Source organism: Empedobacter sp. UBA7620, assembly GCF_002484185.1.
In the GTDB taxonomy this organism is placed as follows: domain Bacteria; phylum Bacteroidota; class Bacteroidia; order Flavobacteriales; family Weeksellaceae; genus Empedobacter; species Empedobacter falsenii_C.
Genome location: NZ_DLJI01000055.1, coordinates 1 through 57,671, shown reverse-complemented (window position 1 = coordinate 57,671; position 57,671 = coordinate 1). Strand labels below are relative to the sequence as shown.

General features: G+C 30.3%; 59 protein-coding genes and 1 pseudogene (1 of these 60 running past the window's edge). 25 read left to right on the top strand and 35 right to left on the bottom strand.

The window, feature by feature from the left end; genetic code table 11:
- Together B2217_RS14805 and B2217_RS14800 are read right to left on the bottom strand one after the other, a co-directional pair.
- On the bottom strand, positions 1-79 hold the start of the coding sequence (locus B2217_RS14805) for a DUF4876 domain-containing protein (protein WP_291122986.1). The gene continues 1,250 nt to the left of window position 1, outside the view; only the first 79 of its 1,329 coding nucleotides appear in the window; the start codon lies at positions 77-79; its stop codon lies beyond the left edge, outside the window.
- A gap of 27 nt (positions 80-106) precedes the next feature.
- Positions 107-2,806: a TonB-dependent receptor gene (locus tag B2217_RS14800; protein ID WP_180904375.1), complete on the bottom strand. Its 2,700-nt coding sequence runs from the start codon at positions 2,804-2,806 to the stop codon at positions 107-109.
- Positions 2,807-2,972: 166 nt separating this feature from the next.
- On the opposite strand from B2217_RS14800, the gene B2217_RS14795 reads away from it, so the two are divergent.
- Positions 2,973-3,368 carry an NUDIX domain-containing protein gene (locus B2217_RS14795; protein WP_180904374.1) on the top strand — a complete coding sequence of 132 codons (396 nt, stop codon included), beginning with the start codon at positions 2,973-2,975 and terminating at the stop codon, positions 3,366-3,368.
- A 255-nt stretch (positions 3,369-3,623) separates the two neighbouring features.
- Here B2217_RS14795 and ffh read toward each other — a convergent pair whose 3' ends face one another.
- Positions 3,624-4,985, bottom strand: a complete 1,362-nt coding sequence (gene ffh / locus B2217_RS14790; protein WP_038334138.1) for a signal recognition particle protein — start codon at positions 4,983-4,985, stop codon at positions 3,624-3,626.
- A gap of 116 nt (positions 4,986-5,101) precedes the next feature.
- Here ffh and B2217_RS14785 point away from each other — a divergent pair, with 116 nt between their 5' ends.
- A complete protein-coding gene (locus B2217_RS14785; protein WP_180904373.1) occupies positions 5,102-5,464 on the top strand; it encodes a hypothetical protein in 363 nt (120 codons plus the stop codon).
- 54 nt (positions 5,465-5,518) lie between these two features.
- Here the strand turns inward: B2217_RS14785 and hemB are convergent, their stop codons facing one another.
- Positions 5,519-6,514 (bottom strand): porphobilinogen synthase, encoded by a 996-nt coding sequence (gene hemB / locus B2217_RS14780; RefSeq protein WP_038334133.1) that lies wholly within the window; start codon positions 6,512-6,514, stop codon positions 5,519-5,521.
- Between the two features lie 252 nt (positions 6,515-6,766).
- Here hemB and trmD point away from each other — a divergent pair, with 252 nt between their 5' ends.
- Together trmD and B2217_RS14770 are read left to right on the top strand one after the other, a co-directional pair.
- Entirely contained in the window at positions 6,767-7,453 is a 687-nt protein-coding gene (gene trmD, locus B2217_RS14775) for a tRNA (guanosine(37)-N1)-methyltransferase TrmD (protein ID WP_115000229.1), read from the top strand.
- Positions 7,454-7,525: 72 nt separating this feature from the next.
- Positions 7,526-8,635 (top strand): DUF6438 domain-containing protein, encoded by a 1,110-nt coding sequence (locus B2217_RS14770; RefSeq protein ID WP_180904372.1) that lies wholly within the window; start codon positions 7,526-7,528, stop codon positions 8,633-8,635.
- A 36-nt stretch (positions 8,636-8,671) separates the two neighbouring features.
- Here the strand turns inward: B2217_RS14770 and B2217_RS14765 are convergent, their stop codons facing one another.
- From B2217_RS14765 to B2217_RS14755, 3 genes are all read right to left on the bottom strand, one after another.
- A complete protein-coding gene (locus tag B2217_RS14765) occupies positions 8,672-9,457 on the bottom strand; it encodes an alpha/beta fold hydrolase (protein ID WP_125349375.1) in 786 nt (261 codons plus the stop codon).
- Between the two features lie 76 nt (positions 9,458-9,533).
- Positions 9,534-10,235, bottom strand: coding sequence for a peptide deformylase (def, locus tag B2217_RS14760; protein ID WP_180904371.1), 702 nt, complete (start codon positions 10,233-10,235; stop codon positions 9,534-9,536).
- Positions 10,232-10,645, bottom strand: coding sequence for a DoxX family protein (locus tag B2217_RS14755; protein WP_180904370.1), 414 nt, complete (start codon positions 10,643-10,645; stop codon positions 10,232-10,234). Before B2217_RS14755 ends, def begins: the two co-directional genes overlap by 4 nt.
- Before the next feature lie 122 nt (positions 10,646-10,767).
- On the opposite strand from B2217_RS14755, the gene B2217_RS14750 reads away from it, so the two are divergent.
- From B2217_RS14750 to B2217_RS14735, 4 genes are all read left to right on the top strand, one after another.
- Positions 10,768-11,583 carry a hypothetical protein gene (locus tag B2217_RS14750; protein ID WP_180904369.1) on the top strand — a complete coding sequence of 272 codons (816 nt, stop codon included), beginning with the start codon at positions 10,768-10,770 and terminating at the stop codon, positions 11,581-11,583.
- 96 nt (positions 11,584-11,679) lie between these two features.
- Positions 11,680-12,108: a hypothetical protein gene (locus B2217_RS14745; RefSeq protein ID WP_038335800.1), complete on the top strand. Its 429-nt coding sequence runs from the start codon at positions 11,680-11,682 to the stop codon at positions 12,106-12,108.
- 73 nt (positions 12,109-12,181) lie between these two features.
- Complete coding sequence (locus B2217_RS14740) at positions 12,182-13,447, top strand: putative DNA modification/repair radical SAM protein (protein ID WP_180904368.1); 1,266 nt, start codon at positions 12,182-12,184, stop codon at positions 13,445-13,447.
- On the top strand, positions 13,447-14,208 hold the full coding sequence (locus tag B2217_RS14735) for a TIGR03915 family putative DNA repair protein (protein WP_180904367.1): 762 nt from the start codon (positions 13,447-13,449) through the stop codon (positions 14,206-14,208). The genes B2217_RS14740 and B2217_RS14735 overlap by 1 nt, the downstream gene beginning before the upstream one ends.
- Positions 14,209-14,243: 35 nt before the next feature.
- Here the strand turns inward: B2217_RS14735 and ctlX are convergent, their stop codons facing one another.
- The 5 genes from ctlX to B2217_RS14710 all read right to left on the bottom strand — a co-directional run bounded on the left by ctlX (position 14,244) and on the right by B2217_RS14710 (position 20,180).
- Positions 14,244-15,182 (bottom strand): citrulline utilization hydrolase CtlX, encoded by a 939-nt coding sequence (gene ctlX / locus B2217_RS14730; protein ID WP_038335795.1) that lies wholly within the window; start codon positions 15,180-15,182, stop codon positions 14,244-14,246.
- 1 nt (position 15,183) lies between these two features.
- The gene (locus B2217_RS14725; RefSeq protein WP_180904366.1) at positions 15,184-16,098 is read right to left on the bottom strand and encodes a dimethylarginine dimethylaminohydrolase family protein; all 915 of its coding nucleotides are present in this window, start codon (positions 16,096-16,098) and stop codon (positions 15,184-15,186) included.
- A gap of 78 nt (positions 16,099-16,176) precedes the next feature.
- Positions 16,177-17,154 carry an amidohydrolase family protein gene (locus B2217_RS14720; protein WP_291122982.1) on the bottom strand — a complete coding sequence of 326 codons (978 nt, stop codon included), beginning with the start codon at positions 17,152-17,154 and terminating at the stop codon, positions 16,177-16,179.
- A gap of 466 nt (positions 17,155-17,620) precedes the next feature.
- A complete protein-coding gene (locus B2217_RS14715) occupies positions 17,621-17,902 on the bottom strand; it encodes a hypothetical protein (protein ID WP_038335788.1) in 282 nt (93 codons plus the stop codon).
- Between the two features lie 43 nt (positions 17,903-17,945).
- A complete protein-coding gene (locus B2217_RS14710; RefSeq protein ID WP_291122980.1) occupies positions 17,946-20,180 on the bottom strand; it encodes a RelA/SpoT family protein in 2,235 nt (744 codons plus the stop codon).
- Positions 20,181-20,541: 361 nt separating this feature from the next.
- On the opposite strand from B2217_RS14710, the gene B2217_RS14705 reads away from it, so the two are divergent.
- Both B2217_RS14705 and B2217_RS14700 read left to right on the top strand, forming a co-directional pair.
- The gene (locus tag B2217_RS14705) at positions 20,542-22,449 is read left to right on the top strand and encodes an AMP-binding protein (protein WP_291122978.1); all 1,908 of its coding nucleotides are present in this window, start codon (positions 20,542-20,544) and stop codon (positions 22,447-22,449) included.
- 95 nt (positions 22,450-22,544) lie between these two features.
- On the top strand, positions 22,545-24,416 hold the full coding sequence (locus B2217_RS14700; RefSeq protein ID WP_180906767.1) for an Nramp family divalent metal transporter: 1,872 nt from the start codon (positions 22,545-22,547) through the stop codon (positions 24,414-24,416).
- A 6-nt stretch (positions 24,417-24,422) separates the two neighbouring features.
- On the opposite strand, the gene B2217_RS14695 is transcribed toward B2217_RS14700, so the two are convergent.
- From B2217_RS14695 to recG, 4 genes are all read right to left on the bottom strand, one after another.
- Complete coding sequence (locus tag B2217_RS14695; RefSeq protein WP_280045614.1) at positions 24,423-24,941, bottom strand: ankyrin repeat domain-containing protein; 519 nt, start codon at positions 24,939-24,941, stop codon at positions 24,423-24,425.
- A 61-nt stretch (positions 24,942-25,002) separates the two neighbouring features.
- On the bottom strand, positions 25,003-26,526 hold the full coding sequence (locus B2217_RS14690) for a catalase (protein WP_280045615.1): 1,524 nt from the start codon (positions 26,524-26,526) through the stop codon (positions 25,003-25,005).
- 239 nt (positions 26,527-26,765) lie between these two features.
- The gene (locus B2217_RS14685) at positions 26,766-26,930 is read right to left on the bottom strand and encodes a hypothetical protein (RefSeq protein ID WP_280045617.1); all 165 of its coding nucleotides are present in this window, start codon (positions 26,928-26,930) and stop codon (positions 26,766-26,768) included.
- Between the two features lie 179 nt (positions 26,931-27,109).
- Positions 27,110-29,215: an ATP-dependent DNA helicase RecG gene (recG, locus tag B2217_RS14680; protein WP_280045618.1), complete on the bottom strand. Its 2,106-nt coding sequence runs from the start codon at positions 29,213-29,215 to the stop codon at positions 27,110-27,112.
- Between the two features lie 111 nt (positions 29,216-29,326).
- Here recG and B2217_RS14675 point away from each other — a divergent pair, with 111 nt between their 5' ends.
- Together B2217_RS14675 and B2217_RS14670 are read left to right on the top strand one after the other, a co-directional pair.
- Positions 29,327-29,920 carry a thioredoxin family protein gene (locus B2217_RS14675; protein WP_291122975.1) on the top strand — a complete coding sequence of 198 codons (594 nt, stop codon included), beginning with the start codon at positions 29,327-29,329 and terminating at the stop codon, positions 29,918-29,920.
- A 70-nt stretch (positions 29,921-29,990) separates the two neighbouring features.
- A complete protein-coding gene (locus B2217_RS14670; protein ID WP_115000255.1) occupies positions 29,991-30,551 on the top strand; it encodes a TlpA family protein disulfide reductase in 561 nt (186 codons plus the stop codon).
- 76 nt (positions 30,552-30,627) lie between these two features.
- Here B2217_RS14670 and B2217_RS14665 read toward each other — a convergent pair whose 3' ends face one another.
- Positions 30,628-31,179, bottom strand: a complete 552-nt coding sequence (locus tag B2217_RS14665; RefSeq protein ID WP_291116924.1) for a DUF1697 domain-containing protein — start codon at positions 31,177-31,179, stop codon at positions 30,628-30,630.
- A 138-nt stretch (positions 31,180-31,317) separates the two neighbouring features.
- On the opposite strand from B2217_RS14665, the gene B2217_RS14660 reads away from it, so the two are divergent.
- On the top strand, positions 31,318-31,890 hold the full coding sequence (locus B2217_RS14660) for a TMEM175 family protein (RefSeq protein WP_180906759.1): 573 nt from the start codon (positions 31,318-31,320) through the stop codon (positions 31,888-31,890).
- Here the strand turns inward: B2217_RS14660 and B2217_RS14655 are convergent, their stop codons facing one another.
- The 3 genes from B2217_RS14655 to B2217_RS14645 form a co-directional block, all read right to left on the bottom strand.
- The gene (locus B2217_RS14655; RefSeq protein WP_180906758.1) at positions 31,891-32,955 is read right to left on the bottom strand and encodes an NAD(P)H-dependent flavin oxidoreductase; all 1,065 of its coding nucleotides are present in this window, start codon (positions 32,953-32,955) and stop codon (positions 31,891-31,893) included.
- 6 nt (positions 32,956-32,961) lie between these two features.
- Entirely contained in the window at positions 32,962-33,261 is a 300-nt protein-coding gene (locus B2217_RS14650; RefSeq protein WP_180906757.1) for a DUF3861 domain-containing protein, read from the bottom strand.
- Positions 33,262-33,389: 128 nt separating this feature from the next.
- Complete coding sequence (locus tag B2217_RS14645) at positions 33,390-34,139, bottom strand: GLPGLI family protein (RefSeq protein WP_180906756.1); 750 nt, start codon at positions 34,137-34,139, stop codon at positions 33,390-33,392.
- Between the two features lie 192 nt (positions 34,140-34,331).
- On the opposite strand from B2217_RS14645, the gene B2217_RS14640 reads away from it, so the two are divergent.
- Positions 34,332-34,781 (top strand): hypothetical protein, encoded by a 450-nt coding sequence (locus B2217_RS14640; protein ID WP_180906755.1) that lies wholly within the window; start codon positions 34,332-34,334, stop codon positions 34,779-34,781.
- Here B2217_RS14640 and B2217_RS14635 read toward each other — a convergent pair.
- Together B2217_RS14635 and B2217_RS14630 are read right to left on the bottom strand one after the other, a co-directional pair.
- Positions 34,778-35,224 (bottom strand): hypothetical protein, encoded by a 447-nt coding sequence (locus tag B2217_RS14635; protein WP_180906754.1) that lies wholly within the window; start codon positions 35,222-35,224, stop codon positions 34,778-34,780. The genes B2217_RS14640 and B2217_RS14635 overlap by 4 nt on opposite strands.
- Positions 35,225-35,247: 23 nt before the next feature.
- A complete protein-coding gene (locus B2217_RS14630; protein WP_052217819.1) occupies positions 35,248-35,730 on the bottom strand; it encodes a hypothetical protein in 483 nt (160 codons plus the stop codon).
- Between the two features lie 175 nt (positions 35,731-35,905).
- Here B2217_RS14630 and B2217_RS14625 point away from each other — a divergent pair, with 175 nt between their 5' ends.
- Positions 35,906-36,457 (top strand): YfiT family bacillithiol transferase, encoded by a 552-nt coding sequence (locus B2217_RS14625; RefSeq protein ID WP_180906753.1) that lies wholly within the window; start codon positions 35,906-35,908, stop codon positions 36,455-36,457.
- Positions 36,458-36,460: 3 nt separating this feature from the next.
- Complete coding sequence (locus B2217_RS14620; protein WP_180906752.1) at positions 36,461-36,805, top strand: hypothetical protein; 345 nt, start codon at positions 36,461-36,463, stop codon at positions 36,803-36,805.
- Between the two features lie 60 nt (positions 36,806-36,865).
- Here B2217_RS14620 and B2217_RS14615 read toward each other — a convergent pair whose 3' ends face one another.
- Positions 36,866-37,087 (bottom strand): heavy-metal-associated domain-containing protein, encoded by a 222-nt coding sequence (locus B2217_RS14615; protein WP_180906751.1) that lies wholly within the window; start codon positions 37,085-37,087, stop codon positions 36,866-36,868.
- A gap of 149 nt (positions 37,088-37,236) precedes the next feature.
- Here B2217_RS14615 and B2217_RS14610 point away from each other — a divergent pair, with 149 nt between their 5' ends.
- Entirely contained in the window at positions 37,237-38,559 is a 1,323-nt protein-coding gene (locus B2217_RS14610) for a solute carrier family 23 protein (RefSeq protein WP_180906750.1), read from the top strand.
- A gap of 107 nt (positions 38,560-38,666) precedes the next feature.
- On the opposite strand, the gene B2217_RS14605 is transcribed toward B2217_RS14610, so the two are convergent.
- Positions 38,667-39,716, bottom strand: coding sequence for a 2Fe-2S iron-sulfur cluster-binding protein (locus tag B2217_RS14605; RefSeq protein WP_038335761.1), 1,050 nt, complete (start codon positions 39,714-39,716; stop codon positions 38,667-38,669).
- Between the two features lie 99 nt (positions 39,717-39,815).
- Between B2217_RS14605 and B2217_RS14600 the strand changes: the two genes are divergently transcribed.
- Entirely contained in the window at positions 39,816-40,181 is a 366-nt protein-coding gene (locus B2217_RS14600; protein ID WP_038335760.1) for a methylglyoxal synthase, read from the top strand.
- Positions 40,182-40,291: 110 nt separating this feature from the next.
- Complete coding sequence (locus B2217_RS14595; protein WP_291099933.1) at positions 40,292-40,609, top strand: hypothetical protein; 318 nt, start codon at positions 40,292-40,294, stop codon at positions 40,607-40,609.
- A gap of 137 nt (positions 40,610-40,746) precedes the next feature.
- Here B2217_RS14595 and B2217_RS14590 read toward each other — a convergent pair whose 3' ends face one another.
- The 3 genes from B2217_RS14590 to B2217_RS14580 all read right to left on the bottom strand — a co-directional run bounded on the left by B2217_RS14590 (position 40,747) and on the right by B2217_RS14580 (position 42,390).
- Positions 40,747-41,178 carry a hypothetical protein gene (locus B2217_RS14590; protein WP_291099930.1) on the bottom strand — a complete coding sequence of 144 codons (432 nt, stop codon included), beginning with the start codon at positions 41,176-41,178 and terminating at the stop codon, positions 40,747-40,749.
- Positions 41,179-41,272: 94 nt separating this feature from the next.
- On the bottom strand, positions 41,273-41,929 hold the full coding sequence (locus B2217_RS14585) for an NAD(P)-dependent oxidoreductase (protein WP_291062473.1): 657 nt from the start codon (positions 41,927-41,929) through the stop codon (positions 41,273-41,275).
- A gap of 53 nt (positions 41,930-41,982) precedes the next feature.
- Positions 41,983-42,390: an RrF2 family transcriptional regulator gene (locus B2217_RS14580; protein WP_291076817.1), complete on the bottom strand. Its 408-nt coding sequence runs from the start codon at positions 42,388-42,390 to the stop codon at positions 41,983-41,985.
- A 108-nt stretch (positions 42,391-42,498) separates the two neighbouring features.
- Here B2217_RS14580 and B2217_RS14575 point away from each other — a divergent pair, with 108 nt between their 5' ends.
- The 3 genes from B2217_RS14575 (at position 42,499) to B2217_RS14565 (ending at position 44,502) form a co-directional block, all read left to right on the top strand.
- The gene (locus B2217_RS14575; protein ID WP_038335750.1) at positions 42,499-43,074 is read left to right on the top strand and encodes a Crp/Fnr family transcriptional regulator; all 576 of its coding nucleotides are present in this window, start codon (positions 42,499-42,501) and stop codon (positions 43,072-43,074) included.
- On the top strand, positions 43,067-43,666 hold the full coding sequence (locus tag B2217_RS14570) for a hypothetical protein (protein WP_038335749.1): 600 nt from the start codon (positions 43,067-43,069) through the stop codon (positions 43,664-43,666). The genes B2217_RS14575 and B2217_RS14570 overlap by 8 nt, the downstream gene beginning before the upstream one ends.
- An 80-nt stretch (positions 43,667-43,746) precedes the next feature.
- Positions 43,747-44,502, top strand: a complete 756-nt coding sequence (locus tag B2217_RS14565) for a DUF4241 domain-containing protein (RefSeq protein WP_038335748.1) — start codon at positions 43,747-43,749, stop codon at positions 44,500-44,502.
- Between the two features lie 311 nt (positions 44,503-44,813).
- Here B2217_RS14565 and B2217_RS14560 read toward each other — a convergent pair whose 3' ends face one another.
- The 4 genes from B2217_RS14560 to B2217_RS14545 all read right to left on the bottom strand — a co-directional run bounded on the left by B2217_RS14560 (position 44,814) and on the right by B2217_RS14545 (position 50,187).
- Positions 44,814-46,880, bottom strand: coding sequence for a protein-disulfide reductase DsbD family protein (locus B2217_RS14560; RefSeq protein ID WP_180906749.1), 2,067 nt, complete (start codon positions 46,878-46,880; stop codon positions 44,814-44,816).
- Positions 46,874-48,181: a tRNA lysidine(34) synthetase TilS gene (gene tilS, locus B2217_RS14555; RefSeq protein WP_180906748.1), complete on the bottom strand. Its 1,308-nt coding sequence runs from the start codon at positions 48,179-48,181 to the stop codon at positions 46,874-46,876. The genes B2217_RS14560 and tilS overlap by 7 nt, the downstream gene beginning before the upstream one ends.
- Positions 48,182-48,292: 111 nt before the next feature.
- Positions 48,293-48,700 (bottom strand): RrF2 family transcriptional regulator, encoded by a 408-nt coding sequence (locus tag B2217_RS14550; RefSeq protein WP_038334449.1) that lies wholly within the window; start codon positions 48,698-48,700, stop codon positions 48,293-48,295.
- Positions 48,701-48,777: 77 nt separating this feature from the next.
- Entirely contained in the window at positions 48,778-50,187 is a 1,410-nt protein-coding gene (locus tag B2217_RS14545) for an aldehyde dehydrogenase family protein (protein WP_180906747.1), read from the bottom strand.
- Between the two features lie 63 nt (positions 50,188-50,250).
- Here B2217_RS14545 and B2217_RS14540 point away from each other — a divergent pair, with 63 nt between their 5' ends.
- Positions 50,251-50,685 carry a hypothetical protein gene (locus B2217_RS14540; protein WP_180906746.1) on the top strand — a complete coding sequence of 145 codons (435 nt, stop codon included), beginning with the start codon at positions 50,251-50,253 and terminating at the stop codon, positions 50,683-50,685.
- 4 nt (positions 50,686-50,689) lie between these two features.
- Here B2217_RS14540 and B2217_RS14535 read toward each other — a convergent pair whose 3' ends face one another.
- Complete coding sequence (locus B2217_RS14535) at positions 50,690-51,328, bottom strand: LysE family transporter (protein ID WP_180906745.1); 639 nt, start codon at positions 51,326-51,328, stop codon at positions 50,690-50,692.
- 142 nt (positions 51,329-51,470) lie between these two features.
- Between B2217_RS14535 and B2217_RS14530 the strand changes: the two genes are divergently transcribed.
- Positions 51,471-52,298 (top strand): hypothetical protein, encoded by an 828-nt coding sequence (locus B2217_RS14530; protein WP_180906744.1) that lies wholly within the window; start codon positions 51,471-51,473, stop codon positions 52,296-52,298.
- 51 nt (positions 52,299-52,349) lie between these two features.
- Here the strand turns inward: B2217_RS14530 and B2217_RS14525 are convergent, their stop codons facing one another.
- Positions 52,350-54,971 carry a valine--tRNA ligase gene (locus tag B2217_RS14525; protein WP_180906743.1) on the bottom strand — a complete coding sequence of 874 codons (2,622 nt, stop codon included), beginning with the start codon at positions 54,969-54,971 and terminating at the stop codon, positions 52,350-52,352.
- Positions 54,972-55,141: 170 nt separating this feature from the next.
- Here B2217_RS14525 and B2217_RS14520 point away from each other — a divergent pair, with 170 nt between their 5' ends.
- On the top strand, positions 55,142-55,507 hold the full coding sequence (locus tag B2217_RS14520; protein ID WP_038334454.1) for a DUF1573 domain-containing protein: 366 nt from the start codon (positions 55,142-55,144) through the stop codon (positions 55,505-55,507).
- 12 nt (positions 55,508-55,519) lie between these two features.
- Here the strand turns inward: B2217_RS14520 and B2217_RS16985 are convergent.
- A pseudogene (locus B2217_RS16985) lies at positions 55,520-57,119 on the bottom strand (LIC_10190 family membrane protein).
- Positions 57,119-57,671, bottom strand: a 553-nt coding sequence (locus tag B2217_RS14505) for a metal-dependent transcriptional regulator (protein ID WP_291122966.1), incomplete at its 5' end; no start/stop codon positions are given. The pseudogene B2217_RS16985 and the gene B2217_RS14505, both read right to left, overlap by 1 nt.

Sequence of the window (57,671 nt, the reverse complement as noted above, 5' to 3'; positions counted from 1 at the left end):
TTCCAAAATCATCATCAGAACAAGAATTAAATAATAAACTTGCTAAAATAGGAGTGAGAAGTATATATTTTTTTAACATAATAATCTTTTTTGAAATTGTTTAGAATTAGAAAGTATATTCAATTTTACCTCCCAATGAAAATTTTGCTATTTTTGAAACAATTCTTTCACCAGAATCGTTGATATAAGTAGGTTTTAAGCCTAAAACATTTGTTGTATAAACAGATACTTTGAATCCATTTAAGAAATCTTTGGAAATACGTAAATGGAAATTATGCAATGAATTTTGTAATTCTGCTAATGTTTTTTGTGGCGCTTTAATCAAATGTCCGTACAAATCTGTATTTCCTTGATCTTCGACAGGAATTGCATGATAAACAGAATTTTCATCCAAATATCCTATTGGATTTCTATTGTTGTATTTATCATGATTTTGAATAAAAATGTGTTCTGTACGAAGAGATAAAATCAATCCAACTTTTTTCAAATGATAATTAAAATTTGTTCCAAACATTAAAGCTTCATCATTCGATTTTGGATTATAATAGACAGCATATTTTTCTTTTGCTAAAACATTTGTAGAAGCTTCATATTCATAAACAGGCTTATTATTTGTTGTTTTTGTGTACGAACCATTCACCGAAATATCTAAATTTAAAGGTTTGATTCGGTTAAAATTCATAAACATTTCGATACCTTTATCCTTCGATTCTAAGTTATTTTCTAAAGTATTATAAATAATTTGATAAGCTTCTTTTCCAGTTACAGAATAGGTTGGAGTAGAAGTAGACGTGTCCACACTAATTGTAGAACCTTCTAAAGTTGCTGCATGATAAACTTTTGAAATACCATCTTTCAATTGATTATAATATCCTGTTACATTTAATGATCCGAAAGGCAAATTAACATCAAAACCTATTTCTGAATTGTAAGATCTACTTGGTTTCAAATTTAAATTATTTCCTTCCAAAAGAAACGTTTCAATCCAGCCATATTGTTTATTATTGACATAATAAATTCCGTCTCCCAACAAACGATCATAAATTCGATCACCTGTAAATAACTGATTTAACGAAGGTGCTTTAGAAGCAATTCCGTATCCACCACGAATTCTAAACACTTTATTGAACGCGTAAGATGTATTTATACGCGGTTGAAATGTGTTATTTCCATATTGATTATCAAATCTAAAACCTAAATCTAATTTGAAAACATTATCATTTTCGCCAAACTTCACAATTCTATCTTCTGCGTAAACAGACAATTGCCATTGAGTTTTGGTGTTTTTGAAATTATAATCACGATAACCCAAACCTCCTTTTGCACCGCTTAATGTATAATAGTTAGGCGTTGTATTTTCGTCTGTATATGTTCCACGACCTTTATTAGAACTTGATCGAGAAGATAAACCAACAGAAAAGGTATGGTTCCAATTGTTTTTAGATTCGTAATTTTTTACACCTTCTATATTCAAGAAAGTAGACATGGGAATTCCTTCTACATTTTTGACAAACCTATATTGATTTGGTAAAAATATCGCATCAGAAATTCCATTTTCCGTAGAAGTTGTAACTGCAGCAGTTGCTACATTATTCCAACGTTCTTCTTTCGAATTTTGCTTTTCATAACTTATGTTTGCATCAACATTTAAAGCGTCAATCCAATCTTTTTTCAAGTTCCATTTCAGATTATTAGATAATCGAATTGAGAACTTATCATTCTTTATTTTAGGATCCGAAATATCATCTGGATCATATTTTATTTTATCATTATTGATTGCAAAACTTCCTTCTAAAGTATTAACCAACGTATTGATTTTGTTCGATGATTTCCACGCTGCATTTGTCGTAATACGATTATAGGATTTCAAATTATCTCGAACATCTTCATTAGAAGCCAAATAATTACCCGACAAACTCAAGAAATTTCTATCATTAAGCTTGAAACCTTTTGATACATTATATTCTGTCGTCGCATCTAACATCGAAATAGAAGCGCGTAGGGGAGTTGCACCAACTTTAGAATTGATGATGATTAATCCTGAAGTTAAATCTCCATATTTTGCAGGAGCAATTCCTTGAATAATCTTTACTTCATCGATATTAGCTGTTGTAATTTGACGCAAATCGACACCATAACTTGGATTGTTAAAATCATTGAAACCACCACCAGATAAAGAAGTAAACGCTTGCATATTTTCGTTGTTCGAAATTGGAATATCATTGACTACAATCGACGTCCCAAATGCTTTATTCTGAAAATAATCTTTACGATCATTATTTGTATTACTCGACAAACTTCCTGATAATCCCAAATTATTTGAAGAAATCGCAGTTCTAAAAACAACATTTTTGAATTCGTTGTTGTTAAAATCCATTGTAACTTGTCCTGGTAATTGTTGCAAAACTTCGTTTAACGAAAACGCTTGCACATTTTCTATCGCTTCTTTACCAAGCGTAATTTCTGAATATTCTTTTTTCTTTTTCGGGAAAATATTAACCTGTTCTAATCGTAAAGTTTGATTATAAAGAATAATCGAAACGTTATTCTCTGAAGAATCTACAACAATTTCTTGTGTTTCTTTTCCTTTTTGAGAAAAAGACAAATTAGTATTCTCGTTCGTTAATTCGATTGTAAAAATTCCGTCAGAATTAGTTTGTGTCCATCTTTTACTTTGTGGATCTTGAACCTGTACGTTAGATAATTTTTTACCATTTTCGTCGGTTACAGTTCCGGTAATAATTCGTTGTGCATTTACAAAACCAAATGTACCCAATAGTGAGAGCGCTAATAAACCTTTTTTCATCAATAAGAAAATTGTGGTGCAAATTTATTTTAAATTAATCTAAATAGCAATAGAATAAAAATCATATTTTAATAAAACATTAAATATTAATCAAAAGAAGTAATGTTATCGGATCTAAGATTATGTTAAATAGAAAATGATTAAATTTATACAAAGATGAAAAGAAGTGTATAAAGAATATTTAGTTCCAATTTCCATAAAAGGAATAATTAGAATAAATGGTAAATATTTATTGGTTAAGAATAATCGAAATGAATGGGAATTACCTGGAGGAAGATTAGAACCAAATGAATTGCCAGAAGAAACTCTTGAACGTGAAATTTATGAAGAATTAAATATAAAGTTTAAAGTTTCAAAAATTGTTGATTCTTGGGTTTTTGAGGTTGTTCCAAATAAAACTGTATTTATTGTAGCATATTTAATTGATGCAAATAGTATTGAACATTCAAATTTTGGATTATTTAATCTAGAAGAATTAGAACATATGGATATTCCGAAAGGATATCTAAATTCTATAAAAAATATATATATAGGAGATTGTTTACTTTCCTACTTAACATAATAAAGATTATTAACATTAATATTTCATAGAAATAATAATGTTATAATATATATTATGTTAAATTGAATAATAAAGTCTACCTATTTATGATAATCAATAAGCTTTTGGTGAAACTGGTTTTTATAATTTGCAAACATTAAAAAATAATAATAATCTAGCTTATCATATATTGTTCATATTATATTGAATCTATATTTAGTTTGAAATAAAAAAACCTCCAATAATTTGGAGGTTTTTAGTTATATATAATTGTTATTACATTTTTGGCATTCCTGGGAATCCACCTGCTGGCATATTTTTAGACATTGTTTCCATCATCTTTTTACCATTTGCAGAATTCATAAATTTCATCATTTTACCCATTTCAGAGAATTGTTTCAATAATTGATTCACTTCTTGTAAAGATGTTCCTGAACCAGCTGCAATTCTTTTCTTACGAGAATTATCGATAATATTTGGATTTTGACGCTCTTTTTTTGTCATTGAGTGAATAATCGCTTCAACACCTTTAAAAGCATTGTCGTCAATATCTACATCTTTCAACGCTTTTCCTGCACCAGGAATCATTCCAACCAAATCTTTCATATTACCCATACGTTTGATTTGTTGAATTTGTTTTAAGAAATCATCAAAATCGAAGCTATTTTTTGCAATTTTCTTTTGTAAACGTTTTGCTTCTTCTTCGTCAAATTGTTCTTGAGCACGCTCTACTAACGAAACAACGTCACCCATTCCCAAAATACGATCTGCCATACGTTCTGGATAGAAAACATCTAAAGCTTCCATTTTCTCACCAGTTGAAATAAATTTGATTGGCTTGTCAACAACAGTTCTAATCGTTAATGCAGCTCCACCACGTGTATCACCGTCTAATTTTGTTAAAACAACTCCATTATAATTCAATACTTCATTGAAGGCTTTTGCAGTATTCACCGCATCTTGCCCTGTCATAGAATCTACAACAAATAAAGTTTCGGTAGGATTAACTGTTTGGTGAACGCGACGAATTTCATCCATCATTTGTTCGTCAATCGCTAAACGACCAGCTGTATCGACGATAATTACATTATTTCCGTTTTGTTTTGCTTGTGCAATTGCTGATTGAGCTATTTCTACAGGATTTTTGTTTTCTAAATCAGCATAAACATCCACACCAATTTGCTCTCCTAAAACTTGCAACTGATTGATGGCAGCTGGACGATAAACGTCACCAGCAACTAATAATACTTTTTTGTTTTTCTTAGTTTTTAGGAAATTAGCTAATTTACCAGAAAAAGTTGTTTTACCAGAACCTTGTAAACCAGCAATTAAAATAATTGTAGGATTATCGTCTACTTTCAGTTCAGTAACCTCACCTCCCATTAATTTTGCTAATTCATCATGAACAATTTTTACCATTAATTGTCCAGGATTAAGCGATGTAATTACGTTTTCACCTAAAGCTTTTTCTTTTACTGTATTTGTAAAATCTTTTGCAACTTTATAACTAACATCGGCATCAACAAGGGCTCTACGCACTTCTTTTACGGTTTCTGCAACGTTAATTTCTGTAATTTGTCCTTTTCCTTTTAAGGTATGTAATGCTTTATCTAATTTATCCTGAAGATTTTGAAACATTTTGAGTCAATTTTAGGACACAAATATAAAAAAATTATACCGAATAATATAAAATCACACAACAAGGGTTTTAATTAAGTTATAATGATTAACTTGTGTGCTCAAATTTTGGTTGAATGAAAAAAGGTTTAGTACTATTTTTATTCTTTGTTACTGGGGTGGTTTTCAGTCAAACAAAGAATAATAAAACTTATTATTTTTTTTCCATCGCTTATGGACAAGATAATGAAGTTTATGTAACAGATGTTTATGAAGCAAGCATCGATAACAAAGATATCTATGGCAAACTGGCAGATAGATATACAAAGTTTCAGAATTATTTATTAAAAAATGGAACGATTAGTTCTTTAAAAGAAATTCAAACGGGTTACGAAAAGAATTATCAGAAAAAAGAACAAGCAGAAGCTGAACAAAAATACTTTCTATCTACATTAGAAAAACAACAATTTACAGCGAAAATGATTAATTATTCGCTTTAAAACACAAAAAACCACTTCAAATGAAGTGGTTTTTTATTTCTATTTTGAACTAATTTATTGATCATTTAATAATCGCGCAGCTTCTTTTGCAAAGTAAGTTGAAATCAGGTCTGCTCCAGCTCTTTTGAAACAAGTTAAAGACTCTAAAATAACTTTATCATTATCTAACCAACCTTTTTCTACAGCAGCTTTTATCATCGCATATTCACCTGAAACCTGATAAACAGAAACTGGAACTTGTAAATTATCTTTCACTAGTTTCACAATATCTAAATAAGCCATTCCTGGTTTTACCATCAAAATATCTGCACCTTCTTCTACATCTGCAATTGCTTCGCGCAACGCTTCTTGTGAATTATGGTAATCCATTTGATAGGTTTTTTTATCTTTCGGAATTTCTTGAGAATCAACTGGTGCAGAATCTAAAGCAGTACGGAAAGGTCCATAAAAAGACGATGCATATTTCGCAGCATACGTCATAATTCCTACATTATGAAAACCGTTTTCCTCCAACGCAGCACGCATCGCTCCTATTCGACCGTCCATCATATCAGAAGGAGCAACAAAATCGGCACCTGCTTCTGCATGAGATAACGTCATTTTTACCAAAGCATCAACAGTTTCATCATTAATAACTTCTCCATTTTTGATGATTCCATCGTGACCATAAATTGAATATGGATCTAAGGCAACATCAGGCATTACAATCATTTCTGGAACAGCATCTTTAATCGCTTTGATTGTATTTTGCATCAATCCGTTTGGATTCCAAGCCTCTTTACCTGTGTTATCTTTTAAATTATCACTAACTTTACAATATATGTTAACTGATTTTATACCTAAATCCCAAATTTCTTTTACTTCTTTTACAGTATTGTCAAGAGATTGGCGATAAATACCTGGCATTGCAGCAATTTCTTCCTTCACACCTTCTCCTTCAGCCATAAAAATTGGTAAAATAAAATCGTTTGGTGACAAATGATTTTCGCGAATCATACTACGAATTGATTCATTTTTGCGTAGTCGTCTATGTCTGTTATATAAAAACATTTGATTAAAATTTTAGACAAATTTACTCGATTTCATTTGAATAAGGCTAATGAATAATATCAATTATATTTATTAATTTTAAAAGAAAATCAATCATTTGAATAATCACTTAAAATATTTATCATTCATTATATTATTTGGATTAATTTCTTGCAAAATCACAAGAAGAATTTATTAATTCTGTTAAAACAATCAAATTCAAAAAATAGATTTAAACTTGCGCAAACGTAGCTAAACAAATATCTTTGTAGCATGCGAATAGATATTATCACTGTTTTACCCGAATTATTAGTTAGTCCATTTTCTGCCTCGATTATGAAACGTGCGCAAGACAAAGGTTTAGCTGAAATTCATGTTCACGATTTGAGAGATTTTGGAAAAGGACGTTATCGTCATGTAGATGATTATCCGTACGGAGGAACTTCTGGAATGGTGATTATGTGCGAGCCTTTGGACAAAATGATTTCGAAATTGAAAGATGAACGTACGTATGATGAAATTATTTATTTGACGCCAGATGGTGAAACGTTGAATCAAACAATTGCGAATGATTTATCGTTGAAAGGAAATCTTATGATGATTTGTGGACATTACAAAGGTATCGATCAACGTATTCGAGATATGTATGTTACAAGAGAAATTTCGATTGGTGATTATGTACTTTCGGGTGGTGAATTTGGTGCAATTATTTTGGCTGATTCTATTATTCGATTGTTACCTGGAGTAATTGGTGATGAGACTTCTGCCCTTTCAGATTCGTTTCAAGATGATTTGTTGGCGCCACCAATTTACACACGTCCAGCCGAATATAAAGGTCTTAAAGTTCCTGATGTTTTACTTTCTGGTAACTTTCCTAAAATAGAGGAATGGCTACATGAACAAGCAATTGAACGTACAAAAGAGCGTCGCCCAGATTTGTTGGAAAAAAGATCAAAATAAACTAAAAAAGCTTCTAATTAGGAAGCTTTTTTTCATAAATAATTTATTGTATCTTAATTCAATATATTATTTATGAAATACATCTATTTTTTTATACTTATATTATCTTTTAATTCTTGTAAAAATAATTCCGAAGCTGACAATAAATTATTAGAACAAATACAAGGTGTCTGGTCAACTAAAATGGTAGTTTTAGATCCAGTTATTTATAAATTCGATCAGGATTCAATATATAATAATAAAGGATATTATGATGGTATCTATGAAACTTATGGAATTCGAGAGCATAAAAAATTTATACCTACTAAATTTTTAGGTAATTCAATCAAATTCTATGTAAGAGATTCAACAGTTCATTATTTTGATTCTATCAATAGACCAAAACCATTTTTTAAAATTTTATCAATAAATAAAGAAGAAATGGTTATCAAATATAATAATGATTCTAGTCTTGATACACTTGGAAGAAGAGATAATAATACCAAAACTCCATTAGATTATGATCAAATTATCTATACGACAAGTGGTTGTTATGGAAGTTGTAGTATAATAAATATCGCTATTCAAAAAAATGGAACTATTATTAGTGCTAATGAAGCTTTTAATGGAAAAAAGGGCGTTTTTGAAGGTAAATTAGATAAAAAATTTCATCAATTTTTAGAGCAGAAAATTAATGACGCAGAATTACTTTCATTAAAAGATAATTATGAAGAACAAATTACAGATCAATCAGAAGATTTGTTACTTGTCATAAAGAAGGATAAAATTATAAAATCGATACGTGTTTATGCTTATCCTATAAATTCTTCTTATTCGAGTTTGGAATTAGCTCTTATTTATTCAGGTTCTATAATGAATGATCAAAAGAAATACCATGAATCTGAATACTTCCCACTACTCAGTTTAATCAATATTAATGGAAAACAATTAAGCAAAGCACAAACTTTCTTATTTTGGACAGAATTAATGAAGCATCCTTCAAATAAAATATCAATAAAAAATCAACAAACTTATAAAACAGAATTTTATTACTATTATTTTGGTGAAGAATTAGGAGAAATTAATCCTTGTAAATTACTTACTATAAAAGGAAATGGTCAACAATTTGAATTAACTTTTGAAAATAATCAAAAACATTATTACGATTTAGGATATAATTTTATACAACGATATATAGACTAAAAAAAGCTTCCTAATTGGAAGCTTTTTTAATATTTTTTATTTAATTCGATGAATATATTCAATTACTTTATCGTTAAAAATTTGTGGTTGATCGACATTCACGACATGTCCACAATCTTCGATAACAATCAATTCTGAATGTTTAGTATGTGCTTTTGTTAATTCCTGAATCGAAGGCAAAAACATATGATCTTCTGCTCCCATCACATATAAAGTCGGAATATTCAATTCAACTTTTCGAAACCATTTTAGCAATGGATTTACATCCGCAGTAAGTTTAAACCATTTCAAAAATTCTTTTTGATACAATTTTTTCGCTTCATTGATAAATAATAACCTTGATTCCTTGTGCGTATTTTTTGGCATTATAGCGAAAGCAAAAATTCGATACAAGATCAAATAAGGCAACATATGTTTGAAAGTATTTCCAACATTAATCAAAAATTGACATTGAAAATTAATTTTCATAATTGCACCTCCCATCACCATTGATTTGAATCGCTCCGAATAATCTTCTGCCAATTGTCGAATTACAATCGTTCCCAAAGACATCCCAACAAAATGCGTTTTATCAATATTTAAATGATCTAAAACATCAATGACATCTTTTGAAACCGATTTGAAAGTATAACGTTTTTCGAAAAGCGCTTTCAAGTTTTTCTTAGAACGTCCGTGTCCTCTCAAATCCATTAACAAAACATTAAAATGTTTGCGAAATTCACGCAATTGTTTGAACCAAATCGTAGAACTTCCTCCTGCTCCATGAACAAAAGTAACCCATTCTGTACTCGTTGGATGATTATATGTAGTGTATGCTAACAATTTTCTAAATAAGTTTTTCGCAAAATTAAACTAAAAACTATGCCAAACATAATAATTACTAGGTTTTAAGAAATTTTTAATCTTCATCATCGTCGTCATCTATAAAAGAACCAGTCTTTTTCAAGTAAAAAACATCGTTCATTACTTCTGCTTTCACATAATTTAGCTCTTCTTGCTCTTTCATTCGATCCGTAAATAACGTTCCTGTTAAATGATCGTATTCGTGCTGAAAAATAACCGCTGTAAAACCTTCTACCGTTTCATCATGAAAATTTCCATCCAAATCATAATACTCCAATCGAAGAACCAAGCTTCTAAACACTTTTCCGAAAATATCAGGAATCGACAAACAACCTTCGCGACCGTGACGAACAATGTCCGAATACCAAGTAATTTTTGGATTGATAATAAACTCAAAAGGTTCACCTTCTTTATCAAAACGTTGTACCCAAACCGCGTTGCGATTAATCCCAATTTGTGGAGCTGCAATTCCAACACCTTTACTTGCTTCGTCTTGTACAGTCGCATACATACGATCGGCCAATAATTTGATTAACGGATCTTTTGGATCAATATCAATAGAAGTTGATTTTAAGATTTTTGTATCTGCATCCGAAGTCGTTAATAAAACACGAAAAGGATCATAGGAATTCTTTTCTTTTATTAATGTCGTTTCTGTCTTTGTTAATGGCGTATAAACAATGTTTTTCATATTTTTTGATTGAGCAAATAATGCAGAAGAACAAATCAATAAGCTATAGGTTAATGTTTTTATCATTTTTTAAGGATCAATTTGTCTAAAGAATATTTTCCTGCGCCTGATAAAAATATAACTAAATAATTGATTAAATAGAATAATCCCAATTCTTTTTTACCAAAATCATGATCTGCATGCACGATAAATACAGCAACTAACATCGTAATGATAAGTGGAATAACGGCTAAACGAGTAAATAATCCGACCAAAACTAAAAAAGCACAAAGAATTTCTGCAAAAACCGTTAAACCCAAAGATATTTCTGGTCCAAGTCCAATTGGATCACCAAATTCAAAATTACCATTGATTAATTTTTGCAATTTTCCGAATCCATGTGTAAACATAAATCCACCAGCAGCTAAACGTACTAATAACAATGACAAATCGATAAATGCAGGTTGATTACCTAAAAGTTTAAATTTTGTGCTCATTTTTTTATTTTTTTTCAAATATAAGTTCTAGTTTTTACGTTCACCTTTAAATAGATCAAGAAATTTACATTTTTGGATTAATTTTGGTTAATCTTTCTATTCAAGAATAAAAAATACAACATATGTTAAAAAACATTGCCTTAATTACCATATTATTTTCAGGTTTTGCATTTGCTCAAAAATCTGAATTACAACAAAATGATGTTTTAGGAAATCCAACTTTTATCGAAGAATCGATGCAAAAAGCACGTATTCGCATGAAGTTTATCGAAGGTTATGAAACCGAATATTACACAAAATCAACGTATAATAAAGATGGAAATCCAACAAAACGTGATTATTTTGATGAAGCTGGAAATAAAACTTTTGCTGAAACATTTAATTACAATGAATCAAATAAATTGATTTCGAGAGAAATGAAAAACAATGACGAAAGTTTAGTTTTCAATTTTGATTACGAATATACAACAGATGGTTATATCGTGACGAAAAGCGAAAATGATGTCAATGTTTCTAAAACGGAATATAAATTAGATCAAAATCAGAATGTAACTTACGAAAGAGAAACTAATTTATTGGAAGATTCGGATGTTTTTATAGAGAAAACGTTTCAATATCAAAATGGATTTTTAGTCAAAACATTGGTGAAATATAATCAAGGAACTTATACGTTGAATTATAAAAATGACGCAAAAGGCAATCCAATAGAGGAAACTTATGTAGACAAAGACAATAAACAAGTCAATAAATATGTTCGAAAATTTGATGAAAACAATAATATTATCGAAGAAACAGTGCTTGATGAAACAGGAAAAGTAAAGAATATTTCCACGATTAAATATCAATACGATAATCACAAAAATTGGATCAAACGAACACAATTCGTCAAAGATATTGATCAACCAATTTCAAATACAACAAGAACAATACGTTATTAGAAATACAAGAGCCAAGTTAATTTGGCTCTTTTTTATTTGATTATTTAACTAAATGTTTTTAAATTTATTCAAATCAATTATTTAACTTCATCTATTATGATCAATAATGTGCAAGAATTTAATCGACTTTTTCAGTTATATCAAAAAGATAATCGTTTCAATTTGTACATAAATGATTATCCTAAAAATGAATTTTTGATTCAATTTTATTCAGATGAAATTGAAGATTTAAATTTGGAATATGTTGATATTAATTCAAATTCTATCAAAAAAATACATGATTATCGTGCAAAATTAAGTGATTTTTTTCAACCCGAAGAACTTCCAACATTAGAGATTAAATCAATTTCAGGTTATTTTAGTCATTTTGATTTCTATTTTATGACCAATGAAAAAACCTTTTTATTTAACTATATTCACCGCGATTTTTTGTCTCAATTAATTGATATTCTTCTTGCTGAATTAGATTGTAATTTTATCAGCCGATTAAAGACTGAACTTTTAATCAATTTAGAATATGATTAATTTTTTTGTTAAACTTTTTTCAGCGACATTGTTTGACTTTTAAAAGAATTCTTTTTGCATAAAGCAAAGTAAAATGAATTTTGATCGAATTAATGAAAAGTTGAGCATCTTAGCAGATGCAGCGAAGTATGATGTTTCGTGTTCATCGAGCGGAAGTAAAAGACAAAACCAAAACAAAGGCTTAGGAAATGCATCTATGTCGGGGATTTGCCATTCGTTTACAGAAGATGGTCGATGCGTTTCTTTACTCAAAATTCTATTAACGAATCATTGTATTTATGATTGTGCTTTTTGCGTTTCTCGAAAAAGTAATGATGTAAAACGTGCTGCTTTTACAGTGCAAGAAGTGGTTGATTTAACGATTAATTTTTATCGTCGAAATTATATTGAAGGTTTATTCTTAAGTTCTGGAATTTTCAAAAATACTGATTTCACGATGGAACGCTTGCTTTTGATTGCGAAAAAGTTACGTCTTGAAGAGAATTTTAATGGATATATTCATCTCAAAACGATTCCTGGAGCGAGTGATGAATTATTGAAAGAAGCTGGTTTATATGCTGATCGAATGTCCATAAATCTCGAAATGCCAACAGAAGAAGGACTTAAATTAGTTGCACCAGAAAAATCACACGAAGATGTAAAAAAACCTTTAGGATTTATTCATCAACAACGAGTTGAGTTTAATGCTGAACGAAAATTAATCAAATCTACTCCAACCTTTGTTCCTGCTGGGCAATCTACACAAATGGTAATTGGTGCAACGCCCGAAAATGATATGCAAATTATGTATACAGCAAATCAATATTACAATGATTTCCAGTTGAAACGTGTATATTATTCAGGTTTTATTCCAATCAATCACAATGATAATATGTTTCCGTCTATCGGAACTCAACCACCTTTGTTACGAGAGAATAGACTGTATCAAACAGATTGGTTAATGCGTTTTTATCAATTTGATGTTACGGAGATTCTTAATCAACAAAATCCTCATTTGGATACTGATATCGATCCAAAATTGAGCTATGCTTTACGAAATTTACATCTTTATCCGATTGATATTAATACAGCCGATTATCATTTAATTCTACGAATTCCGGGAATTGGTGTTCAATCTGCGAAGAAAATTGTTACAGCTCGAAAATTTGGAAAAATCTATTCTTATCAATTAAAACATCTTGGAATTGCTTACAATAGAGCAAAATTTTTCATGACGTGTGCAGATGATCAATTTCAACAAAAAGATTTGCTTGGTTCGCAAATTAAAAATAGAATTTTGAGTTTTAGTAAAAGTAAATATCTTAAAAATCAGCCAAATCAATTAAATCTTTTTGACTAGTGGAAATTTATGTTTTTGATAATAGTTTTGAAGGTTTTTTAACGCTGATTTTTGATTATTATGTTAGAAAACCGAAGCAAATAAAAGTAGTTTCTGAAAGAGATTTTTTACCGTCGATGTTTGATGAAGTTTATACTGTGATTACAGATGAAGCAAAAGCAAAAAGAGTACATAAAAAACTAAAAGACAAACTAAATAAAACCAGTTACAAAGCTGTACAAGCTGTTTTCTTGTCAGAAGAACCTAAAGCTTATGAAAAGCTGTTTTATTATTGTTGTTTAATTATAAATGAAACAGCTGCAGTTCAATTAAATTATGGAAATGATTATGTTTTTTATGTCATGAAAATGTATCGATCAGTTCATAGAGAAAAGCATCATCATGAAGCATTTATCCGTTTTGAAAAGATTAATCAAGATTTATTTTTTGCGAAAACTGATCCAAAATATAATGTTTTACCTTTAATTATTAATCATTTCAGAAAAAGATATGCTGACCAGAATTGGATTATTTACGATACGATTCGAAAATATGGAATTTATTATGAAAAATCTTTTGGAAATATTCAACAAATACAATTAAATTTTACACCAAAATCTTCAACTACTCCAACTGAATACATTGATGTAAATGAGAATTTGTACCAAGAATTATGGAAATCTTATTTTAATTCGACAACAATCGAAGCAAGAAAAAATTCGAAGTTACAAATCCAAATGATGCCTAAACGTTTTTGGAAACACTTAACAGAATATAACTAAAAAAGGCTACGAAATTCGTAACCTTTTGCATATTATTACTTTTTTGGTAAGAAAACTTCCGCCATCATACAACGAGCACTTCCTCCTCCTAATTTTTCAATCAAATCTATCTTAACAGGTAAGATTGGATTATAAGCCTCAATTTTAGAAATTTGTTCTTGATTAAGTGAATTATAAGCCGTTTGCGACATTACCAAATATGATTGTCCTAAACCGCCAACTTGCAACATATTCCCAGCAAATTGATGCATTTGTGCTTCTGTAATTGCAATTATTTCTTTTCCAGCTTCTAACAAATACTCACAAACCGCTTTCTTTTCTTTTTTATCATCTATAGAATCCAAACAAATAATCGCATATTTATCTGCAATACACATCATTACATTGGTATGATAAATAGGTTTGCGTTCTCCATTTACAGTTTGATTCGCATGAAAAATAACTGGTGTATATTCTAATTCCTCACAAAATTCAATCAATAAATCTTCGTCAGTTCGTTGAGAAATACATGCATAAGCCAATTCATGTTCACGATCAAGAATAATACTTCCTGTTCCTTCCAAGAAAATTTCGTCTTCTTCTGCCGATGTAAAATCAATCACATCATCTATATGAAAACCTTTTTCTTCCAACAAACTCAACACATCTTCCTCACGACGCTCTTCTCTTCTATTTTTTGCAAACATAGGATATAACACAACATTTCCGTTATCGTGAAAAGAAATCCAATTGTTTGGGAAGATTGAATCTGGCGTATGTGGCGAAGCAGTATCTTTGATCGTGATAACATTTACACCTTTTGAACGCAAAGCAGAAACCATTCCTTGAAATTCTTCTAATGCTTCTTTCTGAATATCTTCTTGAGAGTCTGTTGTTTCCGTTTGGAAATAATTGTTAACAGCCGTTTCTGGATTGTAATAAAAAGCTGTTGGCTCAACCATTAAAATAGTTGAAGTATATTGTTTTTGTTTCATGTTATTTTCTAATTAATGGCATTGTAGAACATCTTAATAAACCTCCCATTTTAGAGACTTCGCGATAATTAATTCGTTCCACTTTTATGTTCCATACATTTTCTAAATGATCATTTAAACGCGTAAAATTTTTCTCAGAAACAACAACTTCAGGAGAAATTGAAAACACATTAGGATTCATCCAATACATTTCTTCTTTTGTCACTTCGAATAAATTTTCTTTCCCAAAAATATCGACAATTTGCTGATATTCATTCCCAAATAAAAAGCCGTCTTTATAAATAATTGCTTTGTCTTTCCCAACAGGATTGAATGTACAATCTAAATGTAAAATTCCTTCATATGGATTTTCATCATTCTTTTTTAATTCAAAATCCAAGACTTTTTTATTGGGAAATTTGGCTTTGATATACTCTACAAATTCAACATTTGTACGTCCTGTTTTATAATTTTTGAAATCAGCTTGTTTGTACGTTCCAACAAAAATATAATCGTTATACAAAATCACATCACCACCTTCTACATAAACTTCTTCTGGTAAAGCATTGATTTTATTTCCTTTGAATTGACGTTTTATTTCGCGATAGGCTTGTAATTCTTCTAAACGATCTGGAATAATATTAGAGATAAAGAATTCATCATCAATTACAAAACCGACATCACGAGAAAAAACTTGATTACAATCTTCGATCAATGTTGGACGTAAAACTTCAACATTATATTTCTTCAAAACTTGTTCAAATTCTGACATTTCCGCAATCAAATCTTCTTCTTTTGGATAATCGTTATTCTTTACGGTTTCATAAGATTTGGCATCGAACGTCTGATCAAGTGTAGGATTAGCTCCGTTAGATTCTGCTCGACCCAAGACTACAGTTTGCAGTTGAGCCGTTTCATTCTGTACATTTAATCGCATAATTTATTGTAGTTTTTAATTTTATGTTCCAAAAAAAATCCCGCAATAGCGAGATTTAATTTTGTATAAATATACATTTTATTTTTGAATTCCTAAAGCTTTCAAACCATTTACTGTTGCAATATTTGAAAGTTGTTCCACATCATAAAAGTGACAAGACTCTAGCATTACTCTCAATTCTGTAAGTAAATGACCATCAGAAAAAGGTTTATAAATATCATTAATATTATCTGTTCCGAAGGCAACGTTAATTCCTCTTGGAATCATTTCATCAACTGGCGTTACCGAGTTGTGCGAAGGCGCCAAACGCTCTGTACGATTGTGATCTATCCAAGCAGTTGGACAAGAAACAATGTGCATATCTGCTTTTTTAATTAAATCATATAATTCATAACGATATTTTCTTGGATGAGCCGCTACAGAAATTGAGTGAACCGCAGAAACTTTTCCTTGCATTCCGTGTTCAATCGTTTTCAATGCTAATTGCTCGGTTTCTTTTTCTTCGTCTGTGTTAAATTGATCAACATGTACGTGAACCAATTTATTTTTTGCTTTTGCAGTCGATAATAAAATATCTAAATGGTCATCTTCTCGACCGAAATCTTTTGCAGGTAAACCACCGATAATATCCACAAAATCAGAAGACATATCAAACCATTCGCGCGCTTTCGGATCAATAACTCCTTTCAACACTTGGTTTGCAAAACGCATTTCGATGTCTTTTCCGTAATTATCTTTTAAGCGTTGAGCCGCTTGTATACTACGATCTTCAATTACTTCGTCTGCATCAATAAAAGAACCAATTGCTTGACAACCTTGCTCTAACATGAAATTAATCGCTTTTTCCATACGGAAATAAATATCATCAACAGATGAATTGCGTTTCATATCATCAACTAAATGCCATTTTTCTTTTAGGTAAGAATTAGATAATGCGAAAGTGTCCGAAGTCAATGAATAAGCTCTATCTAAGTGTGAATGCGTATTAACCCAACCTCCTTTTTCGTTGATTTTTTCAAGTACTTCTTCAATTGGATTATAGTTCTGTTTGTTCATCGTGAGTTTGTTTGTTTTCGGGATGTAAAATTAACAAGATTATTCAATAGAAATGAAGCGATATTATCAAAAAGATTTCTGTAACTTTGTGCCTTTGTTAGTAACATGAGCAAGCAAAAAAAATCCAACAATAGTTGGACTTTTTTGTTTGTTTATTTTTTTTAAGAAAAAGTTCTATTTTACCATCTGGATATTTTGAATTAGGCTTTGTAAATTTTAAATCATCTACTAAATCCATATTTACTGCAATAAAACTTGCATAATCAACATCTTTTCCGTCAATTGAATAACCTATTTTTAAATCTTTTTTTGGTTAAGAAATGATTAATTTAGAATTTTTAATTCCAGGAATTGTATCATTCAAAGTTTTAGATTGTGCAAAACTCAACAATGGAAGAAATAAAAAAGCTAATAGTAATTTTTTCATATCATTAATATTTGTTCCATAATTTCTCAAACTTTTATGTTATGATTCTTTCTCTTTTTTGGAAACAATATCAATTTTTCCGTTTGGATATTTTTTATCTGTTTTGATTACTGTAATATATTTAATTTCATCTGGACTCATTTTCGTAAAAATACTTTTATCAACTCTCTCTCCATCAATAAAAATTGCAGGTCTACTATTTTCATATTCAGAAATAGATATAGAACTTGGTACAATTCTATTTAAAACTTTTTCATTTGAATTTTCTTGTGCAAAACTCAACATTGGAAGAAATGCAAAAGCTAATAATATTTTTTTCATAAATCGTTAATTTATATAAAGTTAATTAAATATTTTATAAAAACTAATTTTTATATGTTCGTTTTACAGATTGAATTCCTTCAATATTTTTCATTTCCATCATGATTTTTTCTAATTCGGCTTTATTTTTAACTGAAACTGTAATCTTTCCATCAAAAATACCTGCATCCTCAGATAAATTAATACTATGCATGTTCAACGAGTTATTTTTTGAAATAACTAACGTAATATCACTCACCATTCCAGCTCGATCCAAACCTTGTAACTCAATCAACGCTTTAAATTCTTGTTGAGAAGAATCAATCCATTTCGCTTTTATAATTCTGTACGCATAATTTGCTTGTAACGAAACTGAGTTTGGACAATCTACCTTATGTACTTTTATTCCTTTTGAAACTGTGATAAAACCATATACTTTGTCACCCGGAATTGGATTACAACAACTCGCTAATTCATAATCTAAACGCTCTTCATCATTCCCAAAAACAAGACTATCTAATTTCGTTTTGTCGATAGAAATATTATCTTTTTTAGTTGTATTGAATGTTGATTTTCTGAAACGGTTAATCAATCCTGTGAAACCAGTATTTCGTTCTGCAAATTTACGTAAATCATTGTTGTCAATAATTCCCATTGCAACATTATAAAATACATCTTGACTCGAACTTAACTTAAAGTATTGCTGTAACTGATTAATCGTATTTTCACTAAAATCAACCTTTAAATGTCTTAATTTACGTTGAATAATTTCTTTTCCATCTTCTGCAACTTTACGTTTATCTGAGTTTAAAGAAGCTTTAATTTTACTTCTCGCTTTACTCGTTACAACATATTCTAACCACTCTAATTTTGGTTTTTGTTGTGTTGATGTAATGATTTCTACTTGATCACCACTTTGCAATTGATGCGACAGCGGATACAATTTTCCATTCACTTTTGCACCCAAACAATGGTCACCAACATTGGTGTGAATAGAGTAAGCAAAATCCAACGAACTCGCTCCTTTTGGTAACGAATGCAAGTCTCCTTTTGGCGTAAAAACATAAATCTCTTTGGAGTACAAATTGAACTTGAAATTATCCATAAACTCAATCGCATCCTTAGTATCTTCTTGCTCCAACATTTCACGAACTTGATGAATCCATTCATCAACTTTCGTTTCGTCGTCCGATATATTTTCTTTGTATTTATAATGTGCTGCGATACCCATTTCGGCAACTTCATCCATTCTTTCAGAACGAATTTGTACTTCTATCCAACGCGCTTGTGGTCCCATAACCGTTACGTGAAGCGATTCATAACCCGTTGTTTTGGGTTGAGAAATCCAGTCGCGCATACGTTTTGGATTTGGAATAAATAAATCCGTCACCAAAGAATAAATTTTCCAAGCTAAGAATTTTTCATTCTTTTTATCCGAACGATAAATTACACGAATCGCAAACAAATCAAAAACTTCCTCGAAAGGAATTCCTTGATTAACCGTTTTTCGATAAATTGAATTGATTGATTTTGAACGACCTTTTATCTCAAATTCTAAACCTTCGGCTTCAAGTTTTTCTGAAATAGTTTTACAGAAATCATCAATGTATTTTTTTCTTTCGGCTTCAGTTTCTGTTAATTTATGTTCAATATTAAAATACGCATCCGGTTTAGTGTATTTCAAACTCAAATCTTCCAATTCTGATTTGATGTTATACAATCCCATTCTATGAGCCAAAGGCGCATAAATAAAAATGGTTTCGGATGCTATTTTCAACTGTTTATCCTCACGCATACTTTCTAACGTACGCATATTGTGTAGACGATCGGCAATTTTGATCAAAATCACACGAACATCTTCAGATAAAGTCAGTAATAATTTTTTATAATTTTCAGATTGTATCGAAACATCTTGTTTATTTAAGACAGCAATTTTTGTTAATCCATCTATAATTTTTGCAATCTTTTTTCCAAAAAGTTTCTCAATATCTTCTAACGTATATTCAGTATCTTCTACTACATCATGCATTAAAGCCGCAGAAATTGATGTAGCACCAAGCCCAATTTCGTCAGCAACAATTTTGGCAACAGCAATCGGATGATAGATATATGGCTCGCCTGTTTTTCTACGCTGATCTTTATGCGCATCAACAGCCAAATCAAAAGCTTTACGAATCAGCTTTTTATCTTCATCTGATAAAGTGACATATGTATTTTGAAGCATCTCTTTATAACGTCTCGTTATCTCAATGTTCTCTCTCTCTAATTGTTCGTCTGTAATAACATGAGGCGTATCCATCTTTCTTATGTTTTTGTTGATTTAGAAAAAAGCTTTAATTCCCTTTATTTATCTGCTTTCTTCGAAGGATTAAATATACAATATTTTATTTTTTATTGACTATAATATTCAACTGATTTTATCACGCTTTTTAAGTCTTTATTTTTAATCAATCTAATTTATAACGTACTTTTTACACTATTAATTTAATAATAAAAGTTGATTAATATAATCTGATTTTATCAATTTACAATTATATACTACTTTTTATTGTATAGTTGATAAATAATTAACTGTCCTAAAACAAACATTTTAAACTTTATTATTAATTCTAAACATTTTTCTAACTTAACAAAACAAATAAAACACAGCACACACATAAATGGATTACAAAACTTTATACTCAAAAAGTATTGAAGAACCTGAACTTTTTTGGAAAGAAGAAGCGCAGAAATTAGCATGGTCAACTTACCCTGAACAAATCTTAAAACAAAATGAAAACGGATATTATTCGTGGTTTGTTGACGGAAAAATAAATATGAGCCGTTTGGCTTTGGAGGAAAATATAAAAGCTGGACGCGGAGAACAATTTGCTTTAATTTACGATTCTCCTGTTACAGAAGTTGTTCAAAAAATTACGTACAATCAGCTTTTAGAAAAAGTAAGTCGTTTTGCAGGAGGTCTTACATCCTTAGGATTATCAAAAGGTGATACAGCAATTATTTATATGCCTATGATTCCAGAAGCAATTGTTGCGATGCTTGCTTGTGCGAGAATTGGTGTAATACATTCTGTTGTTTTTGGAGGTTTTGCAGCGCCAGAATTAGCTATTCGTATTGATGATGCTCAACCTGATGTTATTATTTCTGCGTCTTATGGAGTAGAAATTAATCGTCAAATCAACTATAAACCATTGATTGATGAAGCAATTGAATTAACACTTTACAAACCAAAAAACATTGTCATTTTTGAACGTCCAAATCACACCGATGATTTATCAGCAGAAAACGTTCATACCTATGATGAAATGTATCAACATCAACCTATAGAACCTATCGAAGTTCCAAGTACACATCCATTATATATTTTGTATACTTCTGGAACAACTTCTACGCCAAAAGGTGTCGTACGCGATACAGGAGGTTATGCAACTGCACTAAATTCGACAATGAACTATTTTTATGATTTAGAACCAGGTGATACAATTCTTACTGCAAGTGATATTGGTTGGGTTGTTGGACATTCCTATATCGTTTATGCGCCGTTAATTTATGGTGTTACAACGGTTATTTATGAAGGAAAACCAATCAAAACTCCTGACGCTGGAGCTTTTTGGAGAATGGTTGAAGAACATAAAATCAAAAATGTTTTCACAGCTCCAACAGCAATTCGAGCAATTCGAAAAGAAGATCCAGAAGGAAAATTATTCCAAAAATACGATACGTCAAGTCTGAAACGTTTATTCTTAGCAGGAGAACGTTGTGATACATCTACTTATTATTGGTTAAAAGAAATTTCAAAATTACCCGTTATTGATCATTGGTGGCAGACAGAAAGCGGCTGGCCAATGTTAGGAATTTGTGTTGGAATCGAAAATATAATGCCTGAACCTGGCGCAGCTGGATTACCTGTTTTTGGGTATAATATAAAAATTGTAAATGAAGAAGGACAAGAAAATGATATACGAGAGGAAGGTTCTATCGTGATTCAGCTTCCACTTCCTCCTGGTTGTATGACAAGTTTATGGCGAAATGAACACCGATTTATAAAAGGTTATTTTCAACAATTTCCAAATCATTATTTGACTGGTGATGGAGGTTTTAAAGACGAAAATGGTTTTGTATTTATTACAGGTCGAACGGATGATATTATTAATGTTGCTGGTCATCGATTAAGTACTGCAACAATGGAAGAATTAGTTTCTTCTCATCCTGATATTACAGAATGTGCCGTTGTTGGAATAAAAGATGAATTGAAAGGCCAAATTCCAATAGGGTTGATTGTTACAAAAGAAAACGCATCAAAATCGGAAGAAGAAATCGAAAAAGATTTGATTGCTTTATTACGCAAAGAAAATGGCGGAATTGCCTGTTTCAAAACATCTATAATAGTTAACAGACTACCAAAAACACGAAGCGGAAAAATATTACGCAAAACTTTATCTCAAATTGCAGACGGAACACCATTCACAATTCCATCTACAATTGATGATGCTACAGTTTTAGATGAATTAATTCACGAATTTTCAAGAAGAAATGTTGGCGTAGCTTTTACAACTTCGTCAATATAATCCATTTATTCATTCACTATTTCTAAAGCAGTATTCTTAGGATTACTGCTTTTTTTGTTCATTTTTACATAAATTTGAATTAGAAATATCATTCAATGCCAAATCAATCAAAATCATTAGAAGATGTGCACGAAAGTGTTCAAATCAAAAAAGGAAAGTTTAGAAAAATCCTAAGTTTTTTTGGACCAGCCTACTTAATAAGCGTTGGTTATATGGATCCGGGGAACTGGGCAACCGATTTAGCGGGCGGTAGTCAATTTGGTTATACTTTGATTTGGGTTTTGTTGATGAGTAACATAATGGCTTTGTTATTACAAAGTTTGTGTACACGTTTGGGAATTGTTCGACGAAAAGATTTGGCGCAATGTAACCGAGAAACCTATCCGAAAGGAATGAATCTTGTTCTGTATATTTTAGCCGAAATAGCCATTGCAGCCTGTGATCTAGCAGAGATTTTAGGTATGGCAATTGGTCTAAATTTACTTTTTGGAATTGATTTAATTTATGGTGTTTTAATCAGTTTCTTAGACACTTTCCTTCTACTTTATCTTCAAAAATTAGGTATGCGCAAAATGGAACTTTTCATTGTTGGTTTAATCACGATGATTGGTTTATGTTTTTTGACGGAAATGTTTTTAGCAAAACCAGATTTTGGAGAAGTTGCAAAAGGATTTATTCCATCTATTCCAAATAGCGCTGCATTGTACATCAGTATTGGGATTATTGGAGCAACTGTAATGCCACATAATCTTTATTTACATTCTGCACTCGTCCAAACGCGGCAAATAAAACGCGATGATTTTTCAATCAAAAAAGCACTCAAATATAACTTTTGGGATAGTGCAATTGCTCTAAATTTAGCTTTTTTTGTCAATGCTGCAATCTTAATTTTAGCTTCATCCGTATTCCATAAAAACGGCTATCACGATGTTGCTGAACTTAGCGATGCTTATAGATTATTAGGTACAACTTTAGGAACAGATTTGGCTCCAAAATTATTTGCAGTTGCTCTAATTTTAGCTGGACAAAGTTCAACAGTTACAGGAACTTTAGCAGGACAAATTGTGATGGAAGGATATTTACATTTGCGTATTAATCCTGTTTTGAGAAGAATTTTAACTCGATTATTAGCCGTTGTTCCAGCTGTTGTGGTTATTCTTATTTTTGGCGAAAAAGAAGTTGGATCTTTATTGATTTTCAGTCAAGTTATTCTAAGTATGCAATTGGCTTTTGCAGTAATTCCATTGATTCATTTTGTGAGTGATAAAGCGAAAATGGGGAATTTTGCAATCAATACAACAACCAAATTTTTTGCATGGACAATCGCTTTTATTATTTCATTTCTGAATGCGCAATTAGTGTATGAAGAGGTGAATAAATGGATGGCAAATAGTGAATCTTATACTTTAAACATTTTTCTTGTAGCATTAGAAATCGGACTTTTAGTATTATTGTTGCTGACATTTTTTATTCCAATTATGTTGAAGAAAAATGAAGAAAATCAAAAAGAAATTCATGAACCATTTGAGAAGTTTACGTTAGAAGAAATCTCAAATCAACATTTCAAAAAGATTGTGGTTGCGTTAGATTTTTCGAAAACGGATCGAAAAGTTATCAATTATGCGACGCAATTAGCGACTACTGAATCTACCATTATTTTGGTTCATATTGTTGAAAGTGCTTCTGCAAAATATACGGGAGAGCGTACGAATGATGAAGAATCTTTATCAGATTTGAAACGTTTGGAACAATATGCAGAAATCATTCGTCCTTTGTTTAATGAAACTAAAATCGAACTAGGTTACAATAATCGAATCAATTCGATTGCTGAAATTTGTAAACGAAATCAAGCAGATTTGTTGATTGTTGGTTCGCACGGACACCAAGGTTTTATGGATTTTATTTTTGGCGAAACGATTAATAAATTAAGACATCGCGTTAATATTCCGGTGTTTATTGCGAAATAATAAAAATTATTTGATCGATAATAACTCGATCATTTCTTTATTTTCTTGTAAAATAGCATGATCTAAAGCAGTTTTACCATTATTATCTTTAATGTTTAAATCTGCACCAGCTTCAATTAATTTTTTGGCAATTTCGTTTTGACCAAATGTTACTGCAAAAATCAAAGCAGAAGCTCCATTAAAATTCACTTGATTGACATCAGCTTTATTCGCAATTAGTAAATTTGCCATTTCAAGAAATCCTCTAAAAGCTGCACCCATCAACGCATTATTTCCAGATAAATCTTGCGCATTAGGATTTGCCCCTTTTGATAATAATACTTTCGCAACGTCTGAACTATTATTATAAATGGCTAAAATTAAAGGTGTGAATCCGCGTTGATTTGCTTCATCTACATGCTTTCCATTCGAAATTAATTCTTCTATTTGTTTCACATTATTTTCTCTCGCCGCACTAAACAAATCTTGTGCATAAATTGAAGAAAAACTGAATAGAAATAAGGCTAAAAATATATACTTTTTCATGATAATATTGATTTTATGAAAGTCATGGAGTCGAACTCAATCGACTCCAATCCAATAGAAATTATTTTGGTAAATATTGCTTTACATCGTTCATAGAAGTATTTGTAGCCTTCATCAAACGTGTTCCGTATTCTGTATTTGCTTGGTAAAAATGTGCAATCATTTTATGAACAATTACTTTATTTTTAACCGCATTCAAAGCTCCGGATAAATTTTTGATTAAATTATCTTGATCTTTTTTAGAGAATGATTTGTACAAATCTCCAGCTTGCACAAAGTTATTTTCTTTATCAATGACGTGCTGAGTTGTTGTTGCTCCCGCAGGAAAAACAGATTTCGAATACTTGAATTTTGCATTATCTACAACCTCAGGAAGATTTGTTGAAGGTTGATAATTTACATCACCTTTTTGCTCTCGGATCGACATATAACCATCTTGATTGTATGTTTTTACATTGTTTTTTGGAGCATTTACAGGAATTTGTTGAAAATTACCCGTTAAACGGTGACGCTGTGTATCAAAATAAGAGAACAAACGACCTTGTAACAATTTATCTTCAGAAGCTTCAATTCCTGGAACCAAAGTAGCTGGAGCGAATGCTGCTTGCTCAACTTGTTGAAAATAATTCGTTGGATTCTCATTCAATGTCATTGTTCCAACTTTAACTAATTTTGCAATAGATTCTGGCCAAATTTTAGTTACATCAACAGGATTGAAATCTAATTTATCAAAATCTTCTCGTTTCAATAATTGAACATATAAATCCCATTTCGGAAAGTTTCCTTTCTCAATTTCATTACGTAAATCTAATGTTGCATGCTCAATTGCAGTCGATTGAATTTTATCAGCTTCTTCTTGAGTTAAGTTTTTCGTTTCTTGTTGAGGAACCCATTTATATTTCACATAAGTTACTTCACCTTTTGCATTTACCCATTTGTAAGCATGTACGCCATTTCCTTCCATTTGACGAAAATTTGCTGGAATTCCGTAATCTGAAAACAACCACGTTAACATATGCGTAGATTCTGGCAAATTAGAGAAGAAATCAAATACACGATTTGGGTCAGATGCGCCATTTGTTACAGGAGATGGCTTAAAAGCATGCACCATATCAGGAAATTTGATCGCATCGCGAATAAAGAAAACAGGTAAATTGTTTCCAACTAAATCGTAATTTCCTTGTTCTGTGTAAAATTTAACGGCAAATCCACGTGGATCACGATAAGTTTCTGGCGAACCTTGTTGATGTGTTACAGTAGAGAAACGCACAAATAATGGTGTTTTTTTACCAGCTGTTGACAAGAAATCAGCCATCGTTACATCAGAAAAATCTTTATCAGCTACAAATTCTCCGAAAGCTCCAGCTCCACGCGCATGAACAACACGTTCTGGAATACGTTCGCGATCAAACGCTGCTAATTTTTCAATTAAATGAATGTCTTCCAACAAAACTTGTCCATTGTTTCCGATTGTTTTAGAATTTTGATTATCTCCAACTGGAGCACCTGTGTTTGTTGTTAATTGTTGCGCAAATCCAATCGTAGAAAGAAATGCTAAACTTAATACTAAACTTCTTTTGATCATAATTATAGTTTTATTCTTTTATTTATCATTTTAAGACAGAGCAAAACTAAATCGGATACAACTATAAATCAAATCTATAAAATTTATTAGATATAATTAATTTTTATAATAATTACAATTCAATTATTTACAAGGAAGAATAAGACGATATATTATTTCGCAATAAATGAATAAATAAAAATGATGAAGAAGTTTAGAAATAAAAAAACCGCTAAACAAGCGGTTTTGAGAGATATTATTTAATTTTTTCTAAATCGTTGAAAAGACATAGAAGGTTTAATTTTTATCGATTCATTAGCGATTAATATCATTAAATTCAAATGCTGATTGAACATCCATAGTGAATTTCCTTCAACCTCTACTCCTTGTGGAGTTCTGATAAGTTCTAAATTTGTGTACATCATAATCTATAATTTTTTGGTTGACGCTAATGTTGTGTTAAAAATAATTTTTAATGTTAATTTCATTTAACACAATTGATAAAATTAAAAGTTTCTAATAAAATTCGGTGTTTTGTATTTGATTTTAAACAAACATAAATTATACCAAAAAATTATACAAATCGTTTCCTTAATGTTAAATTTTAAGAAATTTGACTCCAACCAACTTTATCTTTATGATTTTCAATAAAATATTTTTTTGTTGGTTCATAAATCGGAGAAGAAAGTGTCGGATCTTGTGAAAGAATAGCTTCAACACATTTTCTTGCTGCATACAAAACCTCTTTGTCTTTCGCTAAATCAGCAATCTTAAGATTTAAAACACCACTTTGTTGCGTTCCCATCATATCTCCAGGACCACGCAATTCCAAATCAACTTCTGCTACTTGAAAACCATCATTTGTTTGACACATCGTTTGTATACGACGTTTCGAAACTTCGTTCAATTTTCCACCTGTCATCAAAATACAATACGATTGTTCCGCACCACGACCTACACGACCACGAAGTTGATGCAATTGAGAAAGTCCAAAACGTTCAGAATTTTCAATAATCATAACAGAAGCATTTGGCACATTTACACCAACTTCTATCACAGTTGTAGCAACCAAAATTTGCGTTTCATTATTTTTGAAACGATTCATTTCAAATTCTTTATCAGCAGGTTTTTGACGACCATGCACAATACTTATCGCATATTCTGGCAACGGAAAAGCACGAGAAATACTTTCGTAGCCATCCATTAAATCTTTCAATTCTAACTTTGCTGATTCTTCAATTAATGGATAAACCACATAAATTTGACGACCTTTCGCAATTTCATCTTTCATAAATTTGAAAACACTCAAACGATGTGCATCCGTTTTATGAAGCGTTTTAATAGGTTTTCGTCCTTTTGGTAATTCATCGATCACTGAAACATCCAAATCACCATACATTGTCATCGAAAGTGTACGAGGAATTGGCGTCGCTGTCATCACTAAAATATGTGGTGGAAGTTTAGCTTTTCTCCAAAATTTAGCACGTTGAGCAACTCCAAAACGATGTTGTTCATCAATAATCGCTAATCCCAAATTCTGAAAAATCACATTATCTTCTAACAATGCATGCGTCCCAATAATGATTTTAAGGTTTCCATTTTCAAGGTTTTCTAAAATTGGTTGACGCTTTTTCTTTGTCACCGAACCAGTCAATAATTCAACCGAAACATCCAAACCATTCAGCAATTCTGTAATGCTTTCGTAATGTTGTTGTGCAAGAATTTCGGTTGGCGCAATTAAAGCCGCCTGAAAACCATTGTCGACTGCAATCAACATCGTTAACAACGCAACCATCGTTTTTCCAGAACCAACATCACCTTGCAACAAACGATTCATTTGCGCAGGTTGACGAAGATCAAAACGAATTTCTTTTATGACTCTTTTCTGCGCATTTGTCAATTCAAAAGGTAAATATTCATTGTAAAATGTATTGAAATAATGACCAATTTCTGGAAAAGGATTACTTCTATTCTTTTGTTTATTAACTGCTTTTTGAGAGAGATTAGCAAGATTTAGAAAGAAAAATTCTTCAAATTTTAGACGACGAATTGCTGCATTTAATTCTGTTACATCTTTCGGAAAATGAATTGCTTTTAACGCTTCATTTCTTCCAACTAATTTATAATGATCGAGAACATTTAATGGTAAATTCTCAGGAATATCAATGTTTTCAGCAAAAAGATTCATCATCATTTTTTGAAGAACACGATTCGTAATTCCTTTTTTCGTCAACTTTTCGGTGCTTGGATAAACAGGAAATAATCCAAGCGGAATATTTTTCGAGTCTTCAACTAATTCAATTTCAGGATGTGTGATACTGAAATTATTATTGAACACATTCGGTTTTCCGTAAATCACAACTTCTTTGAAAAGATCGTTTCTCAATTTTTCCTTTTGCCAAGAAGAAACTTTGAACCAAACCAATTCCAAAGTCCCTGTTCCATCTTGAAATTTCCCAACCAAACGTTTCACTTTTCCTTGGTTAATTTCTTCTAAACTAACAATTTTACCTTTCAATTGTATTTCGGCTGCTGTTGATGAAATTTCAGAAATTTTATAGAATTTCGATTTATCAACATGACGAAAAGGAAAATGTTGTATCAAATCTTCGTATCTAAAAATTCTGAATTCACTTTGCAGTGTTTTAGCACGCTCAGGTCCAGCACCTTTTAAATATTCTATTGTTTTTTTTAATGGATTTTGATACATTTTTCTACTTTCGAAAGTCGCAATTTACCAAATTTTAACGACAAACAATGTCATCATTGTTACAAAATAAGCTCGTAGAATTGCTTTATATTTGTAACAAATTAGAATCAAATGAATTTAACAGAATACATCAACAAAGGTTTATCATACGAAGATTACATCACACGCGTTGAAGATGACTTGGAAAACGAAATCGAAAACGATGATCCGAAAGAATATGTACAATATTATGCTTTGGGATTGCAACGCATGAACAGAATTTTTAAAACATTCAAATTAAATCCTGCGCAAGAAACACGCGTTAAATCAACTTCAAATAATTTAAAATTATTAGTAATTACAGAAGGTTGGTGTGGAGATGCTTCTCAAATTTTGCCTGTTGTGGAGAAATTAGCAAATGCACTAAATGTTTCGACGCATTATGTTTTACGTGATGAGAACTTGGAGTTGATGGAAAAATACAAAACAAATGGTGCAGCTTCTATTCCAATTATTATTGGAGTAAATGAAGAAAATGAAGAAGCTTTCCGTTTTGGTCCTCGTCCACAAGCTGGAATGGAAATGTTGGCGCGTTTCAAAAGTAATCCTGATACGTATTCGGCAGATGATTTTCACGAAGATTTACAAAAATATTACAACAATAATAAAGGTGAAGATATTGTAAATGAAATTTTAGATTTGATTGACGAAAACATCGGTAATTAATCATTTTTTTCAATTTGTTCAACTTGTTATTTGTTCGCATCTTTGTGTAAGATTTTATTGAAAAAGAAAAATGAAAGGAAATAAGCAAATTATTTTTGCCATCGTTGTAGTTGTCGCTTTAGTCGCTATTATGTTTACACCAATCGGTACATTTTTTAAAAGTAAAATGGAAGATAATAGCCACGTTGCTGGTTCTGATATAGAATTAACAGAAAGTGATTATGATATTGATTTAATTGGTCATAACGGCGCTGCGAATACAAACTTGATTGATTTCAAGAAAAGTGGTGAAGTTGTTTTTCTAAATTTTTGGGGAAGCTGGTGTCCTCCTTGTGTAGCAGAAATGCCAACCATTCAGAAATTGTATGAAGCAAAAGGACAAAAAGTAAAATTTGTATTGATAGCAATTCAGGATAAACCGACTGTTTTTAATCCTTTTTTACAAAAAAATAACTATACAATGCCAGTTTATGAGCCAAATAGTCCAATTTCAAATAATATGTTGCCAAAGGTTTTTCCAACAACATATATTTTAAATAAGAAAGGTGAAGTTGTGTTGAAAGAAACAAAAACAAGAGATTGGAACGATAAAGAAATTAATGATTTATTAGATAAATTAATCGCTGAATAATTTCATTCAAAAACATAAAAAAGCCGTTATTAGTCATTTAATAACGGTTTTTTTATGTCTGTATTTAACTCTCTTTCTAATTTTCTCTCATCAAAGCCAATTGCAATAAAGCAGTTGTTGTATTTTGATTACGGGTTGTAGCACTTACATTTAATAATTTTTCGAAAAAATTGTTGGTCAATTTTGTTTTTCCATAACCAGAAGGACAATATAAATAAACGACATCATCAGCAATAAAATATTGTTCATCTTCAGTTTTCGAACTTTCAACTTTTTCAGTATTTATTTCCTCTAGTTTATTTGCCAAAAACGTATAATGTAAAAACTCTTTATCAATGCTCAAATCTTTTAAGAAAGGATTATTTTCGATGATATTTTTTAATTTTTCGATGGTAAGAATCAAAACTGGAACTTCAAAAGATAGACTTTCTACAATTTTATCGTGAATTAAATCACCAATTTCTTTGATATCAGTCAAATTTGTCGAAAAAACAGCATTTCCACTTTGCACGTAAGTCGTCACATTTTCCAGTCTAAGTTCCTCTAAAAGTTTGGTCAAAACATCCATTTTAATGATTTTTTTACCACTTACATTTATACCTCTCAGGATTGCAATAAAAGTATTCATAAAACTATCTCTATTTACGAGAAACTTTGTTTAAAATTATGAAAATAAATATAATAGAAATTTTAAAACAAATCCCTAATTGTTACAATAATTTTGATAAATTAGCATCATTCTGAATAATAAAAACTAATAAAACCTATGACTACAAACAGATTAGAAGCTTTTAGCGACGGCGTTCTTGCTATTATTATTACCATTATGGTTTTGGATTTGAAAGTTCCGCTTGGAGATGATATCATGAGTTTGAAACCTTATATCCCAAAATTTCTGAATTATTTGTTCAGTTTTATTTATGTTGGAATTTATTGGAACAATCATCATCATCTTTTTCAGGCAATTGAAAAAGTAAACGGCGGAATTTTATGGAGTAATTTACATCTACTTTTTTGGTTGTCTTTGCTACCTGTTTCGACTGGTTGGATGGGCGAAAATTACGACTCAACTTTTCCTGTTGCTTTTTATGGATTTGTCCTATTTATGAGTAGTGTAGCATTTATGATTATTGAAAAAATTGCTATAAAACAAGAAGGAAAGGAATCTGTTATTGGAAAATCTCTGAGTAGAAGTTTAAAAGAAAAGACCTCTAGTATTGGTTATTTAGTTGGAATCGGAATTTCATTTATAAAACCCGAAATTGGTATTATTATTTATGCTTTAATCGCTTTATTATGGCTGATTCCAGATAGAAGAATTGAAAAATCGATGCGATAATTATTGATAATCCTCTACAGAATCAATTAATTTTTGAAGAAGATTTGATGTAGAATCTTCTTCAAAATTTTTAAAAGATTGTCCTAACCATAAATTTGTAAACGCTGTATTTTTTTTTGATTTAGAAGCGTTTCTCAACGCATTTGTTAATTTATTTTGATAAGGATAAGGTAAAACAAACTCAGAATTTTCAAACAAACGAATAAATTCATTCTCAATTCCTCGTGCATATCTTCCAGAAAAACTTTTTGTCAAGATAATTTCATTTTCTTTCACATTTTTTAATCGCTCTTTTTCGAACGATTTTAAAGCACTTTCATTGGAACACAAAAACAAACTACCAATCTGAAAAGCGTATGCACCCAGCTGTTTAGCCGCCAAAAGTGTTTTCGCATCATAAATTCCACCAGCAAAAATCAACGGCTTTTTCACAACATCTTTTACTTGCGAAAACAATGAAAAGCCACCAATTTGAGGCAAAATATCTGGATTGAAAGTTCCACGATGTCCACCAGCTTCAATTCCTTGTACACAAATCACATCAATATTTGATTTTTCCAATTGTATCGCTTCATCCAGCGTTGTACAAGTCCCTATTAATGTTACGTTATGTTCTTTAAGACGATTAATAGAATCATCATCCAAATTACCAAAAGTAAAGCTCAAAATTTTACATTTTTCTTGTAAAATTACGTCTATTTGCTCCTTATAACCATTTGGTTTTACAGCTTCAATTTCAGGAAAAACAACTTCAAAGTTTTGTTGATGCGAAAGCTCAATTAACTTATTTTTTATTGCGTTATACCTTTGCTTTAATTCTGGTGTGATTTCAGGAATATCGTTTGCAAAAATATTGACAGCAAAAGGTTTATTCGTTATTTTTTTTGTTTGATAGATTCGCTTCAACGAATTCTCTGCATCCAAATCGGCAATTGGCAAAGAACCTAAACAGTTACAATTACTTGCTGCAGCAACCATTTCTGATGTCGTTACTCCAAACATTGGCGCTTGAATAATCGGATATTTTACGCCAAATAATGCTGTTAATTCATTTTGCCAAACCATCTTTTATTACTTTAAATTTTCTTTCAATTTAGGCATAAAAGCTTTAATCGCAGGAATTAAATCCTCAAAAATTGGATTGTTTTTATTCTTCATTACCACTTCCAAAAATAACTTCAAACCTATTGCAAATTCCACTGATTGATTTTCATTTTCGAACGGATTTTTAGATTTTATCATTTCAATAATCTTAAAAATCTCATCATGATTCATAAAATCTAAAACAATTGGAGCTTGTAATGGCGCATCTTTGTCTAATAATTCGGTCTGTTCTAATGTTAATTTGTAGTGATTTCCTTTCTTTGTCATAAATCTAATTTTTCCAAAAGTAACAGATTAGAATTATCAAAAATTAAAATGATTATTCGTTTAATTGATTGATTAAATCAATAATATTTATTCAAAAAAAGAGCCACATTTCTGCAACTCTTCTATTGTTATTTATCAACTCCTTGATTTACTTGCTTATGACGTTCATTCATTGCTTTCATTTCCGCCATAAATTCTTTGTCTGTCACAACTTTTCCCTTTGTTGGCAAAGTAATCACAACATCTTTATCTAAAATTTCGATTTCTTTCATCGTAAAAACAGCCTTGAATTCATCTGTTGACATTTCTGCTTTCACAATCAAACCTGGTAAATTAGCATAACGATAAGGACCATCTCTATAAGGCAAACTCGTTGTATACCATGCAATCACCTCTTTTCCATCCTCGTCTATTCCAATTGCTTTTGTTGCATTATAACCTGCTATTTCTGTTTTTTCTTTTGTTATTTTCCATTGATAATCAAAGATTTTATCCTTAATCAAAAAGGTTTTCACACCAAAATCTTTCACATTATAAAATTCATTTTTTTCATAATCTTTATATTGTGGATTTGCTTCTGCAGCAATAATCATCTGCGCAATAGAATTATCATTGGATTGATTGTTATCAATTTTAATTTCAGGTTTGAAAGAAGACATTTTTCCATTACTTTCCAATACAAATTTCACCGAAATTCCGCGATCTATTTCACTTTTGAAACTCGCATGATACGCAGCAGGAATACTACTTTTGACTTTATCAAAATCTAAAATAAAATCTGTGTTGTAGATTACTTTTATGTTCTCCTTTTTAGCTTGTGCAAACGAAGCAATACAAGAAATAGTTGTAAAACATACCGAAAATATAAGTTTTTTCATGTTATAATAATTTATGGTTTTGTTAGTTTCAAAAGTAAAGAATCAAATGAGATGAATTTGTTAAATATGACACAATAAATCATATCATATTCATAAAATATAATTAGAAAATTTAACAATTTCCTAAAGTTGAGAATTATATAAATTGAAGGAATAAATATTACATTTAAAATATATTGACGACCAAAATTTATGAAATTACAAAAAGGAATTACAGGTTTTGACACCACTCCTAATTACACAATAGAAGATTTAGAGAAAATTCTGAAAGGAATCAAATATCCATTTACCAAGACAGAAGTTGTTCTGAAAGTGAATGATTCATCTAACTTTTATCAAATTAAAATTAATTATCAAAAGACAAAACAAGATTTTTATTTGATTGTAAATTCTACTTATTTAATTTTTGCTTGTGTTGAAAAAAATAGATGTTTCGATTTGAAATTTATTGACTTTCCTGTTGAATTAATTTCACAATTAAAAGCCGAAGTAAATTCAAGTTTGATCCTTCTAAATCCAAAAGAATTAAACAAAAAAGTAGAAGTTTCTGATTTAGAATTATTAGGAGAATCAGAAATAAAACAAATTAATTATTGGAAAAGTAAAACATTGGGAGAGATAGTTTTCAATTGCTTTGATTAAACTTTACGTTTAATAATTCTATTACGTTTTCTTTTCTTGAAAATAATTCGAATTAGACGATAACCATAGGTCACCTTTTTATTTTTTGTAATAATTGGGAATGCCATTGTACACATCAATGAGATGCAAGCAGTTGTACCTAACGCACCTCCATAACCATTGAAAACTTTGCTTGTATAATGCAATAAAACTGCAAATAAAATTGGAGAAAAAACCAACGAAAAATAACTGATACTTATGGTTGATGATACCATTCCAATGAAAGTTCCACCGATTACATACAACGGAATATTTTTGGTATAAAACTCAGGTAAAATTGTCGGAAAGAAATAAAAAAATCCGCCAACAATCATCGCAATCATTGCAGAAGCACGAACTGGACCTTGTTTGAAACGAATATTTAATTCGTACGTTGTTAATGAAGCTATTATTGAACACATCATTAATATTAAAAATTCAGTAATCATTAGCCAATAATTAATTTAAACAACAACATACTCAATAAAACTCCGATAAATGCTAACGTTCCCAGCTTTCCTCCTACACCAACAAATAAAGATTTTGTAGCAAAAAATAACAAGGCTGTAAAAACTCCAGCCGTAATAATCATCCAATAAACATACTGAAAATCAAGCGAAGTCATTCCAATGAAAGCACCACAATATATAGGTCCTGCAATTTGTTTTAGATATTCTGAACGAGGATTAAACTTCGTTAAAAATGAACCTAAAGTTCCGATAATTCCAGCTGAAAAAACGCCTCCTAAACCAAGTTGATTATTGATTAAATACGTTATAATTGCAGCTATAGGAATCCATAAAACTAATGTTTTTCGATCAAATGAATATTCGTGATGATGCAACGGAAATTTGCGGTAAACAATTAGCAATAAAGCACAAATCGCAACAATAATATATGGCACAACATAATGTTCTATTCGCTCGTTCATTATCGCAAATAGAAACAAAAACTGAATTACGAAAATAATCAGTATGGTAACAAATTTTATGATGCGTTTGGTTTGCACAATTATTTTTTGAAGTTGCAAAGTTAGTGACTCGTTCTAACAAAATAGAATAATTTTTATCAGTAAAGTTGTAAAATTTATTAAATTTAAGAACAATATGAAAACACTAGAAAATTTAAAATATCCGATCGGTAAATTTGAAATTCCAGCATCATTTAATAAAGAATCTATTGAACAATGGATTTCAACAATTCGTGAATTTCCACAAAAAATTCAGAATGAAATTACCTCTCTTTCAGAAGCTGAATTAGAACAACAATATCGTCCAGAAGGCTGGACAATTAGACAAGTTGTGCATCATTGTGCAGATAGCCATATGAATAGTTTTATTCGTTTTAAACTGGCTTTAACCGAAGATGTTCCGACAATAAAACCTTACGAGGAAAATATTTGGGCTGAATTAGAAGATTCTAAAAATCTTGACGTCAACATTTCAGTCAATTTGCTATTTGCGCTGCATCAACGTTGGGTTGTTTTGTTAAATTCGTTTGTTGAAAGCGATTGGGAGAAAAAATTTCGTCATCCAGAAACAAATCAATTGATTGATTTAAAAACAAATCTTGCGATTTATGCTTGGCATTGCAATCATCATTTGGCGCACATACAGCAAGCTAAAAAAGTTAATGTATCTTTACAAAATATTTTATAACCCATGAAATACATCAATTATTTTCTATTATTTTTATCTACAATCATTAGTGTTTTTCTGTTTTTTGTAAGCGCTAATCAAATTGAACTTGTTCCGAATAAAAATGAAGGTTATAAAGGTGAACAAATTATGCTGATTGAAAAATCGAATGATATACAGTTTGTGAAAAATATAGCAGAAACTTCAATAGATAAATATGATATAATGTACAACCAATTATCAGATTTTGCAGCAAAAATGAATACGTGGATTATTTTATTATTTATTCTTCAACTTTCTATGGGCGTGCTTTTCTTTCTACAATTTCGAAAAAATAAAATAAAAAATCTCAAGTCAATTCAAGATTAACTTGAGATTATATTGACTTAAATTATCACAAAAAATAAGTCATTCTACCTAAAAAAATATCTATTCTTCAATTAATTCAGCTGAAAAACCAACTTTCTCAATTGTATCAATAATTTCTTCGTCTGTTGCTTGATTAATTTTTACAGACAAAACTTTATCAGGATTATCAGTATCAACTTCCCAAGCTTCTAAACCATCTAACTTATCTAAAAAAGGTTTCACTTTGCTCACGCAACCACTACAATTTATATTTGTTTTGAATTTTAATTCTTTTGTTTCCATAATTCATTGATTTTTGTCTTACAAATTTCGCAAGAATAGCTACAAAATCATTTACAAGATTTCGCTAAATAGTTATATGATTTCTGTACTTATTAATCGTTTTGAGCTACTTTTGTATTCAAACAAAACAATTTCAATTTCTTTTAAAAATGAGTCAACAAAATGACCAAAATATTGTCTTAGCTATCGACGAAAAACCGAAGTTAGGACAAGGTATATTATTAAGTATACAGCATCTTTTTGCGATGTTTGGCGCAACAGTTTTAGTTCCTGCTTTGACAGGAATGTCACCAGCAATTGCATTAATTTCGAGCGGAATCGGAACTTTAGTTTTCATCTTAATTACACGAGGAAAAGTCCCTTCTTACCTTGGTTCTTCATTTGCTTTTATCAATCCAATTATCGCAATGAAAGCTTTAGAAGCAAACCCAGAAAGTGGAATAGCGACAGGAAGTTTCTTGGTAGGAAGTTTTTTAGTTGGAGTTACCTATTCATTGGTCGCACTATTTATCGCAACTGCTGGAACAAAATGGTTAATGAAACTTTTACCTCCTATTGTTGTTGGTCCAGTAATTATGGTAATTGGGCTAGGATTAGCTTCTACAGCAATCAAAATGGTGACAAATAATCCTTCAGGCGAATATGATTTAACCTATGTTACAATTGGTTTTGTTACGTTAATTATCACGATAATTACAGCAATTTTCAGTAAAGGTTTTTTGAGTGTAATTCCAGTTTTGGTCGGAATTATTGGTGGATATATTTTTGCAATTACAATGGGTGTTGTTGATTTAAATCCTGTTATAGAAGCAAAATGGTTTATGATTCCAGATTTTACGGTTCCTTTTGTAGATTATACGCCTACATTATCTTGGTATGTTATTTTCTTAATGATTCCGGTTGCAATTGTACCAATCGCTGAACATATCGGACATCAATTAGTTTTGAGTAAAGTCGTGAATAGAGATTTAATTGAAGATCCAGGTTTAGACCGATCTATGTTAGGTGACGGAATTGCAACAATGATTGCCGCTTGTTTAGGTGGGCCTCCAAACACGACGTATGGCGAGAATATTGGTGTTTTAGCTATTACAAGAGCTTTTAGTATTTATGTATTTATTGGAGCAGCTTGTTTTGCTATTTTATTTGGATTTTGTGGTAAAGTTTCAGCATTATTAAGTACAATTCCAACACCAGTTATGGGTGGCGTTTCTATTTTATTATTCGGAATTATTGCTTCGAGTGGTTTGAGAATGTTAATTGAAAATAAAGTTGATTTTAAGATAAAACGAAACCTAATCATTTCATCTGTTATCCTAATTATAGGAATTGGTGGTGCGGCAATTCACATCAGAGATTTATTTTCTTTAGAAGGAATGGCTTTGGCATCTATAATTGGAGTTGCTTTAAATTTAATTCTTCCGGGAAGAGAATTTGTCTCGTTCAAGGAAATGTTTGATGAGGAAAATTAAATAAAGATTTAGATGATAAAATTCTAATTCAAAGCGAACAAATATAAATCAAAAAGGCGAGCTGAATTCAGCTCGCCTTTTTGATTTAAAATATATTGTTCTTAAACTTAAACTTCATCAAAATCAATTGCTAAAGTAGCTGTTTTTGGACGAGAAATACACGCTAACGTCATTCCTTCTTCGTAATCAGAATCCGTTAATACATAGTTGTCTCCAATATGCACTTCGCCTTCTGTTATCTTACACATGCAAGACGAACAAACACCACCTTTACACGAGTAAGGCGCATCAATACCAGCGTCTAACATTGTATCAATCAAGTTTTTTCCTCTATCCCAAGTCACTTCAGAAGTTTCGCCATCAAGCGTTACAGTAACTTGAACCGTTTGAGGTCCTTCGTCATGTTTTGTAAAAATATCTTCTGTTTTCACTGAAGGATTAAACATTTCGAAATGAATATGTTTCTCGATAATTCCCGCTTCGTTGATTTTCTTCGCTAAAGTCAAAATCATTTGTTCTGGTCCACAAACCATTGCTTCATCTACTTCGTTGATATCAATAATTTGATTCAAGATTAAATCAAATTTCTTCTCATCAATTCGTCCATTGTAAATGAAATTCTCCTGATCTTGGCGCGTATAAAAATGATGAATGAAAACATTGTTTGGATATTTTTGTTTTAATTCTGTCAAACGCTCTTTGAACATGATTGAGTTCTCGTCTCTATTTACATAAAAAATATGAAAATTTACCCATTCTTCAGTCTGCAATGTAAACTCCAACATACTCATAATTGGCGTGATTCCACTACCCGCTGTAAAAGCTAATAACGTACGTTTTTCGTTTGGTTTTGTAGGAATAGAAAAACGTCCACTTGGCGTAGAAACTTCTAATTGATCACCAACTTTTAGTTCATTTACTAAATAAGAAGAAATCTTTCCATTTGGTTGAGATTTAACCCCAATGCTCCATTTTTTATCTTTAGGAGATTCACATAAAGAGTAATCTCTTCGTTCTCCATTAATATTAAGAGTGATATATTGTCCAGGTAAAAAATTGTATTCTTCGTGTAATTCCTCAGGAACATCAAACGAAATTTGAACAGCATCAGCCGTTAATTTTACAATTTCTTTTACCGTTAATAAATTAAATTTCATAGTCGTATACTATTTATAATTCTGAAAACAACTCGTTATTTAAGATTGTTCTGCTAACTTTGTACAAAAGTAATATTTTAGATTAAATAGAAAAAATATATGGAAATAGCATTGATCGCTCATGATGGAAAAAAAGCTGAAATGGTCAATTTTTTAATGAAACATAAAGAAGCTTTAAACAATAATAATATCACATTTATCGCAACAGGAACGACAGGAAAGTATGCGGAGCAAACTGGACTAAAAGTTACGCGCTATCTATCTGGTCCTCTTGGTGGTGACGCGCAAATTGCTGCTCGAGTTGTAGAAGGAAAAACAGATATGGTTTTCTTTTTTAGAGATCCGATGGGAAAACATCCGCACGAACCAGATGTAAATATGTTATTGAGACTGTGCGATGTACACAATATTCCATTAGCTACAAACCCAGCGACAGCAGAAATGTTATTGGATCATTTAAAATAATTTTTCTTAAGCTAATCTTAAGTTTATTCTTATTGTTTTGGATGATAATTTGTTTAATATTGAATAGAAATTTTAACTGAATATAAATAACAATTCAAAAGAAAATCACAATGAATTTAATTAAAAAAACAGCTATCGCGCTTAGCTTATTTGCTCTTACTGGATCATCTGTAGCATTTGCTCAAAAAAAAACTCCAACAAAAGCAACTAAAATAGAAACAGTAAAGACAACAACTAAAGCATCAGCAGATAAAAAAGGAACACATGCTAAAAAGGATGTAAAAGTAACCACAATTAAGAAAACTGAAGTTACCCCTAAAGGTAAAACTGATAAAAAAGTAGTTTCAGAAATAAAAGTTGAGAAAACGACTACTCCAAAAAACGAAACAAAAACGAATGTAGCTAAAACTACCACTGCAGGTAATTAGTATGGGCACAAAGTTTATGTAGGACCAAAAGGTGGAAAATACTACATCAATGACAATGGAAATAAAAGGTATATCAAAAAATAGTTTTTATCCAAATAAAAATAATAAAGGCTGTCTTATTTGTTAGGACAGCCTTTTTAAATTACATTTTTATAATAAATGTTTTCTGGATTTTGAGGATCGATTAAAATATCAACCTCTTTTCCTTTTTTTAGATTCTCACTTGCGTTAACATCTCCAAAATATTCAAATTCTGTATAATAAATTTTTTCAGTATTTGGATGTTTATAAAAAACTTCAACTATATAGTCTGGCAAATGATTTTCTCCTAATAAACCTCTTTTTATTTCAATAATATGTGCTTTTACTTTTAATCCTTTATTTACTAATCTTGAATGATTTAGGTAATCAAATAAATTAACAAAACCTAAATATCCCATAAACAAACTACAGAAAAGAAAAACTACTCCAAGCAGTTGATTAAAAAATACACCAAGATTTAGAAAAGAGCATATTAGAACAAATCCTAAACTTAGAATTAAACATCCTATTGCGATTGACAATTTCATTATTCTTGTATTTGCTATCTGTTTTTCACAAACCGTACCAAAAACAAAAAATTGTCCTATAAAAATAATTTTATTGTAAATTTATTCAAACTTCTTAATAAGCTGCTGTAAATCTGATTTTTATATGATTGGCATTTTCTATTTCATCTGCAATCACCACTGCAACATCTTCCACAGACAAAATACTACGTCCTTCTGCATTGAAAACTGGTACATCATTTCCTAAACGATATGTTCCTTTTCGCTCTCCAGAAGTACCTTGATGCATTTCTGGCGCTGGAGAAAACATTGTCCAATCCAACTCATTATCTTGTTTCAAGATATTATAATAATCTCTCGCAGCCAAAGCACCTTGTTTTATTTGCTCAGGAAAATCTGGCGCGTCTACAATTTGTAATTCTTTTTGATCATTCACATACAAACTTCCCGCACCACCAATAACAATCAAACGTTTTACGCCTGCTAATTTAGTTGCTTCTTCAATAGCTTTTGCGCCTTTCAAATAATCTTCATAAATATTTGGATTCGTCCAACCAGCATTAAAAGCACTTACAACCACATCAGCACCTTTCAAATCTGTTGCCAAAGCTTGCACATCGTTTACATCTAACGCCACTTTTGCTACATTTTTACTATCTAAAACCTTGTCAGTATTTCGTGCAAATGCTTTGATAGATTGATTTCTATTTACCAATTCTTCTACGATATGTGAGCCTACAAAACCTGTTGCTCCAATTACTGCTACTCTCATTTTATTTAATTTTATATTGTAATTAATTTTGTTACATTTAAAGATAAAAAATTTTACTGAAATTCATCAGAAAATTGTTTTAAAGTTTTATGATTTAACGATTTAATCAACTCTGATTCAGCATTATCAAATAATTTTTCAAGATTATCATTCATTTGTTTACCAACTGGACATTCAGGATTGGTATGATTCATTCTTCCAAAAACATTTTCTTGATTGACAATTTTATAGATATCGCCTAACAAAATATCAGCAGAATCTTTAACTAAATAAATTCCTCCTTCTTTACCTTTTTTCGAATCTATGAAGCCTGCTTCTTTCAAGAATTTAATCTCACGACGAACCACAACAGGATTAACATTAATACTTCCAGCAATAAAATCAGAAGTAATTAATTGTCCTTTAAATTTTTCAGTCAAAACTAAAATATGAATCGCCGTTGCAAATCTTAAATTATTCATTTCTCTATATCGATGGGACAAATTTAGTACAAATTTTTTAATTGTAACAAATATTGATACAATTTTATTGATTAATTTCTCTTAAATTTGTTGCATACTCCTATACATATGGAAAATTATAAAAAACATTTATCAAATATTATTGATCTGACAGAAGAACAATGGGCAGAAATTGAAAAATTTTTGGTGGTAAAACACATCAAAAAGAATGAATTTATTTTAGAACCTGGCGAATATTCCGAAGATTATTTTTTTGTTGAATCTGGCGTTATTCGTTCTTATACAATAGATGAAAATGGAAAAGAACATGTCTTGCAATTTGGTACAGAAAATTGGATTGTAAGTGATAGAAATAGTGCTTTTTGTAAGCAACAATCAAAATTTTATATTCAAGCAATAGAAGATTCTACCGTTATTTTATTGAATGAAAAATTGAATGATTTAATCACTCGATTAAATCCAAATTATTTAGCTGCTCAAAATAAATTAATTCAAAATCATGTGCGTAGTTTACAAGATCGTATTAATTTGTTACTTGGTGCATCTGCAAAGACTCGTTATTTAGAATTTATGCGTCTTTATCCCAACCAACTCTCTCGCATACCGCAATGGATGATCGCTTCATATTTAGGCATCACACCCGAAAGTTTAAGTAGAGTTCGTAAAGAAATAGCACATGGATAGTTATAGTTTTGAAATTTTTGTACCAGAAAAACCTAAAAAAAATAATAAACAGATTGCAAAAGTCATCTTATCATTTCTCGCCGTTACTGTAATTAGTTTTGTGTTTTTGGAACTGAAAGTGTTCAAAAATCAAACGTATTATTACATTTTTATTGGGCTTTTAGCAACAGCTGTTGCTTATTGGAATGGTTATTTTAAGCGACCTTCGGCAGAATTGAAAGGTAATTTTGATGGAAAATTGACATTTACAAAAGATACAATTTCTGTAAAGGATCAAACTTTTTCAATCAACGATTTGTTTTCTATTGTCATTGATAATGAAGATTACAAAGGAAAAGCTGTAAAGGAATTTGGTGAGTTCGAAAATCCAGAAGGTTCGCACGGAATTAGTAATTTGATTACATTAAAAACAAAAGATAATCAATTTGTTGAAGCTTATTTTTTACAAAAATCGTTAAATGAATTTTCTAAAATCGAATCATTTTTAATTCAATATTACAAAAACAATTTACTTTCTGAAGATGATTTAATTTCGATCATGCATTTAGAATATGATATTGATAAGAACGAATTGAGAAAAAAATTAAGATAATTTAATTTTTCACTAACATATAAAAGTTGAGTTACTCTCATTATTTAATGTAATTTTGTACCACTTAAAAACAATAATTTATGCAACCAACAGCAGAATGGTTAAAAACTTGGGAATCTAAAAGAGAATTCACTTTAGCTCCTAATGATTTAGAAAAATATTTTACAGATAAAGAAATTGGAGGTGTAGAAATCGACCAAATCGAAATGGGAGAAGTTTCTTTACCATCAGGTAAAATCTTTGTAAATGATCCTTTGGGAGAATATTTATCAATGGATAAAGATCCTTATTTCCTTGAAACGCCAAAAGGTAATTTTCCTGTAACTGCAAGCATCGTAAAATTTGAAGACGATGGTGACGTTGAGAATTTGATTGGTTGTATCAAAGTTGCTTTTACAAACGAAAAACCTGTTCGTTACGAAGAAGCAATGAAAGGGATTGAGTTGATTGACGAATTACAAGAAGGAGAATATTTTGGTTTTTCTATCGAAAGTGGTTTAGCTACAATTGTTGATGCAGAAGCAAAAGATTCTTTTGTAAAATTTATTGATGAATTCGAAAGCAAAGGTGATGTAAATTTATACGATGATTATTTCAATGCATTATTCGTAGAGAACGCTAAAAATAACCCAAAATATCAGTCAGAAGAAGGAGATTGGATCAATTGGACAATTCCAAATACAGAATTCAAATCGCCAATTTTTCAAGCTGGTTTTGGAGAAGGAATCTACCCTGCTTACTTTGGTTACAATGAAAAAGGAGAAATTGTTGCATTTTATATTCAATTCATCGATGCTGAATTAGAAGATTCAGAAGATGATGACGAATGGTTGTAATTAATTTTTCGATCAAATAATATTTAAATCCTTCAAGAAATTGAGGGATTTTTTTGTTTAGAAATTTATAAGAACAATCAAATTCTTGGCTTCTATTTTAATAAAAAACTTGAAACTAAAACATATAGATTAAGTAACTATAATAAACTATTTTACACTAAAAGTCTAGAGAATAAAAATAGTTATGAATTTTCAAAATGAATATAAAATCTCTGAAAAGTTGAAAGATAATTGATATTTATTGAAACGAATTGAGTGAAACAAAAAACTCCCGCAAATGCGGGAGTTTTTATTTCTATATATAAAGATAATTATTTCGCTTTATACTTCGCGATTCCATCTTGTAACCATTTTAAGTAAACTTCTACATCAAGTTCAGCTTCTAAAGGTTTTGAGAAACGATTCAAATCTTTATCAACCAAAATATAATAAGGCTGTGCATTTGCATTAAAATGTTCAATTTCGAAAGAAGTCCATTTGTTACCTACTGTTTTCAAATTACGATCTAATGCTTTCGAAAATACTTTTTGATCTTCTGGTAATTCTTTTGCTTCGTCAACATATAACGAAACTAAAACAACATCTTCAGCCAAAATCTTCTTCACACGTTCATCACTCCAAACACGTTCTTCAACTTTACGACAGTTTGCACATGCATGTCCCGTGAAATCTAATAACATTGGTTTTCCAACTTTCGTTGCATAAGCCGCAGCCTGATCAAAATCTTTGAATGCAGGAATTCCATGAGGTCCAGCAACCATATTAGGATCATCAAATTTAGCTGTCGCTTGTCCACCACCTACACCTTCGTGGAAACCTCGTGGTGCTTCAGAATATGTCATTGGAGGTGTTAAACCACTTAATAATTTTAATGGTCCTCCCCATAAACCTGGAATCATGTAAATCGCAAATGATACTGAAATCAATGCAAATAACATTCTCGGAACACCGATTGTTTGTACAGGTGAATCTAATTCTAATCTAAATTTACCTAAAAGATATAATCCTAAGAAGATAAAAATTGCAATCCAAAATGCTAAGAAAATTTCTCTTGGTAGCCAGTTCATTTGCCAAACTAAATCAGCATTTGATAAAAATTTCAAGGCAAAAGCTAATTCAATAAATCCTAATGAAACTTTGATTGTATTTAACCATCCTCCAGATTTTGGCATTGAATTTAACCATCCTGGGAACATTGCAAATAATGTAAATGGAATCGCTAATGCTAAAGAGAATCCGAACATTCCTACGATTAACGAATAATAGTTCCCTCCTTGCGTCGCTTGAACTAATAACGAACCGATAATTGGTCCTGTACAAGAAAATGAAACTAATGCTAATGTGAATGCCATAAAGAAGATTCCGATTAATCCACCTTTATCAGCACCTTTATCAGCAGCATTTACCCACTTGCTTGGTAATGTCAATTCGAAAGCTCCGAAGAATGAAATTGCAAATACAATAAAAATCGCAAAGAATGCTAAATTCACCCACGGATTTGTTGACATTTCATTTAGGACTGATGGTCCAAAAATAACTGTCGCCAATAAACCTAATGCAACATAAATAACAATAATTGATAATCCATAAATAAATGCTTTACCAACTCCTTCTCCTTTCGATTTACTTTGTTTTGTAAACATACTTACTGTCAAAGGAATCATTGGGAAAATACAAGGCATTAATAACGCCGCTAATCCACCTAAAAATCCTAAAGAAAAGATTTTTAATAAACCATTATTTTTCTTTTCGTTATCTGCTAATAAAGAGTCGTCAACTTTTTTGATTGTATCTTGTGTTGCCGCAACAACCGCTATAGAACCCTCTTGAACAGAATCTTGCGTAATTTCAGTTACTGCAACTGTATCTTTTGCTTCTGTAGCATCTGCTGGCTTTGCCTCTTCTTTCGTTTCTTCAACTTTTGTAGAAGGCGTTAATTTTATCGTTCCACTTGTTTCATCTGGTGGCAAACAACGTTCAGCATCACACATCTGAAATTCTATTGTATACGATACATTTACAGGTTTATCACCTGAAACTTTCACTTTTTGAACAAATTTTACTTGATTTTCGTAATATTTTTCATCTTGTTCAAAAATTTGGCTGTATTTATCTATACGTTTTCCAACTTCTCGCGTACCTCCAACCAATTTTGCATTTGCAGCTGGTTTAAATGATGCACTTGCTGGAATTCCAATTCCTCCATCAGGATGTTTCATTGAATAAAGGTGCCAACCTTTATCAATTTTTCCTGTTACCTCGATTTCAAACTCATTTTGTCCAACCTCCTTCACCGAACTCGACCATTTTGCAGGACTAAATAATTGTGCGTTGACTAAAATTGGAAACAAAAAAAGTATCCAAAGTTTCTTTAACATACTGTAATGTTTAAAAAGTTTTTACTTGTTTCTGTCGTTTTGAAACGTTCATCCAAACGATGATTTACCACCCAAATAATTTGATCTTTTTGGTCACAAAGCAACCAAACCTTCTCTTTTTCTAACTTAGAAAGTTTCAAATCTTTCATAAACTTACTCAACAATTTTTTTTGACCTTTCATTCCAATTGGATAAAAGAAATCTCCCTCTTTTACTTTTCTAAGTTTAAGTGGAAACAAAATTGATGTAAAGTCTACTATTTCAGTAGCGTTTTCGTGTGGATTTATCGATTTCACGAACTTCAAATTTAACGAATTGATTTCAATTAACTCATCAAAAATCGTTAATTCATCTTCATTTTCTTCTTCTATTTTTTGCAACAACAAATTTTCTCGATTTTTAATTAATCGATAAGTTGCTGATTTTATTTCACTTCCCGTTTCTGCATCTAAAAATTTCAAAATTTCTTTGCTCGACGAAAATCCATATTTTTCGAACAAATAATGTAAAAATGTTTCTAATGGTTGAAGTTTTTTTAATGCAGAAATTTCAATTTCAATCGGATTATATCCTGAAAATAAGTCACTTCTAATTTCTTCAACTTTATTTTGTACAATTTGATAATTATCGTTGATATGATTTAAACTTGACAAAAAATTCTCATCAAATTGCGGATGAAGCTCTTTTAGTATTGGCGTAATGTGATGACGAATCTTATTTCTGGTATAATCATCCGTCGCATTCGTATAATCTTCTCGCCAATTAATTTCATTTGATTTTGCATATTCCAACAAATCATTTTTCGTAAGATTCAAAAGTGGACGAAAAATTTTTCCATTATCAATTTGCATTCCGACCAAACCTTTCAAACCTGTTCCACGAGAAAGATTAATCAAAAATGTTTCGATATTATCATCCAAATGATGCGCTGTCACCAAAACATCCAAACGATTTTGTTTTTGAACTTGCTTAAACCATTCATAACGCAAATTCCTGCAAGCCATTTCGACCGAATAATTTCCTGTTTTCTGATAAGCTGCAACATCAAAACGAACCGAATGAAACGGAATATTATATTTTCCGCAATATTCTCTCACAAACATTTCATCACCATTTGCGTCTTCTTCACGCAACTGAAAATTACAATGTCCTACCTGAAAATTTGCAGCAGTTTGACGAAATAAATCTAACAAAACCATGCTATCAATTCCTCCACTAATCGCCAATAAATAGCGATGCGTAGAAAAAGAATGTTGATCTAAAAGTTCTTTAAACTCTTCTTGTATAGATTTATTTTTCATGAAATGTAAATGTTCGAAATTAGGAAGAATTCTCGAAAAAAAGTTATACTTTTTCTCTTCACTTTTATAAAATTTCCCAATAAAAAAGCCTGAAAAACTCAGGCTAAAGATTTATTTTAAACTTTCTAAAGATTTATTTTCAAGAATTTCTAAAGTCGAATCTCTCAATTCAACCATCACTTTATTCAATGTGCAAACGCCTTCGTTAGGGCAATCATCACATTTTTCGTAGTAATTTTTACTTACACAAGGCAAAAGCGCGATCGGCCCTTCTAAAACACGAATCAAAGAAGCTAAACTGATATCTTTCGCATCGCGCGCCAAATAATATCCACCTCCTTTTCCTTGTTTCGAATTGACGAAGCCTAACTTTTTTAAATCCAATAAAATAGCTTCCAAGAATTTTTTAGGGATAACTTCTGTTTCAGAAATTTGCCCAATTAAAACTGGTTTGTTACTTTCTTGTCTGGCCAAATGAGCCATCGCTTTTAGTCCGTATTTTGTCTTTTTTGATAACAATTCTATAAGATTTAACTACAAAAATAACGTTGATTGTTGTATAAAACAAATATAAAATTAAATCGTTGAACCGAGATTTAAAAATATTTCATCAAAAAATCAATTACCTTTTGAGTTGTAGAATTATAGGGATAATTGAGAAATTTTGACGGCGATAAAAATCGATTGACTTTTAAAATAGGTTTCATATGCGAAAAATCTTTAAAGCCAGCATAACCTGTTGAAGCTCCAATTCCAGAATTATTAACTCCGCCAAAAGGCAAATTTGGATGTAAAACCTGCACCAATGTTTCGTTAATTACCACAGAACCAGATGAAGTTTCATTCTTAATTTTATTAATAAAAATAAAATTTTTCGAAAAGATATATAACGCTAAAGGCTTTTCTTTCTGACTAATAGATTCAATTACTTCATTTATTTCTTTAAATGTATAAATCGGAAAAATTGGTCCAAATATTTCTTCTTCATTGATTTTTGCATCAAATGGAATATCTGTCAATAAAGTTGGTTTAATGTACAATTCAGCTTCAATGTATTCATTTCCGAAAGGACAATTTGCACCATTTTCTATTGCATTTTCAATCAAGTTTTTTAATCGATTATAATTTTGAAGATTTACAATTCTTGCCAAATCTTTCGATTGTGAAGGATTTTTTCCAAAGACTTTTTCTATATGTTCAATAAACATATTTATAAATTGCTCTTGAAATTCTTTTTTAATCAAAATATAATCTGGCGCAATACATGTTTGACCAAAATTTATCAATTTTCCCCAAACTGCTTTTTCAACCACTTCTTGCATTGGAATTGTTCCATCAATAATCAAAGGCGACTTTCCTCCTAACTCCAACGTCACCGAAGAAAGATGCTTTGCTCCTGCTTGCATCACAATTTTACCCACTTTTGGCGAACCTGTGAAATGAATATGATCAAATTTTTTAGTTAACAAATAAGTCGTTTCTTCAATTTCTCCTTCGATAATCGCGACATGATTTTCTTCAAAAACTTCAGAAATAATTTTATTAAGAACTTTTGAAACATTCGGACAAAACTCCGAAGGTTTAAGAATTGTTGTATTTCCAGCCGAAATACAAGCAACTAAATGCACCAAACACAATTGAAAAGGATAATTCCAAGGCGAAATAATCAAACAATTTCCCAAAGCTTCCGGTTGAATTTGCGCTTTTGAACCGAAAAAAAGTAAATTATTTGAAACTGTTTTCGCTTTTGTCCAACGATTCAAATTCTTTCGAAATAATCGAATTTCAGCTAAAACAGGAAATATTTCGGTAGAATCAGATTCTATTTTAGATTTTCTTAAATCCAAAAACAATGCATCTTCTATTTCGGCACGATGATTTAGAATTGAATTTTCTAAGTTTTTCAGACTTTCTTTCCGCTGATAAACAGTAAGATGACGAATATTTACTTTATTCTCACATTGCTTATCATAAATCTCATCTATTTTCGTTTTAAAATCTGACACATGAAAAAATTTGAACGTTAATTTACTACTATTTTGAGTATTTTTAATCCCAAAAAGCAACAAATGAAAAATAATCTTACTTTGGTTGATAAATTAAATCACATCAAAAATTTATTTATTATTGGTAAAAGTGATGGCAATTTGAATGAAAAAGAGATTCAAATTATCTCTGATATTGCCAAATTTCATGAGCTTTCCGCCAAAGATGTAAGTTATATTTTGAACGAAAACACGAAGTTTTATTTTACGTTGCCTAAAACATTTACAGATCGACTTTCTTTGTTATACGACGCTGTTTTATTAATGGTTGTAGATTTGAATATTCATCAAAATGAAAAGGCAATTTGCATTGATTTAGCTAAAAAATTTGAGTTTAATCCACAAATTATTGATGAATTAATCGAGGATATTTTGAGTTATATTTTAGAAGGAAAAGAATGTGATGAAGTGATGGAATACTTGATTAAATACTCGCATCCAAAGCAAAATTTGAATTAAATTTTTATTGAAAAAGTTGATAAATCGTTAACAAAGAAATCACACTCGTCACTCCTCCTATTACATAGTTGATATTCTTTAAAATAAATGAATCTTCTTCCGATTTAGAGTTAAAAAATTTCAGATATAGACCAAAAATAATCATCGAACCAATAACAACTCCTAAAGCAAAAACTGAGCTGTTTGGCTGTCCAAAAACATTAACATTATACGAAACCAACGTTGCGCTTAAAAACACATAAAAAGGTATTGGAAAAACATTTATAGCAGATAACAATAATCCATAAATGAATTTATTTTTTTGTTTTACATCACCTTGTTGTTTTAGCTTTTTATTCTTCTTTTTTTGATCTTGTTTCTTCGCAAAAAAGAGAAAATAAATCGTAATAATTACAAAAACAGCTAATCCAACTTCCCTAAAAATTTTGGTAACTTCTTCATTAAAATCAATAAATTTTGCTAGAAAAATTGCTAAATAAACCTGAATTGCTATCGTTACCGCAGTTCCAGACATAAAAGTATATGCACTTTTTACTCCTTCTTGTTTCCCAATTTTCACCACCGTCATATTCAACAATCCAGGAATGGACGATCCAATAAAAGCTGTGAAAATTCCGATTAAAAGTAGTTCTAAATACTGCATTAATTCTTTTTAAAAAGGTTTGCAAATTTAATGAATTATAGTTTATGGTTTACTCAAAATAGAATAAGATTCATATCATAAAAGATCTTAATCCGATTTAATAGTTTAGCTTTTATATATTTGCAATTATTATAAAAATACTATGAAAACAAACTTTACAAAATTATTACTGCTATCAATTATTTCAACTTCTATTTTTACTTCTTGTAAAAATGATGATAATGGTGATCTAACTTCAAACAATGAAAAAAAGGTAATTAAAAAAATCAAATCTACTGGCTATGAATTTATAAATGGAACAGAAACACAGGATGTAAGCGAAGGAACCTTTATTTATGATAAAGATTACAAAAAATTACTAAATGTAAATTATACAAATGGAATGATTTCAACTTATAAGTATGATACAAATGATAATTTAATTACAGTAGAATACAATGGCGCTACAAATCCTCTTGAAAATAGCACATTAAATTTATTTTACAACGGAAATAAGTTAGCTTATACACAAACTGTTGAGTCTGGTACTATTACACAACGTAATGAATATTATTACAACAACTTAGGTAAGTTTAATAAAGAAATTGTTTGTAGCAACGGTAGTGCATGTAATGGAGATCAAAATGCAATTTATTCTTATACAAATAATAATATTACATCCGTTATTGACAAAACATTTGGAAGTTGGTTTAGTGATGGGATGAAAAATTTATATGAATTCGACAAATCAAATAGTCCTTACAAAAATTCTCAAGAAGTAATTAGAATTCTTCAAAATCAATTTATGCATTCTTATAGTGAAAATAATGTAGTTAAAGAAACGCAATATTGGAGTTTATCAAATGCAGAACCTAATAGAATTGTAACTTATACTTACACGTATGATAAAGATAATTTTCCTATTTTAATTGTAGGAAAAGATGAAAAGGGAAATAATTATTTTAAAGTAGAGTACGAATATTACAACTAAAAAAAACCACTTCAAATGAAGTGGTTTTTAAATTTTATTTTGATAAAAAAATTACAATGAAGCTAATTGTTCTTCAATTTGTGCAATTTTTTCTAAAGCATCTGCCTCTTTTTTGCGTTCTGCATTAATTACTTGTTCTGGCGCACCAGCAACAAATTTTTCGTTTGATAATTTTTTACGAACAGAATTTAAGAAACCTTGGTTGTAATCCAACTCTTTTTGTAATTTCTCGCGTTCAGCTTCAATATCGATATTATCAGACATCGGAACCATAAATTCTAGCGTCCCAACGCGAAAAGCAAAACCTTTTTCTGGTTTATCTCCTGTATTGAAATTAGAAACATTTCCTAATTTAGAGAAAACATCAACATAAATTTCGTTCGCAGCTTGATCTTCAGCAAAAACTTCTAAAGCTTCTTTTGGCGACATTCCTTTTTCTGAACGTAATCCACGAATTGCCGTAGTTGCTTCTTTTGTATTTTCGAAATTCTTGATAATTTCTTCGTTAAAAGATGTTACTTCTGGATATTTAGAAATAATCAAGGCTTCGTTTTCTGTTCTTTCTGCAATTAAGTGCCAAATTTCTTCTGTTAAGAAAGGCATAAATGGATGTAAAACTTTCAATACATTTTCTAAATAAGAAATAGTTACAGCATAAGTTTTTGCATCAATTGGCTCACCAAAAGTAGGTTTAATCGCTTCTAAATACCAAGAACAGAAATCATCCCAAATCAATTTATAAATCGCCATCAATGAATCAGATAAACGATATTGATCGTAATTATATTCGATATCTGCTAATGTTTGTTGGAATTTATTTTCGAACCATTCAACCGCTTTTGCTTGAGCAGAAGTTTGTACTAAATCTTCTTTAACTTCCCAACCTTTGATTAAACGGAAAGCATTCCAAATTTTATTGGCGAAATTACGTCCTTGTAAACACAAATCAACATCGAAAGGTAAATCATTCCCAGCAGGCGCCGTTAACAACATTCCCATACGCGTTGCATCTGCACCGTATTCGTTCATCAATTCGATTGGATCTGGTGAATTTCCTAACGATTTCGACATTTTACGTCCTTGTTTATCACGAACAATTCCTGTAAAATATACATTTTCGAAAGGTAATTCGTTGCGATACTCATATCCAGCCACAATCATACGCGCTACCCAGAAGAAAATAATATCTGGACCAGTTACTAAATCTTGTGTTGGATAATAATAATTGATTTCTTCATTTTCTGGCTCATTAATTCCGTTGAAAACAGAAATTGGCCATAACCAAGAAGAAAACCAAGTATCTAATGCATCTTCATCTTGACGTAAATCTTCAATAGTTAATGCAGCATTTCCTGTTTTTTCTTGTGCTAATGGTAAAGCTTCTTCTTTTGTTAAAGCCACAACGAAATCTTCGTTTCCATCACCATAGAAAAATGCAGGAATTTGGTGTCCCCACCATAATTGACGAGAAATGTTCCAATCTGTTACATTTTCCATCCAATTACGATACGTATTTTTAAATTTCGCAGGATGAAATTTAATCGTATCATTCATTACATTATCTAAAGCTGGTTTAGCTAAATCTGTCATTTTCAAGAACCATTGATTAGAGATTTTAGGCTCAATCACCGCTCCTGTTCTTTCAGATGTACCAACTTTATTATTATAATTTTCTACTTTTTCAAGTAAACCTTTTTCTTCTAATTCTTTTTCGATTTCTTTACGCGCTTTGAAACGGTCTAATCCAGCATAATTTAATCCTAAATCATTCAATTTTGCATCATCTGTAAAAATATCAATGAAATCTAAGTTATGTTTTTTACCTAATTCGTAATCGTTTACATCGTGCGCAGGCGTAACTTTAAGACATCCTGTACCAAATTCGATGTCAACATATTCGTCTTCGATAATATTTACTTTACGACCAACGATTGGAACAATAACTTGTTTTCCTTTCAACCATTCGTATCGCTCGTCATTTGGATTGATACAAACTGCAGAGTCACCAAAAATTGTTTCAGGACGAGTTGTCGCTACAACAATATATTGATCAGTTCCGTCAACTTGATATTTTAAATGATATAATTTTCCATTTTTATCAACATGAATAACTTCTTCGTCAGAAATATTTGTCTTCGCCTCTGGATCCCAGTTTACCATACGGTATCCACGGTAAATTAATCCCTTGTTATATAAATCAACAAAAACACGTTGAACAGATTCAGATAAATCTGGATCCATCGTAAATTTTGTACGATCCCAATCGCAAGAAGCTCCTAACTTTTTTAATTGATCTAAAATAATTCCACCATGCTTATGCGTCCAATCCCAAGCATGACTAAGAAATTCTTCACGACCAATATCAAATTTAGAAACACCTTCTTCTTTTAATTTCGCAACAACTTTCGCTTCCGTAGCAATCGAAGCATGGTCTGTACCTGGTACCCAACAAGCATTGAATCCACGCATACGTGCACGACGAATTAAAACGTCCTGAATCGTATTATTTAACATATGTCCCATGTGTAAGACCCCTGTTACATTTGGTGGTGGAATGACTATTGTGTAAGCTTTTCTTTCATCTGGAGTAGATTTAAAATACTTCTTCTCCATCCAGTATTCATACCATTTTCCTTCAACTTCCGTTGGCGTATATTTAGATGCGATTTCCATTATTTATATATGACTTAAAATAAATTTGGGCAAATTTACATAATCTGCCTTAAACTGCCTAGTATATTAAATATATATTATAAAATTGGAATGTTTTTTTAATAAATTCGAAAGTAATTTTATTTAAAGTAAAATTCTTTTGTACATTTGATTATAAATTAATTATCGTCATGAAAAAATTAATGTTTTTAGGTGCTTTTGCTTTAGGCGTTACAAGTTTATTTGCTCAAACACTTAGTTTAGAAAAAGAAGAAATTCAATTTGGAAATATAAAGTTGAATACTGAAGTAACAGCTAAGATGAAAGTAACCAACTCAGGTGATAAACCTTTAATCCTTAAAAGCGTTGTTGGATCTTGTGGATGTACAGTTCCAGAATATCCTACAACACCTATCGAACCAGGAAAATCTGCGGATATTACCGTTAAATATTCAAGTGGTTCTGTGACTGGAGATTTTAATAAATCCGTAACAATCACATCTAACGATCCGGTTTCTTCTCGAAAAATTTTCAGAATAAAAGGAAAAGCAGAATAATAGTAAAGCAAGTTATTTAACTTGCTTTTTTTGTTCTTCTTTCAAAATGTTTAAAATCTTCTCTCTTTTTCTGTCCATTTTTTCAAAATAAAAGCCTTTTCTTACATCAGTAGAATCGATTTGTTGTAGGTAAATTTGATATTGTAGAAATTTTTCTAATTTGGTTTTACTTATTTTTAAATTATTAATGTTCAATTCAGTTTCTTTATAATTTCCTGGAATTAAAATTTGATCAAAATTTATACTTCTCATATAAGAAAATGATTTAATATTTTTGAAATAATCACCTTTAAAAATAGAAAATATTAAAATAAATGAAGTAATATATACAAATATTAAACTTAATAATTCTGAATATTTATTAAATATTTTAGTGTTAACTAACTTAAACATAATTAATAAATCAATAATTAATACATCTAATAAAAATCTAAATTGATTAGAAAAAATTAATATTATTAATAATTTCACTATACAACAGAATATTAACGATTTTATAAAATAATTCTTTTTATAGAAGCCTATTAACAAATTGAAAATTGTTAAACAAATAATTAAAAGAAAAATTATTGTTCGAGAAGATGATTGAAAAAAAATAGCTTGAAAATATTCAGTTGTATTCATTCTTGCTACTTCTTCAAAAGTAAACGAATCTTTAAGTGGAATAAATTTACCGTTCTGTGCAGATAATTCATATAAATGATGCGGTGAAGCCCATTTCAAACTATTTATTGAAGAAAATTCTAAAGGAAACAAAGGATTTGCTGATATAATTATTCCTTTGAAAATAAATAGAAATACTACAAAAATTATTAATAACAAATTCTTGTCTTTTAAATTTTTATATTCTTTATTTCTTAAATATTCAATCCCAAAAAATAAAAGTAACACAATACTTATTGGTTTAATTACAAATAAAATAGTAGCATAAAAAAGGTAATCAGATGCTTTATTATTATAACGCAAATATTCGTTGATTAATAGAATCGAAAGAACAAAAACAGGAAGATCTGGCGAAGGAATATTTAGAAAAAATAAAAAAAGGAGAATTAAAAATAAGAAGTTTTTTCTGCTTTAATTCGAAAACATAGAGATTGAAGATTAAAAATAAACAAAAATTTAATCGATAATAAATATCCAATGTTTCGTTAATAGAAGCTTGTAAAATATGCCAAAAACTATTTTGCGCCAAAACCCATTCAAAATTAGAAAGACCCTTTACAAAACCAGCAAAATCTAACCATTTTATTGTCGGAATATAATACCCGAAATGATCTAAAATAAAAGGATACGTAACGGCGACCAACAATCCAACAAAAGTAAAAGCATAAAAATATCGTGATATATTTTTCAGTTTCAACAAACTTCGCTTCACTTCGTTTCTATGATAAATTAATGATAGAATCGCAATTGAAATTAATACTACTTCGTATGTAAAATTTAATGGAAGAAAAAATGCGACGAAAAAACTTATCAGTCCAACTCCTATCATTCCATTTATAACTGTAAACGAAATAGTTGAATTAATTCGAGGAAAAATTTTCTGAAATAAAAATCCAAACCCTAAAAAATAGAAAAATAAGGCGATTGATAAAAAAAACTGAAAAACCATTATTTCCCTAACAATCTTGAAGTTACATGATTACTAAATGATTCAATTTCATTTGATTTTAGAAATTTAACTTTCATTGTTCCATCAAAATCTTCGACTGAAATGATTTCAATTTCATCATTCAAATGAATATTTTTTGAATTCAAATATTTCAAAAATTCATCAGAAGAACCAATGACAGCACATATTTCTACTTTGTCACCTTCTTTAAATTCTGCCAACTTTTTGTAATTGATAATTTCTATTTTTCCGTTTTTATCTGGAATTGGAGAACCATGCGGATCTAATTTAGGAAAATTTAATAATTCGTCCATTTTATCGAAAAAAATTGAACTTTGAATATGTTCTATTTGCTCAGCAATTTCATGCACTTGCTCCCAGCCAAATCCCATTTTATCTACCAAAAACATCTCTGTCAATCGGTGTTTTCTTACAATCAAAGAAGCTTTTAAAATTCCTTTATCAGATAACCGAAGTGGTTTATACGATTCATAAATCACCAATTCTTTTTCAGCTAATTTTTTCATCATACTATTTACAGTAGGCATTTTT

Excerpts from the sequence above, each read along its gene's own strand:
- B2217_RS14640 (WP_180906755.1), top strand. The coding sequence starts at position 34,332 with ATGAAATTACAAAAAGGAATTACAGGTTTTGACACCACTCCTAATTAC.
- ffh (WP_038334138.1), bottom strand. The coding sequence starts at position 4,985 with ATGTTTCAAAATCTTCAGGATAAATTAGATAAAGCATTACATACCTTA.
- B2217_RS14740 (WP_180904368.1), top strand. The coding sequence starts at position 12,182 with ATGAATTTTGATCGAATTAATGAAAAGTTGAGCATCTTAGCAGATGCA.
- B2217_RS14585 (WP_291062473.1), bottom strand. The coding sequence starts at position 41,929 with ATGAGAGTAGCAGTAATTGGAGCAACAGGTTTTGTAGGCTCACATATC.
- B2217_RS14615 (WP_180906751.1), bottom strand. The coding sequence starts at position 37,087 with ATGGAAACAAAAGAATTAAAATTCAAAACAAATATAAATTGTAGTGGT.
- B2217_RS14630 (WP_052217819.1), bottom strand. The coding sequence starts at position 35,730 with ATGAACGAGCGAATAGAACATTATGTTGTGCCATATATTATTGTTGCG.
- B2217_RS14645 (WP_180906756.1), bottom strand. The coding sequence starts at position 34,139 with ATGAAAAAACTTATATTTTCGGTATGTTTTACAACTATTTCTTGTATT.
- B2217_RS14580 (WP_291076817.1), bottom strand. The coding sequence starts at position 42,390 with ATGAATAATTTAAGATTTGCAACGGCGATTCATATTTTAGTTTTGACT.
- B2217_RS14800 (WP_180904375.1), bottom strand. The coding sequence starts at position 2,806 with ATGAAAAAAGGTTTATTAGCGCTCTCACTATTGGGTACATTTGGTTTT.
- B2217_RS14685 (WP_280045617.1), bottom strand. The coding sequence starts at position 26,930 with ATGATGTACACAAATTTAGAACTTATCAGAACTCCACAAGGAGTAGAG.
- B2217_RS14575 (WP_038335750.1), top strand. The coding sequence starts at position 42,499 with ATGGAAAATTATAAAAAACATTTATCAAATATTATTGATCTGACAGAA.
- B2217_RS14665 (WP_291116924.1), bottom strand. The coding sequence starts at position 31,179 with ATGAATACTTTTATTGCAATCCTGAGAGGTATAAATGTAAGTGGTAAA.
- B2217_RS14770 (WP_180904372.1), top strand. The coding sequence starts at position 7,526 with ATGAAATACATCTATTTTTTTATACTTATATTATCTTTTAATTCTTGT.
- B2217_RS14625 (WP_180906753.1), top strand. The coding sequence starts at position 35,906 with ATGAAAACACTAGAAAATTTAAAATATCCGATCGGTAAATTTGAAATT.
- B2217_RS14670 (WP_115000255.1), top strand. The coding sequence starts at position 29,991 with ATGAAAGGAAATAAGCAAATTATTTTTGCCATCGTTGTAGTTGTCGCT.
- B2217_RS14750 (WP_180904369.1), top strand. The coding sequence starts at position 10,768 with ATGTTAAAAAACATTGCCTTAATTACCATATTATTTTCAGGTTTTGCA.
- B2217_RS14565 (WP_038335748.1), top strand. The coding sequence starts at position 43,747 with ATGCAACCAACAGCAGAATGGTTAAAAACTTGGGAATCTAAAAGAGAA.
- B2217_RS14650 (WP_180906757.1), bottom strand. The coding sequence starts at position 33,261 with ATGACAAAGAAAGGAAATCACTACAAATTAACATTAGAACAGACCGAA.
- B2217_RS14560 (WP_180906749.1), bottom strand. The coding sequence starts at position 46,880 with ATGTTAAAGAAACTTTGGATACTTTTTTTGTTTCCAATTTTAGTCAAC.
- B2217_RS14520 (WP_038334454.1), top strand. The coding sequence starts at position 55,142 with ATGAAAAAATTAATGTTTTTAGGTGCTTTTGCTTTAGGCGTTACAAGT.
- B2217_RS14635 (WP_180906754.1), bottom strand. The coding sequence starts at position 35,224 with ATGATGTGTTCAATAATAGCTTCATTAACAACGTACGAATTAAATATT.
- B2217_RS14745 (WP_038335800.1), top strand. The coding sequence starts at position 11,680 with ATGATCAATAATGTGCAAGAATTTAATCGACTTTTTCAGTTATATCAA.
- B2217_RS14675 (WP_291122975.1), top strand. The coding sequence starts at position 29,327 with ATGAATTTAACAGAATACATCAACAAAGGTTTATCATACGAAGATTAC.
- B2217_RS14530 (WP_180906744.1), top strand. The coding sequence starts at position 51,471 with ATGAAAACAAACTTTACAAAATTATTACTGCTATCAATTATTTCAACT.
- B2217_RS14590 (WP_291099930.1), bottom strand. The coding sequence starts at position 41,178 with ATGAAATTGTCAATCGCAATAGGATGTTTAATTCTAAGTTTAGGATTT.
- B2217_RS14535 (WP_180906745.1), bottom strand. The coding sequence starts at position 51,328 with ATGCAGTATTTAGAACTACTTTTAATCGGAATTTTCACAGCTTTTATT.
- hemB (WP_038334133.1), bottom strand. The coding sequence starts at position 6,514 with ATGTTTTTATATAACAGACATAGACGACTACGCAAAAATGAATCAATT.
- B2217_RS14595 (WP_291099933.1), top strand. The coding sequence starts at position 40,292 with ATGAATTTAATTAAAAAAACAGCTATCGCGCTTAGCTTATTTGCTCTT.
- tilS (WP_180906748.1), bottom strand. The coding sequence starts at position 48,181 with ATGAAAAATAAATCTATACAAGAAGAGTTTAAAGAACTTTTAGATCAA.
- B2217_RS14525 (WP_180906743.1), bottom strand. The coding sequence starts at position 54,971 with ATGGAAATCGCATCTAAATATACGCCAACGGAAGTTGAAGGAAAATGG.
- B2217_RS14540 (WP_180906746.1), top strand. The coding sequence starts at position 50,251 with ATGAAAAATAATCTTACTTTGGTTGATAAATTAAATCACATCAAAAAT.
- B2217_RS14610 (WP_180906750.1), top strand. The coding sequence starts at position 37,237 with ATGAGTCAACAAAATGACCAAAATATTGTCTTAGCTATCGACGAAAAA.
- def (WP_180904371.1), bottom strand. The coding sequence starts at position 10,235 with ATGATAAAAACATTAACCTATAGCTTATTGATTTGTTCTTCTGCATTA.
- B2217_RS14660 (WP_180906759.1), top strand. The coding sequence starts at position 31,318 with ATGACTACAAACAGATTAGAAGCTTTTAGCGACGGCGTTCTTGCTATT.
- B2217_RS14710 (WP_291122980.1), bottom strand. The coding sequence starts at position 20,180 with ATGGATACGCCTCATGTTATTACAGACGAACAATTAGAGAGAGAGAAC.
- B2217_RS14785 (WP_180904373.1), top strand. The coding sequence starts at position 5,102 with ATGAAAAAAGGTTTAGTACTATTTTTATTCTTTGTTACTGGGGTGGTT.
- B2217_RS14715 (WP_038335788.1), bottom strand. The coding sequence starts at position 17,902 with ATGAAAAAAATATTATTAGCTTTTGCATTTCTTCCAATGTTGAGTTTT.
- ctlX (WP_038335795.1), bottom strand. The coding sequence starts at position 15,182 with ATGAAACAAAAACAATATACTTCAACTATTTTAATGGTTGAGCCAACA.
- B2217_RS14755 (WP_180904370.1), bottom strand. The coding sequence starts at position 10,645 with ATGAGCACAAAATTTAAACTTTTAGGTAATCAACCTGCATTTATCGAT.
- B2217_RS14700 (WP_180906767.1), top strand. The coding sequence starts at position 22,545 with ATGCCAAATCAATCAAAATCATTAGAAGATGTGCACGAAAGTGTTCAA.
- B2217_RS14720 (WP_291122982.1), bottom strand. The coding sequence starts at position 17,154 with ATGAACAAACAGAACTATAATCCAATTGAAGAAGTACTTGAAAAAATC.
- B2217_RS14655 (WP_180906758.1), bottom strand. The coding sequence starts at position 32,955 with ATGGTTTGGCAAAATGAATTAACAGCATTATTTGGCGTAAAATATCCG.
- B2217_RS14600 (WP_038335760.1), top strand. The coding sequence starts at position 39,816 with ATGGAAATAGCATTGATCGCTCATGATGGAAAAAAAGCTGAAATGGTC.
- B2217_RS14605 (WP_038335761.1), bottom strand. The coding sequence starts at position 39,716 with ATGAAATTTAATTTATTAACGGTAAAAGAAATTGTAAAATTAACGGCT.
- B2217_RS14725 (WP_180904366.1), bottom strand. The coding sequence starts at position 16,098 with ATGCGATTAAATGTACAGAATGAAACGGCTCAACTGCAAACTGTAGTC.
- B2217_RS14620 (WP_180906752.1), top strand. The coding sequence starts at position 36,461 with ATGAAATACATCAATTATTTTCTATTATTTTTATCTACAATCATTAGT.
- B2217_RS14570 (WP_038335749.1), top strand. The coding sequence starts at position 43,067 with ATGGATAGTTATAGTTTTGAAATTTTTGTACCAGAAAAACCTAAAAAA.
- recG (WP_280045618.1), bottom strand. The coding sequence starts at position 29,215 with ATGTATCAAAATCCATTAAAAAAAACAATAGAATATTTAAAAGGTGCT.
- trmD (WP_115000229.1), top strand. The coding sequence starts at position 6,767 with ATGCGAATAGATATTATCACTGTTTTACCCGAATTATTAGTTAGTCCA.
- B2217_RS14695 (WP_280045614.1), bottom strand. The coding sequence starts at position 24,941 with ATGAAAAAGTATATATTTTTAGCCTTATTTCTATTCAGTTTTTCTTCA.
- B2217_RS14705 (WP_291122978.1), top strand. The coding sequence starts at position 20,542 with ATGGATTACAAAACTTTATACTCAAAAAGTATTGAAGAACCTGAACTT.
- B2217_RS14690 (WP_280045615.1), bottom strand. The coding sequence starts at position 26,526 with ATGATCAAAAGAAGTTTAGTATTAAGTTTAGCATTTCTTTCTACGATT.